The sequence below is a fragment of the Pseudoalteromonas maris genome (assembly GCF_049257235.1).
Taxonomy (GTDB): domain Bacteria; phylum Pseudomonadota; class Gammaproteobacteria; order Enterobacterales; family Alteromonadaceae; genus Pseudoalteromonas.
The window spans coordinates 1-57671 of sequence record NZ_JBMMUF010000005.1; the positions used below are offsets into that span (position 1 = coordinate 1).

Consider the following 57671-nt stretch of genomic DNA (forward strand, 5'->3'; position numbering starts at 1 on the left):
TCGTCATCTTCTAGCAAGCTAGAAATGTTACCGCTCGACTTGCATGTGTTAGGCCTGCCGCCAGCGTTCAATCTGAGCCATGATCAAACTCTTCAATTAAAAGTTTTTTATTCTCTACCTAATGAAAGGCGAAGAATCATGCTCAATGAATTCTGATTTTGATTCTTTCGAATCGAATTGACTGTGCTGAAACAAGTAAACTTGTTTCCGTTGGTCACTCAGTTCATTTGAGACTCTAAATTTGTTTGCGTCATCTAGCGAACTAGAATCTGCTGTTAGAACTCAATCTGTACGAGTGCCCACACAGATGATTGCTTCATATTTTTAAAGAACGTTTCGAGTTGCTTTCGCGTCTCGAGGGCTGTGCATTCTACTCAACCCTGTTTTGTTGTCAACACTTAATTTTGAGAAAGTTTAAAGTTTCTTAAAACTCAGTTTTACTTGACTCAACCTTCACTTCGTATCGCTTGTTTGTAAGCAGTCCGCCGTGTCGGTGGATGCGCATTATAGGGAGAAACATTTTCGGCGCAACCCCTTTTTTAAAGAAAATTGCTAAAAAGCACGTTTTTGTGTTCAAACGCTCAAAAAGCACTCAAAACTGAGTGTTTAGTAGTCAAAATCTGACTTTGTTATGATTATTCCTTGGCAGGGCTAATAAGTATCGACCAACAAAGCCAAAGATCAAGGTAAGCAATTAAAAATAATAAAGGCGAGTATTACCTCGCCTTTATATATGGTAGTTGGAACCCTCGTTAGTAAAGGATGCTATAAAGCTTACGACGATATGTGGCAGCCAGTGCATCACCTTCAGGTAATGACGCGATAATATCTAGATAGTTCTTCTTCGCTTCACCAAAGTTAAGATCTTTTATCAGAACGCTAAACAGGGTTTCAAGTGCTTCTTCTTTTCTACCAGCATCATTAAATGCAACTGCAAGATTCACTTTAGTATCTAAATTAGCAGGGTCTTGCTCAACAGCTTGCTGCAATGCTTGAATTTCAGGCGAGTCTTGCGCTTGCTCTGCTTGGTCTAATTTAGCTTTGATATTGTTAAAGTAAGCATCTTGATCAGCAAGCGCTATCGTATCGAGTAGAGAACGAGCATCATCAAGACGATGTATTTGAATACAGATATCCGCAAGCACCAGCTTTATACGCGAGTTATTGGCATCAATTTCGTACGCTTGCTTTGCATATTTAAAAGCATCATTCAAATTGTCAGCACTGAGCGCTTCTTTTGCTTGTTGCAATAACGCATCTTGTGGCTGCGGCAAATGTTTTTGTAGTGCTTCTTTAATTTGCTGTTCGCTTTGTGGCCCAGGAAGCATATCTACCGGAGCTCCACCTTTTAGAAGTACAAGTGTTGGCAAGGCCTGTAAGCCTATCTGTTGTGCCAACTGACTAGCCAGCGCTTGTTGCTGGTCACAGTCTAATGTGGCAACAACAAGGTTTTGTGCGTACTGCTGCGCCAACCCATCTAGTATCCTTGCTTGTTCCATACATTCAGGGCTTTGTGCGGAATAAAAGCTCAACGCCACAATGCTCTCTTCTGATGTTTGTCCAAGGACTTGCTGGATATTTTCTGCCGTTACATGAATTTGATTGGTCATGGTTAAGTTGCCATCTATTTCGATTTACGCTTTGATATGGAGTCAAAGATAACAATTACAAGTAAGGATCATTATGAGTTTTCTAAATAAAATGACAATGCTCAGCGCGACATTATTGGCTACGAGTGCTCTACCTTCTTATGCAAAAATAAATGTTGCCGAGCGTTTGCCAGAGCTCGAGAAGATCTACTTAGACTTACACCAGTCTCCAGAGTTATCTTTCAATGAAAAAGAAACCTCTCAGAAAATAGCAAAGCATCTAACGAAACTGGGGTTTGAGGTCACTGATAATGTCGGTGGATACGGTGTTGTTGGGCTATTGAAAAATGGCCAGGGTCCAACGGTAATGATCCGCACCGATACTGATGGCCTACCAATTATTGAACAAACAGGTGTACCTTATGCTTCACAAGTACGTGTTACTAATAAAGAAGGTATTCAAGTAGGCGTGATGCATGGCTGTGGTCATGATATACATATGACTAGCTTCCTCGGCACAGCTGAACACCTAGTTGCTAACAAAGATAAATGGCAAGGCACGCTCATGATGGTCGCGCAACCTGCAGAGGAAGTGGGCGCGGGAGCGAAAGCAATGCTCAAAGAGGGTTTATTTAGCAACTTCGCTAAACCAGACCATATCATTGCACTGCATGTCAGCGCCAGCGTGCCCGCTGGTAAGGTGGCGCTTAAACCTGAATACACTATGGCGAGCGTAGATTCTGTTGATATTATCGTTAAAGGTAAAGGCGGCCACGGTGCTTACCCACATACCACCATTGACCCAGTTGTAATTGCTTCTCGCGTAGTGTTGGCACTACAAACTATCACTAGTCGCGAACTTTCTCCTCTTGAACCTTCCGTTGTGACCGTTGGCTCAATCCATGGCGGCTCAAAGCATAATGTCATTTCTAATGAAGTAAAATTACAGCTCACCTTGAGAAGCTACAACCCAGCAGTGCGTGAGCAACAAATAGCTGCGATTAAACGTATTACCGCAGGTATTGCAGCAAGCGCCGGTTTAGAGGAATCTCTTTTTCCCGAAGTGATTGTGCACGAGGGGGAGTCAATTCCCTCAACGTATAACAACCCTCAACAGACTGCAAGAGTAACTGAAGCAATTAAATCAGCCATTGGCGGAGATAATGTAGAGCTTACTGCTCCTGTTATGGCAGGTGAAGATTTTGGCTTGTTTGGCCGAACAGAAGAAAAGCTTCCCATTACATTATTTTGGCTAGGTGGCGTTAATCCTCAGAACTACGCCGAAGCGATGAAAAACAATACACAACTGCCATCGCTGCACTCAAGTAAGTTTGCACCAGACTATCAAAAAGCGATTCCTACAGGTGTCAGCGCAATGAGCAACGCTGCTTTAGCCTTATTTAGAAAATAATATAGAACGTGTTTACCTTTGAGGTAGGGGTTTTGTTCAAATCACACAGCAAAGATAAACACGCCCTAACAACTACGCCGACGCTTTTTTACTTCTAGGGCGCACACTCTTTCTTCTGGCGCCCTTAAACTTGCTCTTAACCTGACTTTTGATGTGAGCAAATTGCCGACTATCACAGGTCTTCGCCTGTTCAATCAAATCACTTAACTGGCTCACTAATGGGCTCATGAAATCAGTGTACTTGAGCTGCTTTTCGGCGATTTTTGCCAATGCCATTTCCCAATGAGCAGTCAGGTCGGGCGTTGATAGAGTCTCTGGCAGCGCATTTATGAGGGCAACTCCAGCTTCGGTGGCAGTAATTGATTTACCGTTTCTTGTTAAAAAACCACGCTTAAATAAAAGCTCAATAATACTCGCTCGCGTAGCCTCTGTGCCAAGACCATCTGTTTCCCTGAGTACTTTACGAATATCTTTGTCTTTTACGTGACGACTAATGGCTGTCATTGCCGCAAGTAACGTGGCATCAGTAAAATGTGCCGGAGGTGTGGTGTTTTTATCAATCCGTTTGGCGCTTTCACACAACACTTGCTCACCCACACTCAACATCGGCAATATTTGTTCTTCTTTATCTGCTTTTTTTGGTAACAGGACTTTATAGCCTTGTTCAATCTCTTCTTTTGCTTTGGTTGTAAACCTTCCCCCTGCAACCTGTGCTTCAACATCGGTTTGGTGATATCGATATGCTGGCATGAACTGCATCACGTATTGACGGCAAATGAGTTCATACACTTGGCGCTCTGTGGTTGTAAGCTGTGCATTGGTCTTTTTGTTGGTAGGCACAATAGCATGGTGAGCCGCAACTTTAGCATCGTTAAAGCAGCGCACTTTTTTACTGGTATTAACAGTGCTTAACTGCTCGTTGGTAAATACACCATTGGCAACGATGCTACAGATAATATCTTGTGCTTGATTAAAATGATCATTCGGTAAGTAGCGATTATCCGAGCGCGGATAGGTAATTAACGTGTGCTTTTCATATAGGTTTTGGCATGTATCAAGCACCACTTTAGCAGCTAAACCAAAACGTTTTGCTGCATCAATTTGCAAAGCAGACAAGTTATAAGGCAGCGCCACTTGTTCTTTTTTTTCACTGCGCTCTACCTTAGTAATGACACCATCTTGGCCTGATACACGAGATACAACGTTGTCCGCGAGGGCCCTCGAAAGTACGCGCCCTTCACTGTCTTGATAAGGTTTGCACGCCTCGCTGGGTTGCCACTTGAGTGTAAACCCATGTTGCTCATGGGTGAGCATGTGTGCCTCGACCTCATAAAAGGGTTTGCTTACAAATTCATTAATTTCTTTATCTCGGGCGACAACGAGGCCCAACACAGGTGTTTGCACGCGGCCAACAGAAAGCACACCTTTATAACCCCCTTTTTGTCCAGCCAATGTGTAGGCACGAGTTAGGTTCATGCCAAACAGCCAATCCGCTCGCGATCGCGCCAAAGCAGACACACTCAAAGGTATAAATTCGCTATTACTGCGCAGTTGCGTGAGCGCCTTTTTCACCGCGGGCAAATTTAAGTCGCTAATCAACAAACGTTCAATACTGTGCTTTTTACTCTCGGGTAATGTTACTTGCGAGATGACCTCATCGACGAGCAACTGCCCTTCTCTATCGGGGTCGCCCGCATGAACGATATGACTCGCTTGTTTGATCAGCTTTTTAACCGTAGTAAGTTGCTTGCGTGTTTTTGATTTAGCCTTGAGTTGCCATTGCTGCGGCACTATGGGGAGGTGTTGTAATTGCCACTTTTTATATGCTTGGTCGTAATCATCGGGCTCGGCTTGTTCGAGTAAATGGCCAATACACCAGGTTACACAGTCGCCGTTACCGAGCTCGATATACCCATCTTTTTTGTTATGAGGTTTTGGCAAAGCGGCCGCTATAGCGCGCCCAAGTGAAGGTTTTTCGGCAATATAAAGCTTCATAGCACAACAACTGTTCATCCATACAGTTATTGCAGTGTAGTGTATTTTTGCTATCGATGAAAGAGAAAAAGCGCAGCCTCTTGCTGCACTTTGTTCTGCATGACTTGTTATTGAATGACTTCGATAGGGTCAGATTCTTTCGCTTTACCTTGCATAATAGAAATCTCGACGCGACGGTTACGTTTTCTATCTTCGTCAGTTTCATTTGGAACTAATGGGCGCGTATCAGCATGACCAACAACAACCATCCGTCCTTTATCGAAACCTTCAACTTTTTGCATTTCACTGGCAACGGCAACTGCGCGCGTCGCACTGAGATCCCAGTTATTGGTGTAAAGTTCATTCGATACTTGGAAGTCATCAGTATGACCTGAAACTGTGATCTCTCCGGGCACATCTTTTAGCAGCGCAGCAATATCTTGAATAATTGGTTTAAATTGCGGTTGTAGAAATGCACTGCCCGAAGGAAACGAACCATTTTCTCGGATACGGATAATGATTTGCTGACCCAATGACTCCAACTCAATAGCACCATCAATGATTTGTTGCTCAAGTTGCTGGGCAATTTTCTTCACCAAGTCATTTACACGTTCTTGATCTGCCGCTGCTGTTGCTTGTTGCTGCGATTGCTCTTGTGCGGTACTCGCTGATTCACCACCACGCTGCTCACCACGCTGCTCTTGGCGACCGCCAGCAGAGTCTTCATCACCCGCTTGAAACTCAAGCATCTGTTGAGTCATCTCTACGGTTTGCTGCTGAATGGTTTCAATGGGCGTAGGATCTGGCCGACCAGGCTTGAATTCCATGGCAATCACGCTGGTACCTTTGGGAATATCTTTTACTTCCAACTTATTTTGCACACCGAAAGCAAACTTCATGGAACCGGCAATTTGTTTAAACTTAAGCACGTCCATTTCCGAAAATGCCAATAGCAAAACGAAAAAGCACATCAGAAGCGACATCAAGTCAGCAAAGGTTCCCATCCAAGCAGGTAGCCCGGGGGGAGGACATTTGCACTTTTCCTCATCCGACATAGCTACTCCTCGGTATCCACCTGACGTTTAGACTCAGCAAGGTAGTTTTTCAAAATACCCTCGATGACTTTGGGGTTCTGACCATCTTGGATACCCAAAATAGCATCGAGTATAAGGCGTTGATTCAGCTCTTCTTCGTCTTTTCGAAGTTCCAATTTAGCTTGAATTGGTATGGCAATGACGTTGGCAAGAAACGCCCCGTATAACGTTGTTAACAAGGCTACAGCCATGGCAGGCCCAATCGCTTTGGGGTCATCCATGTTAGAAAGCATAGCTACGAGACCAATCAACGTCCCTATCATCCCCATAGCTGGAGCGATGTCACCCAATGCTTTAAATAAACCAGCGCCTTGTTCATGGCGGGTTGATGTTAGAGAAATATCTTTTTGTAGTGTTGCACGCACAACATCCGCATCATGCCCATCAACGAGCATGTCGATGCCTTTGCGCATGAATTTATTTGAAATTTCGGCTTCTTCTAGGGCTAAAAATCCGCCTTTACGAGCTGAGTCAGCAAGCTCAACAGCTTTTTCAATTAACTCTTCTGGGGACTCAATTTTGAATGCAAATGCTTTAGCTGCAACTTTACCTATCGTAAAGAACTGCCCCAATGTGTAGTTGGACAGCACGATAAATAGTGAACCACCAAAAACTATAAGCACTGAGGGCGTATTGTAGAACATACCTAGGTCGCCACCGAGGACCATAGACATAACAATAAAACCTATAGCGCCTAGAATACCGATTATGGTTGCTAAATCCACATGTCCTCCACCCCTTGTGACCGTTTTAGTGCACCTGAAAACAAGCTTACCTTGGGTGCCCAAATTCGTTGGTTATTATAAATACTCTTAAGCTATCGGCAACTTGCTGAATTACTTGAATCATTTTATTACACTATTAATAAAATTAGCAGGCTTAAAGTGCTTTGCCGTGAAAATATCAACAGTGCTTTGACCTTGCTGTGGAATGCCCCTAAAATTGGCGGTCTTATCTCATTAGTAGCGAGTTTGCAGGCAATGGTGCAAAAAAAGCCAGAAAATCTCAGTTTTGAAGAAGCAATGAACGAATTGAGTCACATTGTCACCGAAATGGAACAAGGTGATATGCCCCTAGAGCAGTCTTTGAAGCAATTTGAGCGCGGCATTAGCCTAGCCAATGCCTCAGCCCAGAAACTCGACAGCGCACAACAAAAAGTAAGTATGCTAATGAGTAACGATCTCAACAGCGAACTCACGCCAATGGATGATCAAGAGTAATTAACGCCGTGAATTTAAAACAAGCACTGGCGCAAGCGCAGCATGATGTCATGCACACACTTGAGCAGTATTTCCACTCTCAAGCGCATGCACAACCTCGTATTCTTGCAGCCACCCAGTACAGCGTGCAAAACGGTGGCAAACGGTTACGTCCATTTTTGGTGTACTGTGTTGGCAACATGCTTGGCGCCGATAAATCTGACTTAGATAAAGCCGCGGCGGCCATTGAATGTATTCATAGTTACTCACTGGTACACGACGATTTACCCGCGATGGATGATGATGACCTGCGCCGCGGTAGACCAACGTGCCACATTGCCTATGATGAAGCTCATGCTATTTTGGCGGGAGATTCACTACAAACAATCGCTTTTGAATTGCTCAGTAGCACGGACTTTGCCATTGGCGCATCAGCGCAATTGAGCTTAGTGAAAGCGCTAAGCCAAGCATCAGGCCTACTGGGTATGGTGGGTGGACAAGCACTTGATATCAATGCAACCAATCAAGACATCTCGTTGTCTCAGCTTGAAAGTATTCACAAAGCTAAAACCGGCGCACTGTTGAGCTGCGCGATAAAGTTGGGCTATTTGTGCGCGCCAAACGTAGAAGAATCAACAAAGGCAGCACTTGATAGTTACGGCAATGCCATCGGTTTAGCGTTTCAAGTACAAGACGACATTTTGGATATCGAGGGTGATACCCAAACCTTGGGTAAGCCTCAGGGCTCTGACGAAGCAGCGAATAAAGCGACCTATCCAGCTTTGCTTGGTTTAGAAGGCGCAAAACAAAAGCTCACTCAGCTTTATGATGAAGCAATCAGTGCCATTGACTCATTGGCCTACGATAACACTGAGCTCAAACAATTAGCGCAGTACATCATCGCTCGAGATCATTAAAATTTATTACAGGTGGCTGTGAGCGATTTGATATACTCGCGCCATTGAAGTGAAGGATAAGTAAACGCATGAATTTGGATAGTAGCAAGTATCCCCTTTTAACGCAGGTCGACGAGCCTGCACAACTACGCGATCTGCCACAGCAAAAGCTTGGTGCGTTCAGCTATGAATTACGGGATTACCTACTGAACTCAGTGTCTCAAACCAGTGGGCACTTTGCCTCGGGATTAGGCACGGTTGAGCTTACCGTTGCGTTACATTATGTCTATAACACTCCTTTTGATCGCCTAATTTGGGATGTTGGTCACCAAGCGTACCCTCATAAACTGATCACGGGTCGTCGTGAGCGTATGCCAACTATTCGCCAAAAAGATGGCTTACACCCGTTCCCGTACCGTGGTGAGAGCGAATACGACACGTTCAGTGTGGGTCACTCGAGCACGTCTATTTCTGCCGCCCTAGGTATGGCAATCGCCGCAGAAAAAGAAGGTAAAGGCCGTAAAACAGTGGCCGTAATCGGCGATGGTGCGATAACAGCGGGAATGGCATTTGAAGCCATGAACCATGCTGGTGATGTAAAGTCTGACATGCTGGTGATCTTGAACGACAACGAAATGTCGATATCAGAAAACGTCGGAGCATTAAACAACCATTTTGCACGCATTCTGTCTGGCAGTTTTTACACCAACATTCGTGAAGGTGGTAAAAAGTTATTATCCGGTTTGCCTCCTGTAAAAGAACTAGCCAGTAGAATGGAAGAGCACCTCAAGGGCATGGTTATTCCTGGCACTTTCTTTGAGGAGTTGGGCTTTAATTACATTGGCCCAATTGATGGCCATGATGTCAACATGCTAGTTGATACCTTGCGTAATATGCGTAATTTAAAAGGCCCGCAACTACTTCATGTGAAAACGCAAAAAGGTAAAGGGTATAAGCCCGCAGAGGCTGATCCTATTGGCTACCATGCAGTGCCTAAATTTGACCCTGCACAAAGCCAGCTGCCTAAATCTAAACCCGGTGCGCCGACTTTCTCTAAAGTATTCGGTGACTGGTTGTGTGAAATGGCGGCCCAAGACGACAAACTGATGGCGATTACTCCAGCGATGCGTGAAGGCTCGGGCATGGTGCGCTTTTCAAAAGAATTTCCACAGCAATATTTCGATGTTGCTATCGCTGAGCAACATGCCGTAACGCTAGCTGCCGGCTTTGCGTGCGAGAATCTTAATCCTGTTGTCGCGATTTACTCCTCATTCTTGCAACGTGCCTATGATCAGTTGATCCATGATGTGGCGCTCCAAGAGTTGCCGGTGTTGTTCGCAATTGACCGAGCCGGTGTCGTTGGCGCGGATGGTGAAACGCATCAGGGTACGTATGACCTGAGCTTCTTACGTTGCATTCCGAACATGGTCATTATGGCTCCTGCCAATGCGAACGAATGCCGTAATATGCTTTATACCGGTCATAAGCTCGATAAACCAACCGCCGTGCGCTATCCGCGCGGTAGTGCAGGTGACGGTGAATTCGATGCAACCATGCAAGCATTAGAAATAGGCAAAGGCCGCGTAATGCGCCAAGGTAAAGGTACGGCCATTTTATCTTTTGGAACTCTTCTAGAGTATGCACAGCCAGCGGCAGATGCGCTGGATGCAACGCTCGTAGACATGCGATTTGTGAAACCTTTAGATACGACACTGATTGATGAGCTAGTAGCGACCCATGAGCATATCGTCACCCTTGAAGATAACGTTATTGCCGGTGGTGCAGGCTCTGCTGTTACTGAATACCTAAGCCAGCAAAAGGTTGCCAAGCCAGTGCTGCACTTAGGCCTTCCAGATATTTTCATCAAGCACGGTACGCAACAAGAAATGCATGCTGAGCTTGGTCTAGACAGTGCCGGAATTAAAAAGCAAATCCACGAGTGGATAGCTCAGTAATACCAAAAAAGGAGCATGATGCTCCTTTTTTATTACGATGTTAAAGCCTAAAACGATTGACCTCAGAGGTTAGTTTGGCGGCAATATCATTGAGCTCATTGGAAGAGTTGGCGACTTGCGTGTTTAAGTCGCTCGATTGCTGGGCGTCGTGGCGAATATTCTCAACTCGCTGGGCAATATCCTTTGACACCTGCTCTTGCTCCTCAGCCGCAGTGGCTATCGATTGATTCATCTCATTGATATTGGTCACCAAGGATTCAATTTCATGCAGGGACTCACTGACTTCAGTGGAGCGCTCTACCGCCATGTTGGTGTCACCGCTGCTTGATGCAATATCATCAGAAACTTGTGACGTAAAGCGTTGTAATACATTGAGCTTTTCTTGAATTTCTTCAGTCGCTTGTTGTGAGCGCTTGGCTAAGCTGCGCACCTCATCAGCCACTACAGCAAAACCGCGCCCCTGCTCCCCAGCTCGAGCAGCTTCAATAGCCGCGTTCAGTGCAAGCAAGTTAGTTTGCTCTGCAATGCCGTCTATCACCGATAGGATCTCAGTGACGTCTTTCACTGAATCGTGTAACTGGGTCAAACTCTGAGTCGCCGTATTTAGTGTCTGCGCTACATTTTGTACCGACTGCACACTGTGCGATACCACACTTTGTGCTTGCGCCGTATTCATGTTGGCATCATGAGCAGCTTGTGCGGCATTGGTGCAGTTTTTTGCTACCTCTTGCACTGCATATAAGTTCTCGTGCACTGATGTAGCGATAACGTCAATCGCCTCGCTTTGCTTACCACTGAGTTCAGAGCTATGCAAAGAGATCGTATTGAGCGCATTCGCAGCGTCCGCTGCCGCTTGAGACTGTGTTTGAATGTTACTTAGCAAGCTTGATAGCTTCTCAACCATGTCATTAAACGCTTGCCCTAATTGCGCCAACTCATCACTGCCATCATTCACTGTGCGCTGGGTTAAATCGCCCGCTGCAATGCGTTTGGCTTTATCAACGAGGTCGATGGTGACATTAATAATGCGTTTCTCCAGCCAGAAATAACACACCACCAAAAGAGCAACCATGATAATGACCGCCACAATACTGAGCACACTGCGGGTCGCAACATTATTTTGCACCTGTTGTAACTGCTGTGCAGAAAGCGCATCGAGCTTGGAAATAAACGTATTAACGGGCGTCATTATTTTTACCACTTCACGTTCATATGGCTCGTCATGAAGCATATGGATTGCCTTCATCCAGTCGCGCAACTCTAGCTCAGTTAAATTTTCAATCTCCTTACCTACAAAAGGAGCGACTAACTCAAATGCCGCCTCCTCGGTGTCTATCAAGGCAATAGAATTCTTATTTGATTGTTCTAAATAGCTCAACAAATCTTTAGGAACATTGATTTCTTTAAGACGGTCAAGATAGTCCATGGAGCGACCATCTACAGAAGGCTTTTTACCGGTAATTTGGTCAACTAGATCATGATATTTATCTAGGTATTTTTTATCTAAGGTCGCCACATACTGGCGCGCATACAAGGTAAGTTGGCTGGAGTTAATCGCAGAAAGCTTGGCGAGGTGACTCGATTGGTAACGAAACACAGAGGAGTCAAAACTGTGCTCTAAGCTGCTGCGCAAATTCAATACGATGACTAAAAGAACAATGGCGATAAATGTGATGATCGCAAATGCGACTCGCAGTAGCGTTTTTATAGTCATTGGTACCCTCGAAATTATTTTGTAACTGATGTTTGAGCCGCTTAGTGCCGTGACTCTGATCAGTTTAGTCTATTTCTTGAGCATTATTGCTAAACTTGCAACATCCAATAAACACGCCCTAGCGCATCCAAATTTTGATGTCAGCTAAACCATTGCCTTGTAAAGTGGCAATTTGTTCATCAAGGTTTTCACTTTGTTCAAACTCAAAGGCGTCGAGCTGATCGTTAAATTCAATGTGAGCACAGCCATCGCCACCACGCTTCTTAACTTGGTGCAAAGCAATATCGGCAAGATTAACCGAGGTTTCCCAACCAATCACCTGCCCGCCAAGCAGTGGCATGGGGTAACACGACCAACCAAGCGAGGCGCTAATATTCATAGCTTTACCATTAGGCAATTGGAAACGCTTATTAGCGATAGACTTACATAAATCACGCGCAAATTGATTTACTTGATCTAATTCAAAGTCGCGTAATAGCAGCAAGAATTCATCGCCACTCCAGCGCGCGACATAATCCGAACCCTGAGTACAAGAATTCAGTAAGGTAGCCAATTGCTGCAAGCAACTATCACCACTGAGTGGACCATACGAGTCATTGATGCGAGAGAAGTTATCGATGTTAACAATAACCAACACCAAAGCACGACCTTGCTTTTGCAATGATTCCGCATTGCGTTGATAGTGCTCAATATCTTTTGGCAGCTGATCAAATAGGAAGCGGCGGCTACGAAGACCTGTTAGCTCATCAGAGTGACTGACCAACTTAAGTTGAGAGTTCACTTGGTTGAGCTTGTCATTGGCATCGCGAAGCTCCATAGTGCGCTCTTCAACCAAACTCTCTAGCGCAGCTTGCTTACGGCGCTCTTGCGCTCTGAACACCCACAACAACAAATAGAAAGCGAAGAAAATACACGACACAATCAGCAAACGGAAATACACCGTTTCATCAAAACGTTTAGGAACAATGAACGCATATTGCGTACGACTCGCTTCTTCCCAGTTACCAGATGCCCTTTTCGCCTCAAGTTTAAAGGTAAATGCACCAGGTGGTAGGTTGGTATAAATCGCTTCTCGGCGATTATTGGCATAACGCCAGTCGTTATCCAAACCTTCCAATTGATAACGGAATTCCACTTCGGTCGGCGCATAAAAATCTATCGCAGTGTAACCAATGGTGATGTCACGCTCGTCCGTTTCCAGTTCAGGATTCACCCCCAAACCAGCGGTGTACAAGGTACGTCTTGGAGTGGTAAAGCTCTCTATTTGTGGCGCCAGTCGGCTTTGTCCAAACAGCTCAACACTTTTGGGGATTTCGACAACCCCTTGCAAACTTGGATACCAAATAGAATTGCCGTTGTCTGCTACCGCATCATGACCTAAGCCAGCACAACATTGGCTCGCTTTACCATCAAGCTGACGATCATAAGAAGAAATAACCTGCTCCACTTGCAGATTACCTATTTCATCTGAGAACTGCTCCACTGGCATGCGGTACACGCCTTTCATGGTGCTAACCCACACACGTTGCAAATCTTTGTCGTAATGCAAGCTAAATATAGAGCCATATGGTAGGCCGTTTGACACATCAAGTTGATGCCACTTGCCTTTCACACTGCGATAGAACAAGCCATCGTTCAATGATCCGACTAACGTTCCTACGCCTTCGATTTCGAGAATACTGGTTACATAGGCACCTTCAAGTGCCGTACTATCACCAATACGTTCGATACCTTTATCGGAGAATAAATATCCCCCTTGGCTGGTGCCAATAAGCCCGTAATTGCCCTTATCTAACACGAAAGTAATGAACTTCGAGTCCATGACTGCGTTATAGTTAAACGGCGTCAAGCCGTTATAGCCTAAACGGTACATGCCTCGGCCAGTACCGAACCACAAACCACCGGCGTTGGCTTCACTGATAGCAAAAACAGGGTTGAGTCTGAGCTCGCGTGCGTCGATGTTATAGAGTTCGTCATTTTCGAAATAGAGCACGCCTCTGTCAGTTGCGATGTACAAGCGCTCATCTACGAAATGCAGGTCATGCACTGCACTGCGACGTAATTTGGCCCTAGGAATGCGATTAACAAAGTGATTATCTTGGTCGAAATAACCGATCCCCGAGCGGTTCGCTACCCAAAGCTCACCTTTGGGCGACAAGGTCAATGCCATCACGGCTTCTGTCATACTAGAGAGTGCATTGTGGCGCTCTACGCGCCCTGCATGGGCAAGCCATAAGCCTTCACTAAAACTGGCCAACCAAATATTGTTTTGATTATCGCGATAAATATCTGAAAACCAGATACTTTGATCTAACGCTGAAGGTTCAACCCACTGCCACTCTTGCGAGTTATCACGATACAGTAAACGGCCATATGTCGATATCCACAGTGCGCCGTCGGAGTCACTCATAAACTTGTATACAGCGGCATTACTAGCGTTCGGCAGAGGGAACGGTCTTAATTCATCGTCTATATCTAGGAAATATGCGCCTAGTTCAGAGGCCAAGTACAAGGTGCCTTCTAACCACGCCAGATCATGGATGATGGTTTGTGCCAAACGTTCAGGTAAGGTGACACGTGCAGTGATTTTTAAGCGCAAACGTGACGAAGAAGACGACATATTCGATAAGCGCAGCAAGTAGTTTTCACTAATAAGCCATACGCCTTGCGGTGCCAGTGCCATTTTGCTTACAGAAATTTGGTTAATAGCAGTTAATCGACTTTGGATGCGTCCACTGCGCCGGCGTTGGTCTTCATCTAAGTGAAATGCAATTTGATTACGCTCAATGTAGTAAAGCTCATTCGCTGCGACCCACATATTGCCTTTTTCATCTTGAAGGATGTCGCGTACTGGGTCATTAATACCAAATTGGAAGTAATTCATCGAGCGAGGGTCGAGCACCGACACCCCTTTTTTGGTGCCTATCCACAGCAATCCTTCGTTATCAATCAATAGCTTGTTGATAGCGTTACTGTTAAGGAAGTTGCTATTTTGCTCGTTAAAATTGGTAAAGTGTTCGCCATCAAATCGACTTAAGCCGAATTGCGTTCCCACCCAGATGTAACCTTGATTATCTTGGGTAACACTTTTAAGTGATTGCGACGGAAGGCCGTTGCGGGTGTTCCACTGCTTTACCACATAATCGGTAATGGAAGCATATGCAGTACCGGCACTTAGTGCCGCGCACGTGAGCAACAATGACAGAATAAATCGCTGCAATGTGACACCCATAGTCAATTCTTAGATTCCAGGCAAATAACCTACTTTAATTAGCGCTTGTAGGCAAATAAGAGAGCAAATACCCGCTAGCACATCATCGGCCATAATCCCCAAACCACCATGCAAACGTTTATCTAACATGCGAATTGGGCCTGGTTTAGCAATATCAAAGAAGCGGAATAAAATAAAACCAACGAGCAATGTTTGCCAACTGATCGCCGCCCCTATCATAGTAATATAAAACCCAGCGACTTCATCCCAAACAATAGCAGGATGGTCATGGACACCCAAATCTTGTGCCGTTTTACCACAGGCCCATACGCCCACGACACATAAAAGCAGCGCAAATACTACCTGCATCCAAAGCGGCATGCCCAAGTTCATAAAGATAAACGGCAAGGCGGCAAACGTGCCCACTGTGCCCGGAGCTTTAGGGCTTAGCCCTAAGCCAAACCCTAAACCAAGAAATTGATGAGGTCGACTCAAGTGAAATGTCTTAGCCATAGCTAGCACGACTCATCCTCTGTAAAATGTTCAAACCCAAGACCTGTAACATCGAGCTTATGCTCACCATTGAACAACTCGATTTTGCCGTCGCCACCACGAATTTGGCCAATGCACACAGCATCGATACCATATTGATGCAGCTTATTGTCCAACATCGCCTTGTGATTCTCTGGCACGGTGTACAGTAATTCGTAATCATCACCGTAACTTAAAACATATGGCCATTTTGCATCGCCCTCAACACTTTGGCGAAATGCCTCAGATGTGGGGATTTTATCCGCATAGACGGTGGCACTGACTTGTGACATCTCCAAAATATGTTTCAAATCGGCCAACAGACCGTCAGAGATATCAATTGCAGCACTGGCGTAGCCGCGCAGCACTTGCCCCGCTGCAACGCGAGGCGTTGGGTATTCTAATTTGTGAGTGAGCTTACTGAGCCACTCACTGTCGATTTCTAGACCTTGCTTACGAGCTTCAACCGCTAACCCTGCATCACCTAATGGGCCGGTGACATAAATCCAGTCTCCCGGTTTAGCCCCACCGCGTGTCAGCGCCTTACCTTTAGGCACGGTGCCTTTTGCACACACAGTAATAACCAGTGGGCCTTGCGTGGTGTCACCACCAATGATTTGGACATTAAAGTACTCAGCAATTTCGTGCATGCCTGCAGTGAATTCGTCTAACCATGCTTCATCCGCCTTGGGTAAGGTAATAGCAACAGATACCCACGCAGGCTCAGCGCCCATTGCCGCAAGGTCGCTCAGGTTCACAGCAATAGCACGGTGCCCCAAAGCACGCGCAGAAATATCATCAAAGAAGTGGACGCCCTCAACCATAGTGTCAGTGGTCACTGCCAGTTGGCTGTTTTCAGGAATAGTGACCAAGGCGCAATCATCGCCAATGCCAACATTAACATCACGGCGAGTAATACCACGACCTTTGAAATATCGATTTATTAATTCAAATTCTTGCATACACAAAAAAGCCGGCCTTGGCCGGCTCTCCTTGTTATTTCGAGCTTAGCTACGTAAGTCCTTTAAGGCTTTATCAAGTACGCCGTTTACGAACTTGTGACTATCATCGGCGCCAAATGTTTTCGCCAATTCAATCCCTTCGTTAATCGCAACTTTATAAGGTACGTCCTCACGGAATTTCAGCTCGTACGCGCTCAAGCGTAAAATTGCTTTCTCTACCATATCGATATCTTCGTATGGACGAGTTAAGTGTGGAGCGAGCGCGGTGTCTAACTGTTTAAAGTTAACGGCAACGCCACGTGCGAGATCTTTAAAGTACTCAACATCTACTTTAGATACGTCGTTTTCAATCAACATATTTTGTTCGATGTCGGCAATGGCGTTACCGCTCATTTGCCATGAGTAAACGGCTTGTAGAGCCAATACGCGCGCTTTGCGTCTTGCTGCTGGTTTCACTGTGAACCCTTAAATTTTGTCTAAAACATTAACCATTTCTAGGGCACTTAATGCAGCTTCGCCACCTTTGTTACCCATTTTTGTACCAGCACGCTCAATCGCCTGCTCGATGCTTTCAGTAGTCAATACACCGAATGCAACTGGTACGTCATACTCTAGCGATACTTGTGCTAGACCTTTATTTGACTCGCCCGCAACCAAATCAAAGTGTGGTGTGCCACCACGGATGATCACGCCAAGAGCGATAATAGCGTCATATTCGCCTTTCGCTGCGATGCGCTTAGCTACCAATGGCAACTCTACTGCACCTGGCACATAAACAACGGTAATATCGTCATCGCTTACGTTACCTGTGCGTTTCAATTCATCTACCGCACCATCAAGTAAGCTGCTGCCAATGAAGTCATTAAAACGTGAAATCACGATGGCAAATTTTTTGCCCGGTGCAAACTTGTTACCTTCAATAATTTTCATTTATAAACCTTAGTTTAACTTGCCAACGCGTGATGCGGGCCAAATACGAATATCGCAAAATTGCCGCGCATCATACCATAAGTTTAAAAAAATAGCTGTATTACAATTACATTAAGCGTGTGCGAAAAAGCCCTTAATCAGGCTGCACATAATCCACAACTTCTAGGTGGAAACCAGACAATGCATGGTACTTTTTCGGCATACTCATCAAGCGCATTTTGGTGATCCCTAAATCTGCCAAAATTTGTGAGCCAATCCCCACGGTGCGTGACGTTCCCTGAATTTTACGATGGCTAGCTGGTTTGCCTTCATCTTCAAGAGCAAACGCTTTGACCATAGCTTCAATTTCTTCGCTGCACTCTTGTTTGCCCAAAATAACCAGTACACCGTCGTTTTTGGCGATATACGCCATTGCATTTGATAATGTCCAGCTGCGATCTGCACCACGGTCTGACAATAGAATGTCATTAAAGGTACTTTGCAGGTGTACACGCACCAGAGTTGGGTCGTTGATCTCACCTTTGACCAGCGCATAATGCATTTGACCATCGATGGTGTCTTTGTAAGTCACTAAGTCGAACTCGCCATGCTCCGTTGGCAATTTGCACTGCGCCACTTTTTCAATGGTCGTTTCGTTAAGATTGCGGTACTCGATTAAATCCGCAATGGTGCCCATCTTGATACCATGCTCTTTGGCAAATACTTCAAGCTCTGGACGACGCGCCATAGTGCCATCTGGATTCAAGATTTCAACAATTACCGACGATGGCTCAAGACCTGCCAAACGTGCCAGATCACAGCCTGCTTCTGTGTGTCCCGCGCGCGTTAATACGCCGCCCGGTTGCGCCATGATTGGGAAAATATGACCCGGCTGCACAATGTCTTCAGGCACAGCGCCTTTAGCGACAGCCGCTTGCACAGTGCGCGCACGATCCGCTGCTGAAATGCCGGTTGTGACGCCTTTTGCTGCCTCAATGGACATAGTGAAGTTTGTTGAGAACTGTGCACCATTGTTCTTTACCATCAATGGCAGCGCCAGTTGTTCACAGCGCTCTTGTGTTAAGGTCAGACAAATTAGGCCTCGGCCATAGGTAGCCATGAAGTTAATCGCATCAGCACTGATGTGCTCAGCAGCAATAATTAAATCACCTTCGTTTTCACGATCTTCATCGTCCATCAATATGACCATTTTGCCATTTTTAATGTCTTCGATGATCTCTGCTGCGGTATTCAAACTCATATCTTGCCCATTATGTTTATTTGATAAATCCTGCTTGCACGAGCAAGCTCTCGGATACAGATGATTCTTGTTTTGGAGCCTGAGCCCCTTGAATTAAGCGCTCTAAATAGCGCGCAATTTGGTCAACTTCAAGGTTAACCTTGGTGCCGACTTGAAATTCGGCAATGGTCGTTTGCGCCAATGTATGTGGCACAATCGTTAACTTAAACTGGTTAGCATTTATCTCATTGACGGTTAAACTCGCGCCGTCAATGCACACAGAGCCTTTATAAGGAATGTATTTCATTAGCTCTTGTGGCGCTTCAAGCCAATACTCAATGGCACGCGCATTCGGCGCAACTTTAACAACTTCAGCGATACCATCAACATGTCCAGATACCAAATGCCCACCCAATCGAGATATAGGCTGTAGCGCTTTTTCTAAGTTGACCTTTTGACCTCGTTGATAATGTGCAAAACGCGTAAGCGACATCGTCTCTTTTGACACGTCGGCACTAAAGCCATCGCTAAATTTCTCAGTAACCGTAAGACACACACCGTTAGTGGCGATACTATCACCCAAAGCAACATCACTCATATCCAAGTTGTCGCTTTGTACACGCACTTTTAAATCACCGTCGACTAACGTCAGCGAGCTCAAAGTTCCTGTTGCTTCAATAATGCCTGTAAACATGACTATTCTACTTCTGGTTGCTCTAGGGTAAGGCGAATGTCCTCACCAATCTGGGTCACTTCACCAAAGCGCAATGAGGGCACCTGTGCCATTGCCGCAAACGGGCCGATATTTAACAACCCTTTGCCATCACTGCCCATGAATTTTGGGGCTAAATACATGATGTATCTATCAATTAGTTTCTGCGTTGCCATCGCGCCGCACAGGGTCGCACCTGCCTCTAGCCACACTGAGTTGATGTCCTTTTGGGCCAATAAAACAAGCAGTTTATGCAAATCGACTTGACCACTTGGGGCACCGTCACACATCAACTCGGTTACATTGTTGGGCCACTGTGGCTGTTTATCAAGCTCTGACGAGCAGATATTTGCTGTTGTTGAGCGCACGATAATTATGTCACCGCATTGTTTGAATAACGCCAGCTCTGGGGTGAGCCGATAGTGACTATCGATAATCACTCGCAGTGGTTGGCGCACCTGTGGCAATGGGTAATCACTGAGCGTGGCATCGTCTAAGCGAACATTGAGCTGTGCGTTATCGACAATCACCGTGTCTGCGCCACTTAAAATCGCACAATGCTCAGCGCGTAATCGGTGCACATCCGCACGGGCTTGCGCGCTGGTGATCCATTTACTCTCACCATTAGCAAGAGCTGTTTTACCATCAATACTCGCAGCAAGTTTGCATGTGACATATGGCAATGCCTTGCGCATACGCTTTAAAAAACCGCGATTGAGCTTTTGAGCTTCATTGCTGAGTAAGCCAGAGGCAACCTCAATGCCCGCCTCGGCCAGCATGGTCATTCCTCTGCCGCTCACTTGGGGATTTGGGTCTTGCATCGCACAAATCACTTTGGCCACTTTGGCCTTGACCAATGCTACCGCGCAGGGTCCGGTTCGCCCCGTATGACTGCATGGCTCGAGCGTGACATAGGCTGTTGCGCCCTCAGCGTCGCCCCCGGCGTTGGCAAGTGCGTGTACTTCAGCGTGCGCTGTGCCTGCTTGTTTGTGAAACCCCTCGCCTATGATGCGACCATCTTTAACCAGTACGCAGCCAACATTAGGATTGGGGGTTGTTGTGAAGCGGCCTTGATATGCAAGCTCAATAGCCCGTTGCATATAGCGCGTGTCGTCTGCGCTAAAGGTCATACTTAATCTCCAAGGCGGGCGATTTCTTCGCCAAACTCACGAATATCTTCAAAGGAACGGTACACGGAAGCAAAGCGAACATAGGCTACTTTGTCGAGCCCTTTAAGGGCTTCCATAATGCACTCACCGATTAACTGAGAACTTACCTCACGCTCACCAGTCGCGCGAATTTGTGACATGATTTGATGCACCACCTCATCGACTTGCTCAGTTTTCACTGGTCGACGTTCCAACGCACGGTGCAGGCCATTTTGTAACTTATCTTCGTTGAACGGTTCGCGGGAACCATCGCGTTTAATCACCCGAGGCATGACTAATTCTGCACCTTCAAAGGTTGTAAAACGCTCATGACAATCAATACATTCTCTGCGACGGCGAACTTGATGCCCACCACCAACTAAACGTGAGTCGATTACCTTGGTATCTTTAGCGCTACAAAACGGACAATGCATAGTGAACGGGTTTCCTGTAGATAACAAAAAGGCCGCAAAAATTGCGGCCTTTATCATACACAAATGTTTGTGCAATAGCTATTTTGTGCCCTTATGCGTACACAGGGAATTTAGCACAAATTGCTTTCACTTTTTCTTTCACTTGCGCTTGAACATCTGCATTTTCGATGTCGTCTAGCACGTCACAGATCCAGCCCGCTAGCTCTTTCGCTTCTGCTTCTTTGAAACCACGACGTGTGATTGCTGGAGAACCAAGACGAAGACCTGATGTTACGAACGGTGAACGTGGGTCGTTTGGTACTGAGTTCTTGTTAACTGTGATGTTTGCGTTACCAAGTGCAGCGTCTGCATCTTTACCTGTGATGTCTTTATCAATTAGGTCAAGAAGGAATAGGTGGTTGTCAGTTTTACCTGATACTACTTTGTAGCCACGCTCTTGAAGTACCGCTACCATCGCTTGTGCGTTAGCAACTACTTGCTGTTGGTATGCTTTGAATTCTGGTTGAAGTGCTTCTTTGAAAGCAACCGCTTTAGCAGCGATTACGTGACATAGAGGACCACCTTGACCACCAGGGAACACTGCACTGTTTAGCTTTTTGTAGATCTCTTCATCACCACAGTTAGAGATGATCAAACCACCACGAGGACCCGCTAGAGTTTTGTGTGTTGTGGTAGTGATCACATGCGCGTAAGGAACTGGGCTTGGGTATACACCCGCAGCGATCAGACCAGCAACGTGAGCCATATCTACGAATAAGTATGCGCCAACTTTGTCAGCGATTTCACGAAAACGAGCCCAATCTACGATACCTGAGTATGCAGAGAAACCTCCGATGATCATTTTTGGCTTGTGCTCAAGCGCTAGCGCTTCAACTTGATCGTAATCGATTTCGCCTGTTTCTTCGTTAAGGCCGTACTGAATAGCATTGTACGTCTTGCCAGAGAAGTTTACGTGTGCACCGTGAGTAAGGTGACCACCGTGCGCTAGGCTCATACCTAGAACCGTATCGTGTGGCTGAAGTAGCGCTTGGAAAACAGCTGCGTTTGCTTGCGAGCCTGCGTGTGGTTGTACGTTTGCGTACTCAGTACCAAATAGCTCGTTTGCACGGTCAATTGCTAGTTGCTCAACAACGTCAACATGCTCACAACCACCGTAATAACGCTTACCAGGGTAGCCTTCAGCATATTTGTTCGTTAGCTGTGAACCCTGCGCTTCTAATACGCGTGGGCTACAGTAGTTTTCAGATGCGATAAGCTCGATGTGCTCTTCTTGGCGAGCAACTTCTGCGTTCATCGCATTGGCTAATTCTGGGTCAAAGTCTGCAATGTTCATGTTACGTTCTAACATGCTGTCTCCTAGGTGCAACGTAATTGTCGAAATCAAAGGCCGTATTGTACGCGTAAACGACGCGTTTGCCTATTAGCTAAGCGTGAGCTTATTTAAACAAGTTATGAATTTTTTTCACAGCCTAAAAAGAATGATATTTTTTTATTTAAAACATTAACCATACAAATATATAAACTGGTTTTGATTTTTAATATTAATGAAAGAAACGGCTTTTTAAAATTAAAGCGGGTAACTTATCGCTGTGATCAATGAGCCGCCCAGCAATAACGTGCACTACGCCTTTATGATGCTCAACCACGCCTTTTACTTCCAACAAACGCGCGGTTAAAAACGCCTTTTGCTGCGCTTTGGCTGTTGCCAACCACACCACCACATTAATGTTGCCCGTATCATCTTCAAGCGTTAAGAACGTCACGCCTGCTGCGCTGCCAGGAGACTGACGTCCCGTTACTAACCCTGCAATGGTGACACTGGCACCGTTTCGACATGCACTTAGCTCATTGGCCCTTTTGGCATGACACAATAATCCGTGCTGACGTAAATGAACTAAGGGATGCTCCCCCATGTTCACACCCATGCTGGCATAATCTTCAAGGGTATCTTGTATCTCTGTTGGCGCACTTAGGGTGAGTTCTGATTGGCTCTTCTGACTGTATTCGTCTTGCGCAAATAAAGGTAAGCGCTGCTGCTTATCCATAATCTGCCAGCGACTGTTAAAGCGATCTTTTGCTATAGCCGCCAATGCATTGCTACTGGCGAGCGTTTCAAGTTCCGCTTCACTCACACCATGATGGTACAACTGACTAATGCTGCTATAACCTTGCGCTGGGCGCAACTCTAGTAATTTTTGTGCACTGTGCGCGCTAAAGCCTTTGATACAACAAAGCCCTAAGCGTACGGCCAAATGCTCACCTTGACGTACCACTTGATGCTCCCAAGCGGAGTGGTTCACATCAACAGGCAGTATCGCCACGCCATGGCGACGCGCATCTTGCACCAGTTGGTCTAAAGAATAAAATCCCATAGGTAAGCTGTTTGCGAGAGCGCATAAAAAAACTTCTGGGTAGTAGTATTTTAAGTAAGCAGACACATACGCCAGCACCGCAAAACTAGCGGAATGAGATTCAGGGAACCCATACTCACCAAAACCACAAATTTGCTGATAGATACGCTCTGCAAACTCATACTCATAACCGCGTTTAAGCATGCCATCGATCAGTTTTTGCTTAAATTGCGTAAGCTCACCATCGCGTTTCCACTTTGCCATTGCACGGCGTAATTGGTCGGCTTCACCGCCACTAAACCCCGCAGCAACCATCGCCACTTTAATCACCTGCTCTTGGAAAATAGGTACTCCGAGCGTGCGCTTTAGCACTTGTTCCACGTGTTTCGAAGGGTACTCGACCGCCTCATCACCATCACGACGGCGTAAATATGGATGTACCATATCCCCTTGAATTGGCCCTGGGCGAACAATGGCAATTTGAATCACTAAATCATAATAACAACTCGGTTTCAGACGAGGCAGCATACTCATTTGTGCTCGCGACTCAATTTGAAATACGCCCACGGTATCAGCCTTTTGCACCATATCGAACACCTGCGGGTCATCACCTAAGCGAGTAATATCGGCAATGCTCAGTGTGTATTGATAATGTTTTTCAATGAGCTTAAAGCTGCGTTGTATAGCGCTGAGCATGCCCAATGCTAAGACATCAACTTTTAATAATTTGAGACTCTCCAAATCATCTTTATCCCATTGGATCACGGTGCGCTGTGCCATCGCTGCATTCTCAACGGGCACGAGTTCATGCAAGGGGCCTTGGGAGATCACAAAGCCACCTACATGTTGAGATAAATGTCGTGGGAACCCTTTTATTTCATCAACCAAATGAAAAAAATGCTGATTTATCTGGGCATTAGGGTCTAGCCCTAATTGCACTAACTGTGCTTGCCATTGCCCACCGCCATGACGACGATTGAGTTGCTTAATATAATAATCAAGCTGTGTTGGCGTAAATCCTAACGCCTTTCCCACATCACGAATCGCGCTCTTTAACCGATAGGTGATCACCGTTGCAGCTAATGCAGCTCGTTGGCGACCATATTTTTGATAGATGTACTGAAAGATTTCCTCGCGACGTTGGTGCTCAAAGTCCACATCAATATCGGGCGGCTCATTACGCTCTTTAGAAATAAAACGCTCGAAAAGCACATCAATTTGGCGTGGGTCAACGGCTGTAATTTCTAGGCAATAACACACCACGGAGTTCGCTGCTGAACCTCGCCCTTGATAGAGGATATCTCGAGACTTAGCAAAGCGCACAATATCAGCAATAGTGAGGAAAAAAGGCTCATACTTTTGCTCAGCGATTAGCGTTAACTCTTTATCTATCGTGGCTTGAATAGAAGCGGGTACGCCTTCTGGAAAGCGCTTTTTGGCCCCTTTAGTGACAAGGTTTTGTAAATGCTCGCTGGCACTTACTCCCTGCGGGATAAGTTCATGGGGGTACTGATAGCTGAGCTCATCAAGATTAAAGCAACACTGTTTAGCTATATACTCGGTCGTGGCCAGTTGCTGTGGACTAAATAACTTATTCAACTTACTGATAGGACGCAAAGAGCGCTCAGCATTGGCAAGTAAATGCTGTCCCAAAGAGGCAACGGTTTGTCCTTGCTTAATCGCACTGAGCACGTGTTGTAACGGCAAGCGCTCGGGGGTGTGCATCAATACCGCTCCCAACGCGACCTCTGTAATCTGCAAGCGCTCACTTAAAGCACGCACATAGGCTAACTGCTCAGGCTCAAAACTACTGAGCTCTCGGCGTACCCCAAGATACAGCTGATCGCCATAATGACGTTTAAGCCAAGGGCCCCAATGTTCATCAGCGACTTTAGCATCGTCATTTTGACCATGCACGAGCCAAATAAGGATACAGCCCTTGAGCGTTTTTAAATCCCATTCATCGAGTTGATACTGCCCTTTTTCACAGCGTCTACGCGCATTGGTGATCACCCGACATAACTGGCTGTATGCTGATTTACTCGGACATAACACCACCAACTCGAGTTGTTCGTACTTAAAATAGCTGCCCACAATCAACTTCAGCGGTAATTGCTGTGCTTTGATATGGCTGTGTGCTCTAACCACAGCTGCAACTGAACACTCGTCACATAACGCTAGCGCCTGATAACCCAACTGCGCGGCCTGACTCACAAGTTCTTCAGGATGAGAAGCCCCCGTTAAAAAGCTGAAGTTACTTTGGCAAAACAATTCACTGTAAACAGGTGTACTCATCAGGCAAAATACCCTTGTACAAACCAGTGTTGCTGCTTGTCTTTGAAGACCCAACACACCTGCCCTTGGCTGTTTTGGGCAATGTAGTAATCACGCTCAATTTGCTCACAGTGCCACCAGTGACTTTGAATGCGCTCAGGGCCACGCAAAATGCACAACGGCTCAACTAATGGCGTTGGCGTTACTAAAAAATTAGGACGCAAGCATGGATATGCCTGAGGTGTAGCTGCCTTTAGCATGTGCAACGTGCTTTCTTGCACTTGTGCAAACTCAGGCAAGTGCGCTTGGTTTTGCACTAACCGGTAACATCGCTGCTCACCCAGACGAGTATGTAACACACTCAATAATTGCTGGCGTGCAAGCCCTTGCTGGCGTTTTTCAAACAGACTACGACTACTGCCATCCACACTCACAAACTCATCACAATGCAATTGCACAGCAATCACAGGGGCATCGAGCGTTAGGGCATCAAGCTTGATACTTAGCAGCTGTACCCACGCACGTAACTGAGCTTGGGGCTGGACACTGTCGAGTATCAGCTGCTGTTGTGGTTGCTCACGAAATACTAAGGTAAAGGTCAAGCGCTGTGTATGCAGTTGGTGTTGGTATAAATACTGGCAAATACGTTCACATAAGTGCGTCAGTGGAGCGAGTAAACGCTCACTGTCTTGTATTTCAAAATTAAGCTCAAGGGTTTCACAAAATCGTTGCGCGGGTTGATAAAAACGATAGTGATGAGTGTGTTTAGGTAAGCTAGTGCGGCGTAATTGCCCACGCAAACGGGTAATATAATCCACCAGCTCATAATGAAATCGTTGGCGTAATTGTGCCAGCGGTAACGCCAATAGCTGCTTTGTGGTGTTTATTCCTAAGCGCGCTAATTGCTGTTTATGAACCTCTGGCAAAAGCAACGCCTGCACAGGCAAACAAGCCAAACGCTGTTCACACTCATACCCCTCCTCGCTAATAAAGTTTACGTGATGGCGGGCAAGCACTTCAGCAGCTTCCATACTGCTTGCACTGGCATAAAAAAACTCAGGCACAAACGCGCGAATAGTGGGAGCTAAGGCATTAAATAACGCTTTATTAGTGGGATACAACGCGCGCATACTCGTAGCAACAAAGATAAGGCAATCGCTACCACATAAAATGATATCGCCTGTTACTTGGTAACATTGTGCCGCAAGCTCCTCAAGTTGTTGCCTTTGCACACTTTGCTCATACGGATACACATGCAAAGCACCACATAAAGCAGCGGCACTCGCCAGCCCCATTCCTTCTTTTACGCCCAAGCTATGCGCTGCTGCATTGAGTTGCACAATACGCTCTTTATATACCAACACTGCGGGCTCTGATAATTGCCGCCGCTGCAGTTGCAAATAGGCACAATGAACCGCCAAATACATTAACCAACCTCATAATGCGGCGTGTGTGTAAATGCAGAAAAAGCATGAACATTACTGCGTTGCATGCGGTGGCTGTATTGCAAAAATGGCCAAATTTGAGTGCGTTCCAATATCACTTCACCACGAGCAAATCGCCCTTGTTGGCGCAATAAAGTGACTTTTAATTGCTGCTCATGCTGGCTCACATTAATGCTCATATGTACCGGTAACGCACTGACTTGGCGTTGATAATTAACCAACACCAACAGCGCGCCTGATTGCTGACAAGCTAAGTTAAAGCGCCGCGCCTGTGCAAACGATAAACCTTGATGCCACAACCACACCAAGGCACAACTACTACTGCGCGTACATTGCTCTGCAGCCCATAAAGCATGCGTGTCATTTTCAGGACGTAAAATCACGACACGCTCTGGGTGCACGTTTTGGCTCAATAACCAATGAATGCAGGGTTCTGCCGGCGGGTTGATCAACACCACCATGGTGTCTTCTTTGGCTTTGGTAAACGTACCTTGTAGCAAGGTGAATTCGCCAATTGCCGGATCTGATTGCACATTGATCACACCGCTTTGCGGCCAACCACCCGACAACAATTGATCAAGCTTGGCAAAACCTGAACTGACAGGCTGTTGTTGAGCCTCTTGGTCACTATCATTGTGCGGCTGCTTTGCACTGAAGATCAGTCCTTGATGGTGCATTGCTGCTAAAGTTGTGTTCATACACACCACCTAAAAATTAACTGTATATTTATACAGTATATCTTATTTTTTGTGATGCACAAACGCTGATTTTTTTTGCCAAAAGGCTCAAGATTACAGACTCTAAAAGAACCCTTTATGGGGACTTAATAGTGATATTTATCATAAACCTACGCGGCTTTTGAATTCTTATCCTATAGTCAAAACTGTGACTTTTTTCGCTTCTAGGAAACATAATGAGTTTAAGCGCACAAGATAAGCAGTTGATTCAAAGTAGTTTCGCTAAAGTTTTACCCATTGCCGATCAGGCCGCAGAAATTTTCTACGCCAAATTGTTTAGCTATGACCCATCACTCAAACCTTTATTCAAAGGTGATATGAAGAAGCAAGGGCAAATGCTGATGTCGACAATCAAGGTCGCGGTAGATGGACTGGATGACTTAGAAACCGTCGCGGGTGTACTACAAAAATTGGCACATCGCCACCTCGATTATGGTGTCAAAGTGGAAGATTACACTCCAGTTGGCAACGCCTTGATTTATACGTTGCAAACCGGGTTAGGGGATGATTTTACGCCACAAACGAAACAAGCATGGGTCAATGTATATAAGTTAATTGCTGATGTAATGCGCTCAGCAGCGTACCCAGATTTTGATGCCAATACATTCCAAAACACCAAAAACTACCATCACTGAGTTCTATGGTTTATGTTTGCGGGCCGTTGATGAAAATGCGGCCTTGCAAATACAACACCGCAGAGCCACTAATGAGCACGCGCTCATTTTGTAACTGACAATACAACAGCCCACCACGACGTGATGCTTGATACGCTTGCAAATGTGTTTTGCCAAGCTCATTCGCCCAAAAAGGGGCTAAGCCCGAGTGAATTGACCCCGTCACTGGGTCTTCATCGCCGCCATTGGCGGGCCAAAAATAACGAGAAACAAAATCAACCTCACTCCCTTTGGCGGTCACTACTACATCAAAAGGTGCCAGAGTCTTTAACACTTCACTGTTATATATAACGTTTTGCACTTCTTGTTGCGAACTGAGAACAACAAAATATGCTTGGCGATTACGCAGCACCCGCTGTGGTTTTATTGATAACCCTTCAACAAGCGCATGTGGCACATCAACAATGGGCTCTGGGCATTGATTGGGAAAGCTCATCTGTATTCGACCATCTTCACCTTGGCTAACAAATAAGTTCCCCACTGCCTGAGTGACAAACTCAATGGTGCCTTGATACCCCAACTGATCAAAAATTACATAGGACGAGGCCAATGTTGCATGACCACAAAAATCTATTTCTGTGAGTGGTGAAAACCACCGGATAGCATATTTCCCATGCCCCTCTTCTTTGATAAACGCCGTCTCTGAGAGATTGTTTTCAGCAGCAATGTTCTGCATTACCTCGGGCGCTAACCACTGAGATAAAGGTACAACTGCTGCCGAGTTACCAGCAAATTGCTGCTGCGTAAATGCATCCACAATATAGATATCAAGTTCCATGATGTTCCTAGTAATTAAGTTAACCCTTGAGCACACACCTTAGCTTATTCAACCTTTGGTAGCTCTACATTACTGATTTCTTTAAACGGTGATAATTGAATTAATTTCGAGTGCGCTTTGCCTTGGTACTGATAAATAATTATGAGGCGGTTCTCATCCACTAGCGCTCGAGAAACAATGCGGTCATACGCTTCTAGAACAAGCTGATAATTGTCGCCATTAGGTTCACTGATAAATAACGAAGAAGCATCTTCTTTACTGAGTTTGTTGTCTTTATTGGTATCTTTGACAATCACCTGGTAAAAAATCGCTTGAGTAGGCGCATCACTCTCATAGTCACGCGGGAGCAAAGTAATATCTTGGATAAGGCGGTTAACTCCCTTAAACAACCAAAATGAGGTATTGTCTTTAGTGTTTAAAAACAAGATGTTTTTTGAAGGATCACTGTAATACCCACCACCAAACATGTTCATGGAGCTAGACCCAAAAGATCCCCTTTTAAACTCTTCAACTTCTTTGTTTTCTGACACCAAAGGGAGTAACACATAATCACTGCCCTCAAGGTACATAGGGTTACCAATCACCCACTTTTCTTTGCCTAGAGGATCATCTGCTAGATTTTCAACGGTTGGAGGCGGCGTGTTATAACTTGGGCGCAGCGCATCAGAAATTAACTGGAAAAGAATAAACGCAAAAATTATCAGTGATGAACCAAGGATAATCAGCCCATTAACACGCCAAACCAGTTTAAAAAATCGATTATTTTCCATAATACATGTTCCTTTTTTGTTTTTAATACATTGGCATAAACATCAGCTACAGCCAACTACTCATTAATCACCTCGCACAAGCTCTGTACACCATTGAGAATGCGCGTGCTGTAACGGTGTAGCACATCGGCATCAATGGCATGAATAGCGCCGTATTTGACTGCCGGAATACTTTGCCACTGCTGCCAATCATGGCTGGCTTGTTGTGCTTGTTGCGCCGAGGTAACAATAATGACGTCTGGCTCGGTCAACACCACATGTTCCAAACTAATTTGCGGGTAATCGGTAACATTATCGGCAAACACATTATCACCACCACACAAGGTAATTACCTTACCAATCAGGGTATTGTTGCTCACTGTCATCATCGGAGTTGGCCACAGCTGATAGAACACCTTAGGGCGCATGGCTGCCGCCTTGTCGTATTGCTGCTGCAAACGCGCCAATCGTGCATCGAACTGTGCGGCAAGGTGTTCTGCATCGCTTTGGCGGTGCGTCAAGTGCCCCAGTGCGCGAAGCTCAGCACTAATATCTTCCAAGCTCTCAATTTTGCTCACATACAAGGGGATACCTAAGCGCTGAAGCGCTTCAATATCGGCTGCTTTATTACCGCCTTGCCATGCGACGACCAAGGTGGGTTTGAGTGCGAGCACTTTTTCCAACTGAATACCCTGATGGCCGCCAATACGCATGATTTGCTGCGCTTGCTCTGGGTGATTGGCATAATCCACCGTTGCCACGATGTCATCACCTGCACCTATGGCATACAAATTTTCAACAAGGTGCGGGGAGAGCGCGATAATACGCTGTTCTGGTTGCGACGCGGTGGCTGTAACGCCGACAAAGCTCAGCAGTAAAAGAATAAAATACTGCCCGCGCATCAGTAGTCAAAGCCTGCTCGAGCTTTAACGCCACTGTCAAATGCATGTTTCACATTGCGTACTTCACTGACGGTATCGGCTAATTCAGTTAAACGCCTATGTGCACCTCGCCCGGTAACAATCACCGACTGCATTGCAGGTCGATGAGCAAGCACATCCAGTACTTCGTCTAAGTCGAGGTAATCATAGCTGAGCATATACGTAAGCTCGTCAAGCAGCACCAAATCGATATTTGGGTCAGCTAAAAACTGTTTGGCTTGTTGCCAAGTTTGTTGCGCGGCTTGGGTGTCGGTCTCACGGTTCTGCGTCTCCCAAGTAAAGCCTGTTTTCATTACCGCAAAAGGCACGCCTACTTGTTCTAGTAGATTGCGTTCTCCGCACTCCCACATCCCCTTGATAAATTGCACCACCGCCGCTTTTTGTCCATGGCCAACACAGCGCGCTACAGTACCAAACCCCGAAGTAGATTTCCCTTTGCCGTTACCCGTGATCACTTGCAACACACCCTTTTCGATTTGTGCCTCTTCAATTAACTGGTCTACTTCTGCTTTTACTTTCTGTTGGCGCTTTTTATGCTGCGCATTTTTATCCGTCATCCTATCACTCCACGTTACCCACCCTTATGCATACCTCAAGGGCCATATACTGGCGGTTATATTACACCTTACGCTCTGTAAAACTGGAAATATTTCATCTGATTACATAGGTCGGTGATTATTCACACAGGGTATACGCTACTAAAGGGGCATATAATCGGAAACAAACAATGCAAGCCTATCATTATCAACACGCCACGCAAACGAATGAAGAGCAACCACGATACGACAATACGCTAAGCGCATTGTTCGCACATCGACAACAGCGTAATCAGCTCAAGCAACAACTTGCTACACAACCAAAGAAGCTGCTAGATAGTAATGAACTACGAGCACTGAGTGCCCGAGTTTGTAAACAAATACTTAAAACACCTGAGCACAGTAAAGAAGACTTAGCGCCACAATTAGCCACGCTATTTGAGGCTTATAGTCATGTTTATCAGCAAGCAGGCATAGCTAAAGCGGAGCGGAGCTTACAGTTTATTAATGAGCACGGCCTGGTTATGGCGCCGGACTATTGCATTCATACTATTAAAGATACGCTGAGAGTGAGCGGTTTTATTCGTGCTATTGATAGTGCCATTGCAGCCCTACTTAACAGTGATCAAAGCAAGGTATTTATTGCCTACCCAGCTTGCGGCCCATTCGCACCTTTACTCTTACCTTTATTGAGCTATTACCGCGAGCAAGGGCTCAGTGAAGAGACTTTACAAGTCACCTTGATCGATATTCAACCCGGAGCAATCAAATCATTGCGTGCCCTAGTGACAGAATTGGGGCTGCAACCATACATACAACAAATGTACTGTGGCGATGCCTGTGCTTATAACTCTCCCATGCTATTTGACTTAGTGATTATTGAAGCGATGCAGCATGGTTTTAGTCGCGAAGGCCATCTTGCTATTGCCACTCACTTTGCCAAACAGCTTAGTATCAATGGCTATCTCATCCCACAAAATATCGATGTACACGCCATGCTCAGTGTAGCGCAACAAGAATACGTAGAGCAGTGGCAAAACGAATCGACAGAGGCTGACACTATTAACCAAAAACACGCTGACATTGCCAACTCGCGTACCGAACTCGGCGTAGTTTTCTCTATTAATGCACACACTTTGCGTAATTTAGAACAACAGCTGTGTGACGATAGCACGATGGTCAAAGCAGCGGCCCTAACTGTGCCTTATTTTACTCAACATGCGCAAAAGCAAACACTGTCTTTATACACCGAAATTTCCCTGTTTGCTGACCAAAGTTTACGCCTCTATGATTCTGGGATCACCCACCCGCTTCCTGACTTAAGTGTTTGTATTAACTTCACACCACAATCACCACAGCAAGGCGATACGCTGGTTAATTCAGGCGATAAGTTACGCTTTTACTATTCCCTAAATGGCTTGCCGGGCTTTTTAGTGATTAAGGACTACAGCGGTGAGTGAACAACCCAAAGTGCTCGTTTATGCCAATAGTTTATTCGCTTGGCCCTGCATTGAAGCGCTACAGCAAAGTGGCCAGCTTGTAGGCGTGATCACCCCCGATCCGCAAGAACGTAACTTAGCAAAACCAGCATTAATGTTGCTGATGCAAACATTAACAAGCCAAGGGATCCCTTTTGAGGTCGTATGCAAAGACAAACTCTCGCTCATCCCCACTCATTTACCGCACTTTAATGCCGATGTTGCCTTGTGCTTAGGCTTTAGTTATTTGCTACCAACCCCCGTGCTCGACCATTACTTACAAGGAGTCTACAACTGTCACGCTTCTGCACTGCCCAGCTATGCAGGCAAAGACCCAATATATTGGCAGTTACGTGAACAACACCCCCATAGCGCCTTGACTTGGCAACGTATGAATGAGCGTTATGACAGCGGTGCAATAATTAGCTCTCACCCTATGCTGATCAGTAGTGAAGATACCTATGCAAGTTTAACCCAACGATTTGCCTTTTTGGCCTTACAAAGCTTGCCCAGTCTATTTACAGAAATAAACACCCACTTGCCGCAGCAGGACTTACAGCCACTCACGGTGACTTACACCGATCAACCGCCAGATTTTATCCACCTTGATTTACAAGCCTTTGATGCCGAGCAACTCGACGCCTTAACCCGAGCGCACAATGGTCACTTCGGACGTTGCTTATTGTCTATTAAAGGGATGGATGTGGAATTAATTCAAGTGAGTGTCGTCGATTACCCCACCTATGGCACTCGGGCGGGCACAGTGGTGATGGTGTCGCAAACTCAAGGGCTGATTGTCGCGACAAAAAAGGGTTGTATGCGAGTCGACATCGTCAGCTGTGAACTCGGTACGCTAAGCGGCGAGCGCTTAGCGCAACTCATTAACCTCGATGCGGGAGAGCTGTTAAGTCACCCCCCTCATCAACTTCAACAGCACCTATAAGGAACAACAATATGGAACCCTTTATTGCGCAAATACAACCATTTGGCTTTAACTTTGCCGTTCGCGGCTGGAGCCTATGTGAGGGGCAATTATTACCTATTAGCTCGAACACAGCCTTGTTCTCACTCATTGGTACCACCTATGGCGGTGACGGCCGCACTACATTTGCACTGCCAGACTTACGCGGCAGAAGCATAATAGGTCAAGGTCATGGCCCTGGCTTACAACCAAGAGCTATGGGACAACGCTTAGGGACAGAAACCCATAACCTAAACACCACTGAACTCCCTGCTAGCTCAACAAGTGTGGATTTATCGGGTGTCACTGGCACACTCAAAGCAACCACCAGCGATGCCACTGCGGATACTCCAACACAAGGCTTTATCCTGGCCAAAGTAGTTGCCGGTGAAAACCGCTCCGACACTCCAGAGAAAATATTTGCCGCAGATACCAATGCTAACACCGTAGCCCTTGGTGGTGTTGCACTGTCGGGCTCGGTCAATGTAGCGCTGCCTGGCGGCAATCAACCCTTTAACATTATGCAACCGAGTGAAGTTATTAATTATTCCATTGCATTAATGGGCATTTTCCCATCAAGAAACTAATGCTGTACACAACAAAGGAACAGCGCTAAACCATGATGGACATTCCCAAATATAAAGCAGGATTGAAACAATGACGCAATATCATTTTATTTCTGGTTTGCCTCGCTCTGGCTCGACATTATTGGCTGGGTTATTAAGGCAAAATCCTGCTTTACATGGGGCCATGAGTAGCCCAGTTGCTTCACTGATGGCGCTATGCCTCGAACACATTGCCCCAAGCAGTGAGTTTGGCCCTTTCTTTGATGCGCAAAAACGACGTCGACTGTGCCATGCCATTTTCAGTAGCTACTATCAAAACCATGTGGACAAGACCATCATCTTTGACACCAATCGGGCATGGACTGCCCGTTTGCACCAATTGGTGGAACTGTTTGATGATTTTAAAATGATTTGTTGCGTGCGCAACCCTGCGTCGATCATGGACAGCTTTGAGTGCATTTATCGTAAAAACCCTTTTGATTATGGCCGCATATATTCGCCACAAACAAGACATACGGTATACACACGCTGCGAATCGTTGGCGAATTATCAAGGTGCCTTTGGCGGCGCTTGGACGGCATTGAAAGAAGCCTATTATGGTGAATACTCAGATCGCCTGTTATTGCTTGATTATGACTTACTCACCCAGCACCCTGCGCGCTCCATGGAATTACTCTATCAATTTCTTGGCGTACCTTCGTTCGATCATGACTTTAACAATGTGGTTTACGAAGAAGGTGAGTTTGACTCTAACATTGGCGTCAAAGGTCTACACACAGTAAAACGGCAAGTCACCCACACACCTAGACGCAGTATTTTACCCCCAGAGCTATTTAACAAATACAGTGAGATGGCTTTTTGGCATGACACCAACGGCACCCGCGCACACTTTATTTGCGCAAAATCAGGTCAAGGAGACAACTATGGGTCATTTTAATCCGAGCAAGGCGGCTGTCATGCTGATGCCTTTAAGTTTAAGCGCGCTGCCAGCACTCGCTGGTGCATACTCTGGGTATATTCGCACCCCGGCTCCACGTTCCCATTTACAACAAGTACAATCAATAACCGATGTTGGTAACAAGCCTACTTTGACACTCACCAGTGATAATCAATCATCGTCACCCACCCTAACACAGGGTCAAGTAACACAGACTCCATCAGGCGCTGAATCGTCGTTGCTAGAATTAACTCAAGGTACATTCAGCGCTGAGATACTGGTCATAGACGCAAACCTCAAAGATAAGGCTGTTTTTTATAAAGCGCTTAATCGCAACCTACATATTATTGAACTTGATGAGCATACCCCTGTCCTTGAACAACTCAATAGTAAACTCGCCCATTATCCGCACATCAGCGCTCTGCACTGGGTGAGTCACGGTCGCCAGGGGCAGATCAATATTGGTAACCAGCATCTAGATAAAAACACGCTTACACAGCAACTCTCGCAATTAGAAACGCTCGGTAATAAACTCACAACCGATGCCGATATTCGCTTTTATAATTGTGATCTTGGCAAAGGAGAAGCCGGCGCTGAATTTATCGAGTTATTTGCTGCAAACACTGGGGCAGATATTGCTGCATCGAATAATTTGACAGGTAACCCCAGCCAAGGTGGGGACTGGGAGCTAGAGGTAACGCAAGGGAATATCGACTCCACCAGCCCATTCTCTGATATTGCGCTGCGTGACTTTAGTGACGTCCTGGGTGCTTACATTGCTGCAGATTTCTGTAATTACACCAAAAATGATTTCGGCGAGTGTGGGCAAACAGAAACATCACCCGATGGTAATATCGCAGCCACTGCATCGGCAGAGTTTTTACAATACTTTGTCACTACGAATCCCCAATTATTAAGTGGCAGCGCAACACCTGGCCCTACAGCGAACATTAGTTTCGCTAAGTCGGGTAGCTATGAGAACTTTACTTTGGATTCTGTGCAAATTGAAGTGGAAGGATCTTGCGATCTTTCAATTACCAATAACTCAGGACAAACAATATCATCGTCCGCTACTCTCACAGATGGCGTATATAACCTAACTATCTCTGGCAATAACGTCAATATTTCATCCTTTACGGTGCAAGGTGCGAATTGCTCTGTCAACTCAACCTATTTTGGAATTATCGGGTTTAGCGTTAGCCCATACAACGATGCCCCGGTAATTAACAATTTGGATGGCGATGTTGTTGGCGCATACCCAACTGCACCGCCGTTACTGTTAGACCAAGGCACTGTCGCTACCCTTACCGACGGCGATAGTACCGACTTTAATGCTGGCCAGTTAGTTGCCACAGTGAGCTCAGGTGCCGTGGCTAGCGATGACATACTTAGTGTTGATCAGTCAGGTGCCGTCACCTTGAGCGGCACCACTGCTGGCAGCAACGTACTTGTCTCGACTAATATCATAGGTACGCTTGGCAACAATGTGACCGCAGGCAATGACTTTGTGGTGAACTTTAATGCCAGCGCCACCCCAACCAGAGTTGAGACCTTGCTGCGCGCGTTAACTTATCAAAATATTGATAACGATTTCTCTTCTGCCAACCAACGTACGGTGCGTGTCACCGTGAGTGATGGTGATGGTGCGACATCCGCTAATCAAGACATCACTGTAAACATTCTCTCTCCAAATCATGATGGGAGTCTGTCTGCTGCAACTATTATCAGGGGGCCGGGGGCGTTGTTAGATTCAACGGCTGACACAGTAGGTGAAGCATTTGAGTCTCTACGCATGCTTATCTCAGATGGAGGCGGTGGCGATGGTTTAGCGATGAACATCACAGCAATGAACGTGCATGTCACAGGCTCGATTACTGAAGCTGAGCGCAATAAGATAACTTGGTTATTAAATGGTAACGACGTGACCAATGTGGTGGGCACCTACAATGCGGGCACCATCACTTTTGGCGGCCTTAATATTGCCATCGACGACGGTACGACCGAAACCTACAGTGTCTATGCTTATTTCAATGATAATACGGGGCTCACCGAATGGCATAATTTTGCCCTCTCCACAGACGGAGATACTGATGTCACCACTGCTTTGGGAACAACGATGAGCTCAACAACCCCAGCAAGCAGTGATACTGCACACATCAATGTTGAAGCGACACGTTTGACCTATCTCACCCAACCTGCTGGTAGTATCTCAGGGATTGCGCTGAGCACACAACCTGTGGTTGCGGCGACTGACGACTTTGACAATGTCGATACCGATATCAATGAAACCTTCACACTGACCGAAAACTCCGCAGGTACGCTTACTAATGCCACTGCAACCGCAAACAATGGGGTGGCCACGTTTAGCAGCTTAACCTACTCTGCCTCGAGTGATAATGAAATGTTCATACTCACTGCTGACGACCAAAATGCTGTGGGTAGCGATTTACCAAGTCGCGATGCAAACTCTGTTACCTCTGATGTTGTCGCCACTCAACTGCGCTTTGATGTGCAACCTACCCCTACATCAATGAATGCCGGTGAGCCTGTCAACTTTACCACGGTACCTGTTGTGCAAGCGGTGGATGCATCACTTATACTCGATGTGGATTATCAGACTGTTGATATTATCTTGAGCGAAGCAAATGGCGCAGGAACAGCACAATTGAGCGGCACAGGAGATCAAGATGCAAACGCGGCCAGCGTATCTTTAACTCCGAGTGCCGGTGTAGTCACCTTCAATGGTTTAGCAATTAACTACACTCTAGCTGGCATCAGTACGGAAACCTTTAACCTCAGAGCAAATTCTGGAGCTCTGAGCGCTGCTGATAGCAGTCAACTCACCGCGCTCGCCGACACCACTGCACCTTCGGTAACCGGCGTATCTTCGTCTACCGCTAATGGCACCTATACCCTCAATGAGGTGATTACAGTGACCGTCACTTTTGATGAAGTGGTCAACGTGTTTGGTGGCAATCCACAGCTAGCACTGGAAACTGGCGCAACTGACCAAGTTGCTAGCTATTTTGCGGGATCAGGCACACAAACTTTGACCTTTAATTATCAAGTACAAAGCGGCGATAACAGCGCCGATTTGGCCTACGCAAGTACAGCGGCGCTAGTCGCTAATGGTGCCACTATTACTGATGCGGCGGGCAATAACGCTAACCTTACTTTGCCTTCCGTAGGGGGGGCGGGTAGCCTCAGCGGCAATAAAGATCTAGTTATCGATGCTCTGGCACCGAGCCTGCCTGTTGTAACCTCACCGGTATCAGCAACGACAGTCACCACTACCGATACCAGTATTGCAGGTACACACGATGAAGATGGCGTCACTATCGCCTTGTTAGCCGATGCTAACAATGATGGTATCGCAGATAACAGCACCGCATTAACCAGTACCACAGTTGCTGCTAATTCATGGTCCGTAACTGCAAACTTGGTGTTAGGTACTAACGAGTTTGTAGTGAGCGCCGTTGACTCGGTGGGAAATCGCTCCAGCGATGTTGGCGTGGCCACTATTACCCGTGAAGAGCCTAATCAAGCCCCTACTATCTCCGGCACCCCGGCAACCTCAGTCACCAGCTCACAAGCCTACAGCTTTGTGCCTACTGCATCTGACCCAGATGGCGATGTACTCACCTTTAGCATTACCAATAAACCAACATGGGCCAGCTTTGATACCACAACCGGAGCACTTTCTGGTACGCCAACGTTAAACGATGTGGGCAGCTACAGCGCAGTTCAAATATCTGTCAGCGACGGTGCGCTCAGTGCACAGCTTGCGCCCTTTAGCATTGAAGTGGTTGCTGAGAATCAAGCCCCTACTATCTCCGGCACCCCGGCAACCTCAGTCACCAGCTCACAAGCCTACAGCTTTGTGCCTACTGCATCTGATCCAGATGGCGATGTGCTTACCTTTAGCATTACCAATAAGCCAACATGGGCCAGCTTTGATACCACAACCGGTGCGCTTTCTGGTACGCCAACGTTAAACGATGTGGGCAGCTACAGCGCAATTCAAATCACTGTCAGCGACGGTGCGCTCAGTGCACAGCTTGCATCCTTCAGCATTGAAGTGGTTGCTGAGAATCAAGCCCCTACTATCTCCGGCACCCCGGCAACCTCAGTCACCAGCTCACAAGCCTACAGCTTTGTGCCTACTGCATCTGATCCAGATGGCGATGTGCTTACCTTTAGCATTACCAATAAGCCAACATGGGCCAGCTTTGATACCACAACCGGTGCGCTTTCTGGTACGCCAACGTTAAACGATGTGGGCAGCTACAGCGCAATTCAAATCACTGTCAGCGACGGTGCGCTCAGTGCACAGCTTGCATCCTTCAGCATTGAAGTGGTTGCTGAGAATCAAGCCCCTACTATCTCCGGCACCCCGGCAACCTCAGTCACCAGCTCACAAGCCTACAGCTTTGTGCCTACCGCATCTGATCCAGATGGCGATGTGCTTACCTTTAGCATTACCAATAAGCCAACATGGGCCAGCTTTGATACCACAACCGGTGCGCTGGCGGGTACGCCAACGTTAAACGATGTGGGCAGCTACAGCGCAATTCACATCACTGTCAGCGACGGTGCGCTCAGTGCACAGCTTGCGCCCTTTAACATTGAAGTCATTGCTGAGAATCAAGCGCCTGTTATTAATAGCCAAAGCCTGCAAACTCAAGAAGATACAAGCGCCTCCTTGCAACTTGATATTACTGACGAAACACCCCAGAACATTGAGGTCTCGATCAGTGTTGCTGCGCAAAATGGCAGTGCGCAAATAGTCGGTATGCAACTTAATTACACTCCCAATGATAACTTTAATGGTGCAGACAGTGTCACCTTGGTTGCATCTGACGGTGAGCTGCAAAGTGAAGCAAAAGTCATAAACATTAAGGTGCAGGGCATTAATGATGCACCAGTGGCTAATGACGACACCTTTGTGCTCAGCCGCAATGACACTAACAGTTATGAACTTAACGTAATTAATAACGACACAGATGCCGATGCCGATGACGCGCTGACTATTACCACAGCCAGTTCACAAATTGGCGAACTAGCTATTGTGAACAACAACTTAGTGTATTCCCCCCCTGCTGGGTTAGACGAAGTCATGCAAATTCATTATCGCATTGAAGATGGCTCCAAAGAGGCAGATACGGCCATAGTGAGTGTTAGCTTTACAGGCGATTTGCCAAGTGACACGCCCACTTTGGTCGTCCCTGCTGATATCGAGGTCAATGCGTCTGGGTTATTCACTAAGGTCAACCTTGGATTCGCTACTGCCATGGATGTTGATGGTAAAGCAATTCCCGTGCGCCTACTTAATAACCCCATTTACTTCCCATCAGGCGAACACAAAGTGTATTGGCAAGCGAGTGACGATCAAGGTCGCACTATGACCAAATCACAACGGGTTGTTATTCACCCTATGGTGAGTCTTGCACCCAATAGTATTACCACTGAAGGTACACAACACAGTATTGATGCCTATTTAAGTGGGCCTGCACCAAGCTACCCTGTCATTGTACCATTTACGGTTAGCGGGAGCGCTGATGCTAGCGATCACTCACTTAACGATGCGCAATTAGTGTTTAACTCAGAGCATACTCTCATCACTGTGGATGTGTTTGCCGATGCCACCGCTGAAGCTGATGAGTTCATCACTATTGCACTTGACACCCAAAGTAACTTAGGAGCTCAGGGGCAGCATACGGTAACTATCACCGAGCAGAATATAGCCCCAACAGTGAGCATTAGTGCGCGGCAAAATAGCCAGCCAATGGCGCTATATGTTGTGGATGCACAAATACAACTTAACGCTCAGGTGGATGATGCAAACCCTAATGACAGCCACACATACCTATGGACTGTTGAGCCCAATGTGGATATCACCAACGCGACCAGCGCAAATGCCAGTATTGATGCCAATATTCTCAGCGAAGGACAATACGCAGTTACTGCTACAGTGGTTGATAATGGCCTGCCAGCGTTAACTAATACTGCTCAAATCAGTCTCGACGTACGCACTGCGCTGCCTCCTCTTGGAGATGGGGATTCAGATGGAGATTTAATCCCTGATGAAGATGAAGGCTATATCGACCTAGATGGTGATGGCATGCCAGACTATCTTGACGCGCAAACTAATTGCAGCATTATGTCTGCAATGCCCACCCAACAAAGTAGCTTTTTTGTTAATGGTCAACATGGCACCTGTTTGCATCGTAGTCCATTCGCTGATGGTGAAAATGGCGGCGCTATTATCGACTTCTCTAAACTACCCGTGGATCCACAAAGCAAACGTGCTGGCTCCATTTTCGCCATGATATTGACTGGTTTGCCAGAAGCTGGGGATAGCGCCACCATTGTTTTGCCATTAACACACCCGACCCCAGCCAATGCGTTTTACCGCAAATTTTTACAGGTCCAATGGCAAGATTTTGTAACCGATGACAATAATCATATTAAAAGTGCGAAAGGCAGTAGAGGTTATTGTCCGGCAATTGGTTCTGAGCAGTGGCAACCTGGAATCGGCGTGGGTCACTGGTGTCTTATGCTCACCATAGAAGATGGTGGCGCTAACGATGGCGATGGACTGCGTAATAACGCTATTGTTGACCCAGGCGTTGTTGCTATAGCGGCGAATGATAATTCAGCGCCGATGGCACAAGGCGATGTGTATACGGTTATCCAAAGCAGTAACTCATTACTCGATGTATTAGCCAACGACACGGATGCAGATAATGATGCCCTGACCATCATCAGTGTGGAAAGCATATTTGATGTTGCTCAAATACAGGACGATAAAGTCATGTACTCGGCTCCTGCTAATTACCTTGGCAGCGACACACTCATGTATGTAATACAAGATGAGTTTGGCTACACCAATAGCGCCATAGTCGAGGTCAATGTTGTGACTAATCAACCACCTAGCGCCATGGATGACTCTGCCAGCACAGCCTATGGCCTGCCAGTGGTGATTAATGTGCTAAATAATGATAGTGATCCAGAAGGCGGTACACTCAGTGTGACATCGGCAAGCAGCGAACAAGGCAGTGTTCAGATCAACAATGACCACACACTGTCGTATACCCCTTTAAGTGGATTCAGTGGTGATGCTTACATTGATTACACTATCAGTGACGAGTTTGGCTCAACAGCTAGTGCTCGGGTACACATCATGGTTGCAGCAAAGGTAACCAGTGAGAACAAATCAAGCGGAGGATCGCTTACTCTGGGTTGGTTGCTATGCTGGATAATCATGGCACGGCTCACACGACCCTGGCGTTTTAATACTCACTCTTGGTAAAAAGCAAAAGACCCCGCATTGGGGTCTTTTTTGTAGATAAACGTGCAGCTCTCATTATTTGCAAATGCGTAAGATGAACCTTTACAGCACATTGATTAAGGGCATCCATTTGCCCCTTGCTCATAACGAAAAGACTATTAAAAACGCCTTTTTATACATTTTAGATATGAGTGTTTCCCGTCGCTAGACGCTCATTTCCTTACTTATTCACACCAATTAAATGCAGCGCTAACATTTTATTTCGGGCTTACCCCAGTCAACCCCAACAACACCTTGACGTTGACGCCCGCGGCGCAATTCAATGACGAAGCGACGATTAATTACACCCTTGCCGATGAGTTCGCTGCAACCGCACACGCGCAAGTATACGTGAACCTAATACCTAACAAATCAGACGCAATCGACACGCAGAGCAGTTCAGTACATTGGTGGTTCGTCCTTTTCCTCATACTTGTTCGCTGGCGCAGGCATACAAAGGATTTAGGTTAATTCACTCGCATCAGCCCCTCTCAACTGGGGCTGTTTAATCTCGACGATACTGATGATAAAGCAATGCGAAGAAAAACAGGCTACCTATCGTTGCTGTTATCACGCCAATAGGCAGCTCTTGGTTCTGAAGTGCGAGGCGGGCTATCAAATCCACCCAAATCATGAAGATGCCGCCAAATATAAAACTCATGGGATAGAGCTGGCTATTATCAAATCGGCCACTGAGTCTTACTAAATGTGGGACCATCAAGCCCACAAAGCCAATACCACCACAAATACTCACCAACACAGCGGTAATGAGTGCACTGAGCACTAAGACCACGATACGCAACGCTTTTACGTTCACCCCTAAAGTATGCGCACTTTCATCACCAAGTAATAACGCGTTGAGCTGCTTGCGCAGTAACATCACAATGACTAACACACCGATAAGCAACGCAAACAAAGGCAAGACCATCGCTAGCTCGGCACGTGAGAAACTGCCCAAAGTCCAAAACACCACCGCACTCACCGCTTGAGGATCACTAAAATAAAGCAACAAACTGGTACAAGCGCTAAAACCAAAAGACAAGGCTACGCCGCATAACACCATGACTGCAGTTTGCATATAACGCAGACTCACCACTACAGCCAACAAAATAGCGGTGGCCACCATAGCGCCAGAAAACGCACTAGCGCTGAGGGCAAATCCTGACGTAACACCGAGCAACGTCATGGCTATTACCACGCCTAACCCAGCACCTGCTGAAATACCAAAAAGATAGGGATCTGCCAGCGGGTTACGGGTCACCGTTTGCAGCATTGCACCAGCAAGAGCAAGCCCGCCACCAGCGAGAAAGGCCACGGCGACTCGTGGTGCGCGCAATTGCCAAATTATTTGCTCAAATACTCCAGCATCTTCACCTGTAAACGCCGAAAATAAATGCGACCATTGTAGGTTCACCGCCCCAAGTTTAAGTGCCAACAACGCACTAACAACGGCAATGACTAACAAACCACTAAACGTGCCAAAGGCTCTCATGACTTACCCTCGGTATTTTGATACCCATAGTAATAATGCACCAATGGCCACTTTTGTGGATTTTGTGGATGACTTGATACCTGTGCACACACGCCAAATACGTCACTGAGCATGGACTCATTCACCACTTCTTTAGCGCTGCCAAACGCCGCCAATTTGCCTTTATGTAATACGGCTAATTTATCGCATTGAGTCGCGGCGAGATTAATGTCATGAAAAGATGCGAAAACGCTTACACCAAGTGAGCGAACTAATTCCATAATTTCTATCTGATATTTGATATCAAGATGGGAGGTCGGCTCATCCATTATCAATAGCTTGGGTTGCTGAACAAGGGCCCTTGCGATATGAACGCGTTGCTGCTCACCACCTGATAAGTGACCCAAAAGCTTAGTGTGCAGGTGTGCAAGCCCTACTTGTTCAAGTGCTTGGTCAATCAACTCATCACTTTTAGGCCCTGTTTGTTGCCAAAAACGTGAAACGGGTAACAACCCCAACGCAACCACTTCGCGAACACGTAAACTCAAGTCGCTACTGGGCTGTTGCAGTACCACCGCCATGTTCTGCGCTAACTCACGTTGTGTGTAGGTGTGAAGGCAACGTTGAGAGAAAAAAATATGCTGAGCAGCAGTGCAATAGTAACGATAAATACAACGAAGCAAGGTGGATTTACCCGCCCCATTAGGCCCAAGCAAACCAACAAACTCACCATTGCCTATTTGCAAACAAATACTGTCGAGAATTTTCCGCCCTTTTATCTCGTAGGACAGGTTATCGACGCTTAGAAGTGCAGAGGGTTGAGACACAATACTCGCAATATGTTGCTGGCAAAGGCGTTATTATGCGACCTATGCCAGCGAAAGTAAATTTTGTCTATCCAGACGTCTGTTCTCTTGGCATATGCAAGCGCTCTAACCATTTGAACAACGCACCCAGCCCAACCAACGCCAGCCCCAGACCAATGAATGACAATGCTCGCAATAGCCCCGTCAAATTGGCCATATCGATTAAGAACACTTTAGCAATCACTAAGGCCAATAAGGCGATGCCAACTCGTTGCACGTTGAGTAAATTCTTGGTCAGGCTAAAGGCTACGATAGACGCTCCAAGTACCAACCAGATCACCGAATAACTATAGAGTTCAGCATCACTCACACTCAAACCAAGATGAATGTATGTGCCTTGCCAGTATTGGCGAACTAATGCGTTAATAAACACAAACAGGTATACGCCAGCCGCCGCAAGCAAGCCTGTTGCTAACTGGCGGTTTCTATCTCGCAGGTAATAGCCGAGCCACAACAATACGCAGCTAGGTGCAAAATAGTAAAGCCACGAAAGGCTTGATAGCAGCCCTTCACCCACTTCGATTCGCTCAAACCAAGGATTTTGTTTAGTGATAAAACTAAGGTGCATCGCCGCGACGCAAGCAAATAAGATACTCGCGGCGACTTGGTAAAATTTCGCCATACTTTGTGCAGCTTCAGAGCGATAGAGATAAACACACCCCAGAATGCCCCAATTGACGCCAAGCACTAATTTTTCAACTAAAGATAAGTTATATAAATCGATGGCATGCCCAACGATAAAATAGCTCGTCAGGGTACTCACCCACATGGCACACACATGCAAGATTGCACCCAGTAACCATGGTTTAAGTTGTGATTGTGCAAACAATCGATAAGCGATGGTAAATAACACGGCAACTGTGGGGTATAGCCATAAAGACGCACCTTGTTGTTCCACGGTTGCACCCGGCTCGAACCACAACAACGTGAGACGCGTGAGTACGACCATCGCAAGTAACTTTAATAGCCAAGACGGGATAGATTGGCGCAAGCGATAGCCGACATAACACATCAATACCACTTGTGATGCGAGCGCCAAGGTCAATGCGTGAGTCCCTAACATCAAGGTCGCACAGAATGATAAATGGGCGTTAACTGCACACCAATAAATCATTTGCTGCAATGTATTGCGAGTGCGATTAGCCATAAAGACCAAAAGCGCAGCACCTAACAACAACTCCAGAACCCAAAACCATTTCACATCATTGAGCCACTGAGTTGGCAATGCCAAGTAACTAAGCATCAATGGCACAATAACGGCGCCTGATGCGATGAGCGTAAAGCCAATATGCTGCGCTGAACGCACGGCGATAACAGCGCCAAAAAGTAAAAACGCCAACATAGCGATTTGTGCCTGACCTAAAGCACCATAAAAAACCAATAAACCATCGTGGTTTAAGTCACTGCCAATGGGGTATGGCTGATCCAGCAAAAAGGCTAAAAACACCACGCTTACAAGCGGCCAAAGCTGCCAACGGCTATTGAGTACACTGGCCAGTGCAAACACCGCACTCATAATCCAAAACTGTGTTGCTAGTATGTCTGAGTATTGGCGTGCGGAGAAAACCGCAGCGGCAATCATAATGACTAACAACAAGATGTTGTCTGGCTTTTGCACTACAGCGTCACGAAACGACCATACGCGATGCTCAACGTGAGACAGCGAAAAGCCTAGGCGCGGTATCAATATAAGGAGTAATACGCTCAGAGGCACAAACAGCAACATGGCTAGTGACTGTGTCCTTGGAATATCGATGGCGATAAGTAACAACCAAAGCAGGTGAAGTGCCCAAATGCTGTACCATAACCACATGCGTCGCACCTTGCGTACTACATAGGTCAAATTCAACGTTAACACGCTCAAATACACTATCAGAGCAAGGTAGTTAGACGACCCTGTGGAAACCCACAACGGTACGCTATAGGCTCCCAGCATACCTATTACCGCGAGCAAAGGCCCAAATCGAAGTGCATTCCAACTTGCAGCCAAACTCACTACGGTCAACATCGCAAACGCACTCATGGGGCTAAGCAATTGATAACTGATTAATGCCAGTGCCGTCAGCGCAAACAAGCTAATGTATCCGCCTGCTGCAAGGGCCGCAGGGACATAGGCAACCATGGCATGACTGGCAGTGATGTCACGATAAAAGCGTCGATGGGTATACTCTGCTGCGACTAACATGAACACACCAAATGCCGCCCCCAATGACAATCTCGCTGTCACCGACAATAACCCAGCTTCAAGTGAGTAATTAACAAAAAAGATGCCGCCAAATGCCAATGCAAGCGCGCCAATCCATACCATCCAATGCTCTTTAAACTGCGCCCCTAAACGTGCAGATAAAGAGGGCTCTGTAGTTGCAGATGGCTCTGTGCGCTTGGCTAAGGTATTTGGAGGCGTGCTTTGAGGAGGCGCTTGTTCAACCATAGGAGTTGGTTGAGCGACACTCGGTGGTGGTTCGATAGGTAAAGATTGAGATTTAACGTGTGGCGGGCTTCGTTGGGCCAGCGAGTTAGCATCGGAAGATTCATTCGGTACAGTGTTGGGCTGTGAATTAACTAACGAATCACGCTGCATTTTTTTAATTTGTTCGTGCAACGAATTCATTTGTGCATTTAACTTTCCGAGCTTGGATACAGCGTAGATACCGCAAAATCCACCGATCGCTACCAATATCAGCAGCAAGAAAAGCAAAACAAAAAGAGCTTCCATAAGCCCCCCTTATCAAATTAGCTAGCTTTACTATACCGCCAAAAAGACAAAATGAAACCCCTATGTAATTCTCTGTTTTTATTACATTTTACTTTTTACTCGCGTTGTAGCCTGCGCCATTGCTGGGTCGTCAGGCCAAAAATGTTTAGGGTAACGCCCCTTCATTTCCTTTTGCACTTCGCGATAACTACCAGACCAAAATTGCGCCAAATCTTGCGTCAATTGCAGCGGTCTTTGCGCGGGGGATAGTAGCTCCATCAGCAAAGGTAACTTGCCTCTGGCCAGTGGCGGGCTTTGTGTTAGCCCATATACCTCTTGCATTCGTACGCTCAGCTTTGCTGGCCCTTGTAATTGATATTCAACTTTGTGCGCACACCCCGAAGGCACGGTTATTTTAGTTGGCAAGTGCTCATCTAAAAGCTGCTGAGCACTGTAATCTAACATCGCTAACAGCGCCTGACGGTAATCTAGGTTCTGTAGTGCGTTAACAGAGTCCACATGCATCAAATAAGGCATCAACCACGTATCAGCATCAGCAAGCAAAGAGTCTTCACAGGTATAGTTAAACGACTCGCCAAGTAATTTACCCGCCAGCAAAATACGTGTTCGCAGCTGCTCTGAAGGAGTATGTTTGAATAAGGACCAACCATGTTTTTGCACTAGGCTAAGCCATGCTTGGCTTTTCATTTGCGCATCAATCGGTGTGGAAGATGGCACTGTACGCAGAGTGATAGCACCCAGTTTATACCTTACTTCATTGATGAATTTGGCACTCTTTTCGTGAAAGTCACAGACCTGTTGCTGGTAAAACAAATGCGGTAGATAGCGCTCAAGCACAGCAGGTTCAACGGCTGTGGCACTGAAAATACGCTTGCCACCTTGCCCACCTACCTCGGCAATGGCAATGAGTTCGTCATCCAACCAAAGCTCTTTGGAGGCATCTACTCCTGCGCCATTGCTCATTAACATGCCTTGTCCGCGACGTTTAGCAATACGGTCTGGAAACGCCAGCGCCACAACAATAGGCAACAATGACATCGGCAACTCATCTCTAGGCGTTAACTTCAACTTTGATTGCCAATAACGATATTGCTGTTTAAACGCTGGATGAGGTTTGTAAAGCTGTGCATTCAACGCACTACACAATTGGGGCTCTTTACTGATGCGCGCTTCCATCAAAGCCACAAACGCCGCGGCAAGTTGTAAAATACCAGCGTGCTCAGTATCTAATTGCATCGCTTTGTGCAACAGATGCGCGTAGCGTAGGTCGGTGCCCATGCTGTGCATGATACTAGCCTGAGGTGTAAGCTTATGCTGCTCATCAATCAACTCGAGCATGTGTAAAAGCGAGTGAGCTTGGCGCTGCTGTGCCTGACTGGGCTTGTCTAACAGTTGTAACTGCTCAATGCTCGCCCCCCACAATTTGGCCTCTAACAACAGGGGCGCAATGTCGCTTGTAAGTATCTCAGGAGCCTCATGCGCACAACGACGCTCCAATTGCTCTTTAGTACCAAGACGATATACCACACCAGGCTCTAATCGCCCTGCTCGCCCTGCTCTTTGCGTGGCCGACGCGCGGGAAATATTCACAGTTGCCAACTCAGTGACACCAGTATTGAGATTAAATTGTGCAGCACGTCGTTTACCACTGTCGACGACAACCCGAATACCCTCAATGGTTAAACTGGTTTCGGCAACATTGGTAGTGAGCACGATTTTGCGCATGCCCTTTGGCGGTGGTGCTATGGCTGCCTGTTGCGCCTGCTTATCTTGTTCACCATACAAGGTGTGTACTTGCACCGCCTGCTCATCAAAATTAAGACTTTGCGCAACACGATTAATCTCTCTTTGCCCGGGAAGAAAAACAAGAATGTTACCGCTTTGCTCAGCGAAGGCTTTGTTTATTAATGGCACCATAGCATCAAGCCATGCATCTTGATTAGGCAGCGGCTGGTACACCTCTTCAATTGGGAAGGAGCGCCCATGGGATTGCACAATTGGACAATCAAAAAAAGCTTGGTAGCGCTGCTCATCGAGTGTTGCCGACATAATAAGAATGCGTAAATCGTCGCGCAATAGCTGGCTTTCAAGTGCAAATGCGAGCGCCGTGTCTGCTGCCATAGAGCGTTCATGAAACTCATCAAAGATCACCAAGTCGACCCCCGTTAGCTCGGGATCACTTTGCAGCATGCGGGTCAATACGCCTTCAGTGACTATTTCGAGCTTGGTTTGAGCGCTGACTTTTGTTTCTTGGCGCAAACGTAAGCCAACGCTTTGCCCCACTTGTTCGTTTTGTTGTGCGGCTAGGTAACTGGCAATATTACGCGCCGCCAAACGCCTTGGCTCGAGCATCACGATGCGCTTGAAGTGTCCGTCTCTGAGAAGTTGCAAGGGTAACCAAGTTGATTTACCCGCTCCAGGTGGCGCTTGCAAAAGACAAAGTGGGTGGGTCGTTAACTGAGTGAGCAGCTCACTGTAGCTTTGTTGAATCGGTAGCACGGCACTCATTTTTCGCAAATTGAAGTTGTTCACTAATTGAAGTTGTTCGCTAGTTGAGGCGCTTATTGTATGCGACAGGGGGATAAATTGCAGCTAAGAAGGCATCCCTTCATCATCGAAAACACTTTGATCTTTGCCGTTAGTTTTCGCTTTATACAAACGCTTATCAGCAACATTGAGGCAGTGGTCAGTCGTCTCCCCTTGCTCTCTAAGATGCACGCCAATACTCAAGGTCACATGCAGTTCATTGCGTTCGTCTTTAAAGGGCTTACTGTGTAAATAATGATGAATCGCATCGGAAAGTTCGTGCACTTTACTGGCGTGTTTCGTTTTCAGTGCAAGTAGAAACTCTTCGCCGCCCCAGCGCGAAACAACCCCGAAAGCACACCCTATTTCTCTAAGCATTTCAGAGATATAAACAAGCACCGCATCGCCTACTTGGTGGCCATAGTTATCGTTAATATGCTTGAAGTTGTCCACATCCATGAGCATAAACGCGGCACTGCCTTTGTAATCGTCACTCTCTAAAATATCTTGCGTATAGCGGCGGTTATACAACTGCGTTAGCGAATCAATACTCGCTAATCGTTTGTTGATCTCTAGTAGATTCACCAATTCCAAACTGTACTTGTTACGATAGTATTCGTAAAAGCCCGCCAGTACACAGAGGATAGAAAAACACAGCATCACTCTGGTTGGAAAATAAAACGAGTTGTACTCATACATGCCAATTTGCGGCGTAAAGTAAAAAAGTACCGATACAATCACGCCCAAAATAACCAGATCCCGAGCACCACGTTTTAGGCCGCGAATAAAGAACGTCACTGGCGAGACAATAAATAGCCACAACGGGCCGGTACCGTTATTCCCTCCTGACACAACTAGGTAGCACATGAGGAAATACAGAATATACAGCATGAACACAGAGATGATGGCGTCTTTATCTGTAACAAAAAAAGGCGAGATAAATACAAACACAGATAAGCCTAGCAACACACTCAGCAGCACATAGCCATCTAAGAAGCTACTGATCGCCATTAAAAACGATGTGATAGCACCAATAAAAGCAAACACGCGCAAAAAGCGTGCTTTGTCTGTTTCACTGGCGTTGTGAGTGTCCTTCAAAATATGACCTTGTGTAAAAGGTTGCTCGCAATAACTCTATCATAGAATTAAAGCATTATCGTGGCAACGTATTGAAATTAAAAAACGTTTTCCAGTAAAAACAATGTTTTTAGTGAAAGTTAGTAAATATTCATTGATACGATTCTACCCATTTGACGATCATTACATAATGAGCAAAATAATTTAAACTGTTGCTCAGTAAGCCTTTTTTGCTATTCTCTTTGTGCAGGGAAGCGCGCTTTAGGTATGATAATTTTATCGAGGTAGGCCGGTTCTCAAAAATAATATTAAAAATAAAGGAACTAAAATATGAAAAAGCTAACAGCGGTTTCGATTGCTTCACTTACTCTAGCATTATTAGGCGGTTGTGCCGCTAAACAGGAAGTAACTCAATATACAAACAGAACAGCACCTGAAACGGTATGTATTGCCAAGCACAGTTCAGTAAAAGAAGGTTTTCTTACAGCTATGCAAGAAGGTTTTCAAAAGCATGACATAGACACGCGGGTCATAGATGCTACATACGAGGTTAAACATCACAGTTTTCAACCAAAAGTTGACCAAGGTGCAACCCAAGACTGTACCGCTCTGGCATTTTATACGGCGAACTGGCATTGGGATCTAGCTCTCTACATGGCCTATGCGAATATCTGGGTTACTGACACCGAGCAAAAAGATACCTTGGCTCAAGCTAGTTATGTTACCGGGGGCGGATTAGATAAATTTATCGACGCAAGAAAGAAAGTCCTCGAATTAATAGATCAAATGTTCGCTCAAGTACAAGCAAATAAAGAGCAAAACACAATTTCTTCAACTGCTGCATCAGCTAACTAAAAAAGGCGACATAAGTCGCCTTTTTTAGTTTTCATACCCAAGATTTGGTCCAAGCCAGCGCTCGGCCTCTTCGAGTGTCATACCTTGGCGCTGAGCATAATCTTCCACTTGGTCCTTTTGAATACCTGCAACAGCAAAATATTTTGAGTCAGGATGCGAGAAGTACCATCCGGACACGGCGGCCCCCGGCCACATCGCATAAGAACTGGTTAGCTTCATACCAATGCGATTTTCCACATCCAGTAGCTGCCAAATTTTACGCTTTTCAGTGTGCTCTGGACATGCAGGATAACCCGGTGCAGGGCGGATCCCTTGGTAGTTCTCACGGATAAGCTCGTCATTACTGAGGTTCTCTGTTGCAGCATACCCCCAATGCACTTTGCGCACTTGCTCATGCAAATATTCAGCAAAGGCCTCAGCCAATCTATCCGCTACGGCTTTAACCATAATTTTATTGTAATCATCACCTTGAGCATCAAATGCATCAGCCAGCGCATCTTCTTCCAAGCCCCCGGTTACCGCAAAGGCACCAAAATAATCTGGCGTACCTTTGGGGGCTATGTAATCAGCCAAACAATAATTAGCAAAGCCCTTTTTCTCGGTTTGTTGACGCAGTTGCGAAGAACGAACGATTACCTCAGAGCGACTCTCATCGGTGTAAATTTCAATGTCATCGCCCACACGGTTTGCTGGGAATAAACCAATCACACCTTTAGGTTGCAGACTGCCTTTTTGTTCGAGTTCATCAAGCATGGCGTTGGCGTCAGCAAATAATGATTGAGCCTGTTCACCGACCACCTCATCATTGAGGATGCGCGGGTATTTGCCAGCAAGCGACCACGTCATAAAAAACGGTGTCCAATCTATATAGTTGCGCAGTGTGCTAATTGGCACATCTTCGAACGCTTGCACCCCCAAAGTTGCAGGCACAGGCGGCGTATAATTTTGCCAATCTAACTTAGCATGGTTAGCACGCGCTTGTTGCAAGCCAATCGGCTTTGAACGCGGCTTTTTGCGCGCTTGCTGTTCTCGTACTTTTTCATATTCGGCAGTGGTTTTTGCCAAAAACTCCGTTTTGGCGGTTTTGCTAAGCAAGCTAGACGCCACACCCACGGCGCGGCTGGCGTTGTTCACGTACACTACGCCCTTATCGTATTGCGGCTCTATTTTCACCGCGGTATGCGCCTTTGATGTTGTCGCGCCACCAATTAACAAAGGGATATCAAAGTCACGACGTTTCATCTCTTTGGCAACATGCACCATCTCATCGAGTGATGGCGTGATCAGACCCGATAAGCCAATGATGTCGGCCTTTTCGTCAATAGCCGTTTGCAGGATTTTCTCCGCAGGCACCATGACGCCCAAATCAATGACTTCATAGTTATTACACTGCAAGACAACACCGACAATGTTTTTACCAATGTCGTGCACATCGCCTTTTACCGTTGCCATCACGATTTTACCGTTAGTTTCACCTTCTTGCTTTTCGGCCTCGATGTAAGGGTCAAGATAGGCAACCGCGCGCTTCATTACCCGCGCTGACTTAACAACTTGAGGTAAGAACATCTTACCCGCACCGAACAAGTCACCCACCACGTTCATGCCATCCATGAGCGGCCCTTCAATCACCTCTATCGGCTTGGCAAACTGCTGACGGCAAATTTCGGTATCTTCTTCAATATAATCAGTGATCCCTTTTACGAGCGCGTGCTCTAAACGTTTATTTACAGGCCAAGAGCGCCACTCTAAGTCTTCAACCTTTTGTGCTTGCTCCATACCTGAGTATTTGGGAGCAAGCTCAACTAGTCGTTCACCCGCACCTGGGTCTTTATTGAGAATAACATCCTCAACTGCATCACGGAGTTCTTTGGGGATATCGTCGTAAACTGCCAACTGTCCGGCATTAACAATCCCCATATCCATTCCTGCTTGAATGGCATGGTACAAAAACACCGAGTGAATCGCTTCACGTACAGGGTTATTTCCGCGAAAAGAGAAGGATACGTTTGAGACCCCGCCCGATACTTTACAATGCGGCAGGTTCTCTTTGATACGGCGCGTACCTTCAATGAACTCAACGGCATAGTTATCGTGTTCTTCAATACCCGTGGCGACTGCGAAAATATTTGGATCGAAGATAATATCTTCCGCTGGAAAGCCCAACTCATCGACCAAGATGCGATATGAGCGCTCACAAATAGCGAACTTACGCTCAGCCGTTTCTGCTTGGCCTGTTTCATCAAACGCCATAACCACGACTGCAGCCCCGAAGCGTTTCAGTATCTTTGCCTGCTTGCGAAACGGCTCTTCCCCCTCTTTGAGGGAAATGGAATTGACAATGGCCTTGCCTTGAATGCATTTTAAGCCTGCTTCAATCACCTCCCACTTAGACGAGTCGACCATAATAGGCACGCGAGAAATGTCTGGCTCCGAGGCAATCAAGTTCAAAAACTTCACCATAGCCGCTTTTGAGTCCAACATGGCCTCATCCATGTTGATATCGATAATCTGGGCGCCGTTTTCAACTTGCTCTTTGGCTACCTCCAACGCGGTTTCGTAATCTTCCTCCATGATCAGACGCTTAAAACGCGCCGAGCCGGTGACGTTGGTGCGCTCACCCACATTAGTGAAAAATGCTGTATTGCTCATCAATTCTGGCCTCTTAATTCAAATTACAGGCTTCAAGGCCACTTAAGCGCATGCGTACAGGCAACTCTGGTAGTTGTCGTGGTGCCACATTTTTAAGTCCTTGGGCGAACGCTTTGATGTGCTCTGGGGTGGTGCCACAACAGCCCCCAACAATATTGATAAACCCCTCATTACCCCAATCGATGATTTCTTGCGCCATCTCTTCTGCTTCAAGATCATATTCGCCAAACTCATTTGGCAAACCCGCATTGGGGTGCACCGAGGTAAATGTTTCACACACACTGGAGAGTTCATCCACATATTGGCGCAGCAAGTCTGGGCCAAGCGCACAATTTAGGCCAATTGATAGCGGCTTAATGTGGCGAATGGAATTATAAAATGCTTCGGTCGTTTGCCCTGATAAGGTGCGCCCTGAGGCATCTGTGATAGTACCGGAGATCATCACTGGCAAGCTGGTGCCTGCTTGCTCGAACGCTTCTTCAACGGCAAAAGATGCCGCCTTGGCGTTCAAGGTATCAAAAATGGTTTCAATCAAGATGATATCAGCCCCACCTTCCATCAATGCCAATGTAGACTCAACATATGCCGCAACAAGTTGGTCGAACGTCACGTTGCGATAGCCTGGGTCGTTCACATCGGGAGATATTGAACAGGTTTTTGACGTAGGCCCTAACACGCCCGCCACATAACGCGGCTTATTAGGGGTGTTCGCAGTAAACTCATCCGCAACCTGACGCGCCAGACGCGCTGATTCTAGGTTAATCTCACGACTGAGCTTGGCCATGTCGTAATCTTCCATAGAAATGGTCGTGGCATTGAAGGTGTTGGTCTCAATAATATCCGCACCTGCTTCGAGGTATTCACGGTGAATTTGAGCAATGATTTGTGGTTGAGTCAGGCTTAATAAGTCGTTGTTACCCTTGACTAACACATGCCAGTCAGCAAAACGCTCACCACGGTAGTCTTGCTCTTCCAATTTGTGCTTTTGGATCATCGTCCCCATAGCACCGTCGAGAATTAAAATGCGCTCTTTCAGTGCCGCGCTCAGTGCTTGGTGTTTATTCGGCATAGTTGTTAGTCCTTACATCTTGGCTAACCAAATTAATATCATAGGGTGTAGTCTGGTAAACATAGTAATTTAGCCAGTTCGAAAACAACAAAAAGGCATGACTCTGCCACGTCTTAGATGGCGCGAGTTCTGGATTGTTTTCGGGGAAATAGTTTTTTGGCTTAGGTGCGTCTGGGCCTTTTTGTACATCGCGCTGATACTCTTTTTGTAAGCTATCTGCGTCATACTCTGGATGACCGGTGATATACACTTGAGAGCCACTTTGATTTTTGATCAAGTAAGCACCCACTTCCTCTGAGCCAGCTAATACAACAAGATCTTCGCGTGCCTTAATACTATCAACATCGATATTACCAAAGCGCGAATGCGGCACTAAAAAACGGTCATCAAAGCCGCGTGTGAGTGCCGCATGGTCAAAATAACATTCATGCTCAAATACGCCGCACAACTTATCTTCACGTAATGTGCGCATCAGGCCATGATGGTGGAATAAACCGGCATGAGCGGCCCAACAACTAAATAGCGTTGAGGTGGCATGATGCTCCGCCCAATCGAAAAACTCTTGCAACTCTTGCCAGTAACCCACGTCTTCGTAATCTAAAAAAGCAAGCGGTGCGCCGGTGATAATCAACGCATCGTAGTTAGTGTCTTTCACATCGGAAAAATAGCGATAAAACATATCGAGATGTTGTTCTGAATTTTCACTAGAGCGATGGGTGTCAAGACGCAACAGATCCACATTCACTTGCAAAGGCGTGTTTGCCAGCAAGCGAATAAATTGCACCTCGGTTTCTACCTTATTCGGCATCAAGTTCAAGATCCCCAAACGCATTGGACGTATCTCTTGCGTGCTGGCGCGGCTTTTGGGAATGACAAACACATTCTCATCACGCAAATGCGAAATTGCAGGCAACTCATCTTGAACCGTAATAGGCATAGCAGACTCCATCTTTAGCTTGAACGGCTATTATGACTGGAATGATGTAAATTTCAACCTCTAGATGTTTAGACGTCCATTTAAAAATTTACAGCGAAACGCTTGATTGTCATAATGCCGCGCAGATTAGTTCAATGTCTGAGGTGAAATGTGGGTTTAGGTGAAATTGCTGCAATCAGCGCTGCAATCGTGTGGGCGTGCTCCACCATGCTCTATAAAACCTTTAGCCATCACCTCACGCCAATGCAACTCAATGTAAGTAAAGGCTTACTTGCATCGGCCATGATGGTGGCAGCAATCATTGTGACTCAAGATACACACATGCCCACACATTGGGTGTCTTGGGGTTGGCTTATCGCCGGTGGCATCATCGGCATAGCCATAGGTGATAGCGCCTATTTTGGCGCCTTGCGCAATATTGGTCCGGCGCGCACTCTGGTGATTGAATCACTCGCCCCTGCCCTTGCTGGCATTCTCAACATTATTTTATTAGGGCACTTTTTATCGCTGTTCGCTTGGCTTGGGATAATCGTAACCAGTGTCGGTGTCGTCATCGCCATCTCACCACAACAAAGCTTACAACCCATTGATAAACGTCATTACTTCATCGGTGTGTCACTGGCACTCGTAGCGGCGCTGTGCCAAGCAACCGGCATGGTCATGTCCAAAGGTGCTATGAATACAGAATCAATGAGTAGCCTGTGGGCAGCGCTGATCCGGTTAGTATCCGGCACCCTAAGCGTCGCGCTTGTTGTCGCTGTAATTAAAC

At 46.4% G+C, this 57671-nt stretch carries 43 protein-coding genes and 1 rRNA gene (1 of these 44 running past the window's edge); 13 read left to right on the forward strand and 31 right to left on the reverse strand.

Annotated elements, in window-relative coordinates:
* Together AAEU32_RS08450 and AAEU32_RS08455 are read right to left on the reverse strand one after the other, a co-directional pair.
* Positions 1-99, reverse strand: a 16S ribosomal RNA gene (locus AAEU32_RS08450); the annotation flags it as partial.
* 653 nt (positions 100-752) lie between these two features.
* A complete protein-coding gene (locus AAEU32_RS08455) occupies positions 753-1610 on the reverse strand; it encodes a tetratricopeptide repeat protein (protein WP_421970100.1) in 858 nt (285 codons plus the stop codon).
* Between the two features lie 91 nt (positions 1611-1701).
* Here AAEU32_RS08455 and AAEU32_RS08460 point away from each other — a divergent pair, with 91 nt between their 5' ends.
* On the forward strand, positions 1702-3000 hold the full coding sequence (locus AAEU32_RS08460; protein WP_421970343.1) for a M20 metallopeptidase family protein: 1299 nt from the start codon (positions 1702-1704) through the stop codon (positions 2998-3000).
* A 72-nt stretch (positions 3001-3072) separates the two neighbouring features.
* On the opposite strand, the gene AAEU32_RS08465 is transcribed toward AAEU32_RS08460, so the two are convergent.
* From AAEU32_RS08465 to pomA, 3 genes are all read right to left on the reverse strand, one after another.
* Entirely contained in the window at positions 3073-4995 is a 1923-nt protein-coding gene (locus tag AAEU32_RS08465; protein ID WP_421970101.1) for a DNA topoisomerase III, read from the reverse strand.
* 107 nt (positions 4996-5102) lie between these two features.
* Positions 5103-6029 (reverse strand): flagellar motor protein MotB, encoded by a 927-nt coding sequence (locus AAEU32_RS08470; RefSeq protein WP_421970102.1) that lies wholly within the window; start codon positions 6027-6029, stop codon positions 5103-5105.
* 2 nt (positions 6030-6031) lie between these two features.
* Positions 6032-6793, reverse strand: a complete 762-nt coding sequence (gene pomA, locus AAEU32_RS08475; protein WP_421970103.1) for a flagellar motor protein PomA — start codon at positions 6791-6793, stop codon at positions 6032-6034.
* A 255-nt stretch (positions 6794-7048) separates the two neighbouring features.
* On the opposite strand from pomA, the gene AAEU32_RS08480 reads away from it, so the two are divergent.
* From AAEU32_RS08480 to dxs, 3 genes are all read left to right on the forward strand, one after another.
* The gene (locus tag AAEU32_RS08480) at positions 7049-7288 is read left to right on the forward strand and encodes an exodeoxyribonuclease VII small subunit (protein ID WP_421970344.1); all 240 of its coding nucleotides are present in this window, start codon (positions 7049-7051) and stop codon (positions 7286-7288) included.
* A gap of 8 nt (positions 7289-7296) precedes the next feature.
* On the forward strand, positions 7297-8184 hold the full coding sequence (gene ispA / locus AAEU32_RS08485; protein ID WP_421970104.1) for a (2E,6E)-farnesyl diphosphate synthase: 888 nt from the start codon (positions 7297-7299) through the stop codon (positions 8182-8184).
* 68 nt (positions 8185-8252) lie between these two features.
* Complete coding sequence (gene dxs / locus AAEU32_RS08490) at positions 8253-10118, forward strand: 1-deoxy-D-xylulose-5-phosphate synthase (RefSeq protein ID WP_421970105.1); 1866 nt, start codon at positions 8253-8255, stop codon at positions 10116-10118.
* A gap of 40 nt (positions 10119-10158) precedes the next feature.
* Here dxs and AAEU32_RS08495 read toward each other — a convergent pair whose 3' ends face one another.
* The 14 genes from AAEU32_RS08495 to AAEU32_RS08560 all read right to left on the reverse strand — a co-directional run bounded on the left by AAEU32_RS08495 (position 10159) and on the right by AAEU32_RS08560 (position 27747).
* Positions 10159-11832 (reverse strand): methyl-accepting chemotaxis protein, encoded by a 1674-nt coding sequence (locus AAEU32_RS08495; protein WP_421970106.1) that lies wholly within the window; start codon positions 11830-11832, stop codon positions 10159-10161.
* A gap of 118 nt (positions 11833-11950) precedes the next feature.
* A complete protein-coding gene (locus AAEU32_RS08500) occupies positions 11951-15064 on the reverse strand; it encodes a diguanylate cyclase domain-containing protein (RefSeq protein WP_498049595.1) in 3114 nt (1037 codons plus the stop codon).
* A gap of 9 nt (positions 15065-15073) precedes the next feature.
* Positions 15074-15556: a phosphatidylglycerophosphatase A family protein gene (locus AAEU32_RS08505; RefSeq protein ID WP_421970107.1), complete on the reverse strand. Its 483-nt coding sequence runs from the start codon at positions 15554-15556 to the stop codon at positions 15074-15076.
* A 2-nt stretch (positions 15557-15558) separates the two neighbouring features.
* Positions 15559-16536, reverse strand: a complete 978-nt coding sequence (thiL, locus tag AAEU32_RS08510) for a thiamine-phosphate kinase (RefSeq protein WP_421970108.1) — start codon at positions 16534-16536, stop codon at positions 15559-15561.
* Between the two features lie 45 nt (positions 16537-16581).
* On the reverse strand, positions 16582-16992 hold the full coding sequence (nusB, locus tag AAEU32_RS08515) for a transcription antitermination factor NusB (protein ID WP_421970109.1): 411 nt from the start codon (positions 16990-16992) through the stop codon (positions 16582-16584).
* A 9-nt stretch (positions 16993-17001) separates the two neighbouring features.
* Positions 17002-17466, reverse strand: coding sequence for a 6,7-dimethyl-8-ribityllumazine synthase (gene ribH, locus AAEU32_RS08520; RefSeq protein ID WP_421970110.1), 465 nt, complete (start codon positions 17464-17466; stop codon positions 17002-17004).
* A gap of 133 nt (positions 17467-17599) precedes the next feature.
* Positions 17600-18706 (reverse strand): bifunctional 3,4-dihydroxy-2-butanone-4-phosphate synthase/GTP cyclohydrolase II, encoded by a 1107-nt coding sequence (ribBA, locus tag AAEU32_RS08525; RefSeq protein WP_421970111.1) that lies wholly within the window; start codon positions 18704-18706, stop codon positions 17600-17602.
* Between the two features lie 16 nt (positions 18707-18722).
* Positions 18723-19379 carry a riboflavin synthase gene (locus tag AAEU32_RS08530; RefSeq protein ID WP_421970112.1) on the reverse strand — a complete coding sequence of 219 codons (657 nt, stop codon included), beginning with the start codon at positions 19377-19379 and terminating at the stop codon, positions 18723-18725.
* A 2-nt stretch (positions 19380-19381) separates the two neighbouring features.
* Positions 19382-20527: a bifunctional diaminohydroxyphosphoribosylaminopyrimidine deaminase/5-amino-6-(5-phosphoribosylamino)uracil reductase RibD gene (ribD, locus tag AAEU32_RS08535; RefSeq protein WP_421970113.1), complete on the reverse strand. Its 1146-nt coding sequence runs from the start codon at positions 20525-20527 to the stop codon at positions 19382-19384.
* 2 nt (positions 20528-20529) lie between these two features.
* Positions 20530-20979 (reverse strand): transcriptional regulator NrdR, encoded by a 450-nt coding sequence (gene nrdR, locus AAEU32_RS08540; RefSeq protein WP_421970346.1) that lies wholly within the window; start codon positions 20977-20979, stop codon positions 20530-20532.
* Positions 20980-21070: 91 nt separating this feature from the next.
* Positions 21071-22327 carry a serine hydroxymethyltransferase gene (glyA, locus tag AAEU32_RS08545; RefSeq protein WP_421970114.1) on the reverse strand — a complete coding sequence of 419 codons (1257 nt, stop codon included), beginning with the start codon at positions 22325-22327 and terminating at the stop codon, positions 21071-21073.
* 193 nt (positions 22328-22520) lie between these two features.
* Positions 22521-25625 carry an error-prone DNA polymerase gene (locus AAEU32_RS08550; RefSeq protein WP_421970115.1) on the reverse strand — a complete coding sequence of 1035 codons (3105 nt, stop codon included), beginning with the start codon at positions 25623-25625 and terminating at the stop codon, positions 22521-22523.
* Positions 25625-27031 carry a Y-family DNA polymerase gene (locus tag AAEU32_RS08555; protein ID WP_421970116.1) on the reverse strand — a complete coding sequence of 469 codons (1407 nt, stop codon included), beginning with the start codon at positions 27029-27031 and terminating at the stop codon, positions 25625-25627. Before AAEU32_RS08555 ends, AAEU32_RS08550 begins: the two co-directional genes overlap by 1 nt.
* Positions 27031-27747: a hypothetical protein gene (locus tag AAEU32_RS08560; protein WP_421970117.1), complete on the reverse strand. Its 717-nt coding sequence runs from the start codon at positions 27745-27747 to the stop codon at positions 27031-27033. The genes AAEU32_RS08555 and AAEU32_RS08560 overlap by 1 nt, the downstream gene beginning before the upstream one ends.
* Before the next feature lie 215 nt (positions 27748-27962).
* On the opposite strand from AAEU32_RS08560, the gene AAEU32_RS08565 reads away from it, so the two are divergent.
* A complete protein-coding gene (locus AAEU32_RS08565) occupies positions 27963-28421 on the forward strand; it encodes a globin family protein (RefSeq protein ID WP_421970118.1) in 459 nt (152 codons plus the stop codon).
* Positions 28422-28431: 10 nt separating this feature from the next.
* On the opposite strand, the gene AAEU32_RS08570 is transcribed toward AAEU32_RS08565, so the two are convergent.
* Genes AAEU32_RS08570 through cobO form a run of 4 tightly spaced genes read right to left on the reverse strand, consistent with a single transcriptional unit; the run spans position 28432 to position 31485 of the window.
* Complete coding sequence (locus AAEU32_RS08570; protein WP_421970119.1) at positions 28432-29238, reverse strand: PhzF family phenazine biosynthesis protein; 807 nt, start codon at positions 29236-29238, stop codon at positions 28432-28434.
* Between the two features lie 44 nt (positions 29239-29282).
* Positions 29283-30008 (reverse strand): hypothetical protein, encoded by a 726-nt coding sequence (locus tag AAEU32_RS08575; protein ID WP_421970120.1) that lies wholly within the window; start codon positions 30006-30008, stop codon positions 29283-29285.
* 56 nt (positions 30009-30064) lie between these two features.
* Positions 30065-30889, reverse strand: coding sequence for a cobalamin-binding protein (locus tag AAEU32_RS08580; RefSeq protein WP_421970121.1), 825 nt, complete (start codon positions 30887-30889; stop codon positions 30065-30067).
* Positions 30889-31485 (reverse strand): cob(I)yrinic acid a,c-diamide adenosyltransferase, encoded by a 597-nt coding sequence (gene cobO, locus AAEU32_RS08585; protein WP_421970122.1) that lies wholly within the window; start codon positions 31483-31485, stop codon positions 30889-30891. Before cobO ends, AAEU32_RS08580 begins: the two co-directional genes overlap by 1 nt.
* Before the next feature lie 170 nt (positions 31486-31655).
* Between cobO and AAEU32_RS08590 the strand changes: the two genes are divergently transcribed.
* The 6 genes from AAEU32_RS08590 to AAEU32_RS08615 all read left to right on the forward strand — a co-directional run bounded on the left by AAEU32_RS08590 (position 31656) and on the right by AAEU32_RS08615 (position 43207).
* Entirely contained in the window at positions 31656-32924 is a 1269-nt protein-coding gene (locus AAEU32_RS08590) for an SAM-dependent methyltransferase (RefSeq protein WP_421970123.1), read from the forward strand.
* Complete coding sequence (locus AAEU32_RS08595; RefSeq protein ID WP_421970124.1) at positions 32917-33885, forward strand: formyltransferase family protein; 969 nt, start codon at positions 32917-32919, stop codon at positions 33883-33885. Before AAEU32_RS08590 ends, AAEU32_RS08595 begins: the two co-directional genes overlap by 8 nt.
* A gap of 11 nt (positions 33886-33896) precedes the next feature.
* On the forward strand, positions 33897-34490 hold the full coding sequence (locus AAEU32_RS08600) for a phage tail protein (protein ID WP_421970125.1): 594 nt from the start codon (positions 33897-33899) through the stop codon (positions 34488-34490).
* A 70-nt stretch (positions 34491-34560) separates the two neighbouring features.
* The gene (locus AAEU32_RS08605; RefSeq protein ID WP_421970126.1) at positions 34561-35406 is read left to right on the forward strand and encodes a sulfotransferase; all 846 of its coding nucleotides are present in this window, start codon (positions 34561-34563) and stop codon (positions 35404-35406) included.
* Positions 35393-42718, forward strand: coding sequence for an Ig-like domain-containing protein (locus AAEU32_RS08610; RefSeq protein WP_421970127.1), 7326 nt, complete (start codon positions 35393-35395; stop codon positions 42716-42718). The genes AAEU32_RS08605 and AAEU32_RS08610 overlap by 14 nt, the downstream gene beginning before the upstream one ends.
* 153 nt (positions 42719-42871) lie before the next feature.
* Positions 42872-43207 (forward strand): Ig-like domain-containing protein, encoded by a 336-nt coding sequence (locus AAEU32_RS08615; RefSeq protein ID WP_421970347.1) that lies wholly within the window; start codon positions 42872-42874, stop codon positions 43205-43207.
* A gap of 34 nt (positions 43208-43241) precedes the next feature.
* Here AAEU32_RS08615 and AAEU32_RS08620 read toward each other — a convergent pair whose 3' ends face one another.
* The 5 genes from AAEU32_RS08620 to AAEU32_RS08640 form a co-directional block, all read right to left on the reverse strand.
* Entirely contained in the window at positions 43242-44228 is a 987-nt protein-coding gene (locus AAEU32_RS08620; protein WP_421970128.1) for a FecCD family ABC transporter permease, read from the reverse strand.
* Complete coding sequence (locus tag AAEU32_RS08625) at positions 44225-45034, reverse strand: ABC transporter ATP-binding protein (RefSeq protein ID WP_421970129.1); 810 nt, start codon at positions 45032-45034, stop codon at positions 44225-44227. Before AAEU32_RS08625 ends, AAEU32_RS08620 begins: the two co-directional genes overlap by 4 nt.
* 67 nt (positions 45035-45101) lie before the next feature.
* Entirely contained in the window at positions 45102-47789 is a 2688-nt protein-coding gene (locus AAEU32_RS08630; protein WP_421970130.1) for a DUF2339 domain-containing protein, read from the reverse strand.
* An 81-nt stretch (positions 47790-47870) separates the two neighbouring features.
* Positions 47871-50288 (reverse strand): ATP-dependent helicase HrpB, encoded by a 2418-nt coding sequence (gene hrpB, locus AAEU32_RS08635; RefSeq protein ID WP_421970348.1) that lies wholly within the window; start codon positions 50286-50288, stop codon positions 47871-47873.
* 93 nt (positions 50289-50381) lie between these two features.
* Positions 50382-51413, reverse strand: coding sequence for a GGDEF domain-containing protein (locus AAEU32_RS08640; protein WP_421970131.1), 1032 nt, complete (start codon positions 51411-51413; stop codon positions 50382-50384).
* 309 nt (positions 51414-51722) lie between these two features.
* Here AAEU32_RS08640 and AAEU32_RS08645 point away from each other — a divergent pair, with 309 nt between their 5' ends.
* Positions 51723-52247, forward strand: a complete 525-nt coding sequence (locus AAEU32_RS08645) for an Sbal_3080 family lipoprotein (RefSeq protein WP_421970132.1) — start codon at positions 51723-51725, stop codon at positions 52245-52247.
* Positions 52248-52271: 24 nt separating this feature from the next.
* Here AAEU32_RS08645 and metH read toward each other — a convergent pair whose 3' ends face one another.
* From metH to AAEU32_RS08660, 3 genes are read right to left on the reverse strand one after another with little or no spacing between them, the layout of a single operon-like run.
* The gene (gene metH, locus AAEU32_RS08650; RefSeq protein WP_421970133.1) at positions 52272-54896 is read right to left on the reverse strand and encodes a methionine synthase; all 2625 of its coding nucleotides are present in this window, start codon (positions 54894-54896) and stop codon (positions 52272-52274) included.
* 13 nt (positions 54897-54909) lie between these two features.
* Positions 54910-55965, reverse strand: coding sequence for a homocysteine S-methyltransferase family protein (locus tag AAEU32_RS08655; RefSeq protein ID WP_421970134.1), 1056 nt, complete (start codon positions 55963-55965; stop codon positions 54910-54912).
* Positions 55955-56902: a homoserine O-succinyltransferase gene (locus tag AAEU32_RS08660; protein WP_421970135.1), complete on the reverse strand. Its 948-nt coding sequence runs from the start codon at positions 56900-56902 to the stop codon at positions 55955-55957. The genes AAEU32_RS08655 and AAEU32_RS08660 overlap by 11 nt, the downstream gene beginning before the upstream one ends.
* A 150-nt stretch (positions 56903-57052) precedes the next feature.
* Between AAEU32_RS08660 and AAEU32_RS08665 the strand changes: the two genes are divergently transcribed.
* On the forward strand, positions 57053-57671 hold the 5' portion of the coding sequence (locus AAEU32_RS08665) for a DMT family transporter (protein WP_421970136.1). 269 nt of this gene lie beyond the right edge of the window; the window shows 619 of its 888 coding nt (coding positions 1-619); it begins with the start codon at positions 57053-57055; its stop codon lies beyond the right edge, outside the window.

Coding starts and splice junctions, on each gene's coding strand:
- AAEU32_RS08455 (WP_421970100.1), bottom strand. CDS start 1,610: ATGACCAATCAAATTCATGTAACGGCAGAAAATATCCAGCAAGTCCTT.
- AAEU32_RS08460 (WP_421970343.1), top strand. CDS start 1,702: ATGACAATGCTCAGCGCGACATTATTGGCTACGAGTGCTCTACCTTCT.
- AAEU32_RS08465 (WP_421970101.1), bottom strand. CDS start 4,995: ATGAAGCTTTATATTGCCGAAAAACCTTCACTTGGGCGCGCTATAGCG.
- AAEU32_RS08470 (WP_421970102.1), bottom strand. CDS start 6,029: ATGTCGGATGAGGAAAAGTGCAAATGTCCTCCCCCCGGGCTACCTGCT.
- AAEU32_RS08480 (WP_421970344.1), top strand. CDS start 7,049: ATGGTGCAAAAAAAGCCAGAAAATCTCAGTTTTGAAGAAGCAATGAAC.
- dxs (WP_421970105.1), top strand. CDS start 8,253: ATGAATTTGGATAGTAGCAAGTATCCCCTTTTAACGCAGGTCGACGAG.
- AAEU32_RS08495 (WP_421970106.1), bottom strand. CDS start 11,832: ATGACTATAAAAACGCTACTGCGAGTCGCATTTGCGATCATCACATTT.
- AAEU32_RS08500 (WP_498049595.1), bottom strand. CDS start 15,064: ATGGGTGTCACATTGCAGCGATTTATTCTGTCATTGTTGCTCACGTGC.
- AAEU32_RS08505 (WP_421970107.1), bottom strand. CDS start 15,556: ATGGCTAAGACATTTCACTTGAGTCGACCTCATCAATTTCTTGGTTTA.
- thiL (WP_421970108.1), bottom strand. CDS start 16,536: ATGCAAGAATTTGAATTAATAAATCGATATTTCAAAGGTCGTGGTATT.
- ribH (WP_421970110.1), bottom strand. CDS start 17,466: ATGAAAATTATTGAAGGTAACAAGTTTGCACCGGGCAAAAAATTTGCC.
- ribBA (WP_421970111.1), bottom strand. CDS start 18,706: ATGAGTTTGAATACCGCAGCAGAGATCATCGAAGACATTAAAAATGGC.
- AAEU32_RS08530 (WP_421970112.1), bottom strand. CDS start 19,379: ATGTTTACAGGCATTATTGAAGCAACAGGAACTTTGAGCTCGCTGACG.
- ribD (WP_421970113.1), bottom strand. CDS start 20,527: ATGACCTTTAGCGCAGACGACACGCGCTATATGCAACGGGCTATTGAG.
- nrdR (WP_421970346.1), bottom strand. CDS start 20,979: ATGCATTGTCCGTTTTGTAGCGCTAAAGATACCAAGGTAATCGACTCA.
- glyA (WP_421970114.1), bottom strand. CDS start 22,327: ATGTTAGAACGTAACATGAACATTGCAGACTTTGACCCAGAATTAGCC.
- AAEU32_RS08550 (WP_421970115.1), bottom strand. CDS start 25,625: ATGAGTACACCTGTTTACAGTGAATTGTTTTGCCAAAGTAACTTCAGC.
- AAEU32_RS08555 (WP_421970116.1), bottom strand. CDS start 27,031: ATGTATTTGGCGGTTCATTGTGCCTATTTGCAACTGCAGCGGCGGCAA.
- AAEU32_RS08560 (WP_421970117.1), bottom strand. CDS start 27,747: ATGAACACAACTTTAGCAGCAATGCACCATCAAGGACTGATCTTCAGT.
- AAEU32_RS08565 (WP_421970118.1), top strand. CDS start 27,963: ATGAGTTTAAGCGCACAAGATAAGCAGTTGATTCAAAGTAGTTTCGCT.
- AAEU32_RS08570 (WP_421970119.1), bottom strand. CDS start 29,238: ATGGAACTTGATATCTATATTGTGGATGCATTTACGCAGCAGCAATTT.
- AAEU32_RS08575 (WP_421970120.1), bottom strand. CDS start 30,008: ATGGAAAATAATCGATTTTTTAAACTGGTTTGGCGTGTTAATGGGCTG.
- AAEU32_RS08580 (WP_421970121.1), bottom strand. CDS start 30,889: ATGCGCGGGCAGTATTTTATTCTTTTACTGCTGAGCTTTGTCGGCGTT.
- cobO (WP_421970122.1), bottom strand. CDS start 31,485: ATGACGGATAAAAATGCGCAGCATAAAAAGCGCCAACAGAAAGTAAAA.
- AAEU32_RS08590 (WP_421970123.1), top strand. CDS start 31,656: ATGCAAGCCTATCATTATCAACACGCCACGCAAACGAATGAAGAGCAA.
- AAEU32_RS08600 (WP_421970125.1), top strand. CDS start 33,897: ATGGAACCCTTTATTGCGCAAATACAACCATTTGGCTTTAACTTTGCC.
- AAEU32_RS08605 (WP_421970126.1), top strand. CDS start 34,561: ATGACGCAATATCATTTTATTTCTGGTTTGCCTCGCTCTGGCTCGACA.
- AAEU32_RS08610 (WP_421970127.1), top strand. CDS start 35,393: ATGGGTCATTTTAATCCGAGCAAGGCGGCTGTCATGCTGATGCCTTTA.
- AAEU32_RS08620 (WP_421970128.1), bottom strand. CDS start 44,228: ATGAGAGCCTTTGGCACGTTTAGTGGTTTGTTAGTCATTGCCGTTGTT.
- AAEU32_RS08630 (WP_421970130.1), bottom strand. CDS start 47,789: ATGGAAGCTCTTTTTGTTTTGCTTTTCTTGCTGCTGATATTGGTAGCG.
- AAEU32_RS08645 (WP_421970132.1), top strand. CDS start 51,723: ATGAAAAAGCTAACAGCGGTTTCGATTGCTTCACTTACTCTAGCATTA.
- metH (WP_421970133.1), bottom strand. CDS start 54,896: ATGAGCAATACAGCATTTTTCACTAATGTGGGTGAGCGCACCAACGTC.
- AAEU32_RS08655 (WP_421970134.1), bottom strand. CDS start 55,965: ATGCCGAATAAACACCAAGCACTGAGCGCGGCACTGAAAGAGCGCATT.
- AAEU32_RS08660 (WP_421970135.1), bottom strand. CDS start 56,902: ATGCCTATTACGGTTCAAGATGAGTTGCCTGCAATTTCGCATTTGCGT.